Below are 57,671 nucleotides of genomic sequence, written 5' to 3'. Positions count from 1 at the left end.
TGGCGGTGACGGGCCTCGGCGGATGGGACGCTGCGACAGCGCCGACGAGAGCCATCGAGGGCTACTGGGACTTCTGGCAGGGTGCCGGAGCCGGCTGGCTGCTCGTCCCGATGCTTGCGCCTGCCTTCATGATCTCACCCGGGCTGCTGCAGAAGGCGTACGGGGCGCGCGACGCTGCCACCGTGCGGCGGGGCGTCGGTCTCAACGCCGCGGTGCTCCTGATCTACGCGCTCGTCCCGGCGCTTCTCGGCATTGTCGCCCGGGGCGCGGAGCCGATGCTGAGCGACAGCGAGCTCGCGCTTCCAACGCTCCTGATGCATCACGTGCCGGTGTGGCTGGGCAGCCTTGGCCTCGCGGCGCTCTTCTCGGCAGAGGTCAGCACAGCCGACGCCATCCTGTTCATGCTCTCCACGTCGATGTCGCAAGATCTCTATCGCCGCTTCCTGCGGCCCGGCGCGAGTGATGCAGAGGTGCTGCGCGTGGCCCGCTGGTCCGCCGTGGTTGGAGGCGCGCTCGGTGTGCTGCTGGCCGCTTCGGCCGCCTCGATCATTGGCACGCTCAAGATCTTCTACAGCGTGATGACGGTTTGCTTGTTCGTGCCAATCGTTGCCGGCCTGCACGTTAGGCGCGCCGGCACGTTCGAAGCGCTCTCGGCCATTGGGGCAGGTTTGTGCGCGTGGGCGGCGTTCTTCATCGGCACCGGTGGCCGAGGCGTGGGCTTCCTCCAGCCGGAGATGGTCGGATTGGTCGCAAGCGGCGTTGGTTTGGGGGTGGTGTTGCTTACTAAGGGATCAAGGGGTCTAGGGGTCTAGGGATCTAGGGATCTAGGGAGGCGGCTCCTACTCATGCGACCGTGTCGGCGTTGCAGCTTCTTCCGACGTGGGCCATTGTGCGCTGGGCCAACCGATCCCTTGATCCCTTGACCCCTAGATCCCTAGACTCCTTGACCCCTTGATCCCTAGATCCCTTGATCCCTTTACCCCTTGATCCCTCCGAACGAGGGTTGCCCCCGCTTACGCGCGGCGAGGAACGCTTCGACGACAGCCGGATCGAACTCGCGGCCGGCGTCGTCATGAATCACCGTACACGCTTCCTCTTGCGTGAGCATCCGTCTGTAGCGCCGCGCGTGGGTCATCGCGTCGAACGCGTCCGCCACGTGTGTCACGCGCGCAGCCGTCGGGATCGCCGCGCCGGCAAGACCGTTCGGGTAGCCGCCGCCGATCCAGCGCTCGTGGTGGCTCAAGGCAATTGTCTGAGCCACGCGGAGCAGCTCGCTGTGGCTGCCTGAAAGGATGCGCGCTCCAATCGTGGTGTGTTCCTTGATGACCGCCATGTCGTCCGGGTCGAGCGCTCCATCTTTGAGGAGCACGGCGTCCGGGATGCCAATCTTGCCGACGTCGTGCAGCGTGGCGGCGCGCGCGATTAGCTCGCACTCGCTCCGCGGGCGGCCCAGCGCCTCCGCGATGTACCCAGCCAAGTGACCCACACGGCGGGCGTGCTCACCGGTGTTGTCGTCACGGTACTCGGCGGCGCGCGCCAAGCGATCCAGGATCTCGTTGGGCACCGCCTCGAGCTTGCGTGTTCGCTCTCTCACGCTCTGCTCCAGGCCATCCTTCTCACGCTCGAGCTGTAAATAGAGAAACCGCGTGAGGAGGAGGTTCCGGATGCGAAGCAGTGCCTCCACGGCGTCGAACGGCTTTTGCAGAAAGTCGCGCGCGCCGGCGCTCAGCGCCTGCTGCCGACTCTCGAGCGTGGTGTCGGCCGTCACGACGAGGACGGGCAGGAAGCGGTCCACGGCTACCCGGGGCGCGAGCGATTGCATGACCTCGAAGCCGTCCACGCCTGGCATGTGGAGGTCGAGCAGGACGAGATCTGGCGCGAGCCGCTCCACCATCTCGGCAGTGAGGCGCGGGTCGGTCGTGGCGTACACGTTGGTGTAGCCGCCGGTGGTGAGGAGACGTTCCAGGAGCCGAACGGTCGAGGTCTGATCGTCGACGATCAGAATGCGCGCACGGGTGAGCGGCTCGATGGATGCAGACACGTCAGAATCAGGATACCATTCGACTCGCCTGACGGCGCGCCTTCGGCATGCCGCCAGGCTCGCTCATGGCAAGCCCGTTCAGGCGAGTCGAATGCCCTGAGCGAGGGAAGCGAGTCGAAGGGCGAATCCCGGATCCCGAATCCTGTTTCCCGGATTATGATGATCCCAGATCGTAACCATTGGGGGAACGCATGCATGAGAATCCGCTCCGGCTGAAGAGCATTCATCATGTGGAGTTTCTCGTGGGCAATGCCAAACAGGCGGCCTGCTACTACCGCCAGATGTTCGGGTTCTCCCAGGTGGCGTACGCCGGGCTCGAGACCAAGCGGCGGGATGCTGCGTCGTATCTGCTGGAGCAAGGCAAGATCCGGTTCATGCTCACCACGCCGCTGAGCCCCGACACGGCCGAGGCAGCGCACATCTGCCGGCATGGTGACGGTGTGCGCGACATCAGTTTCCACGTCGAGGATGCCGACCAGGCCTTCGACGAGGCGTGCCGGCGTGGTGCCGAGCCGGCGGCCGCGCCGCGCGAGCTGCGCGACGAGCACGGGGCCGTGCGATATGCCGCAATTCACGCCTACGGTGACACCCTGCACTCGTTCGTCTCGTACTTGGATTACGAGGGGCCCTTTCTGCCTGGGTTTCGCGCGCAGACGTTGGCCGTTCCGGGTGTCGGTCTCCTTCGCGTCGACCACATCGTCGGGAACGTCGAGCTCGGGAAGATGGACGAGTGGGCCGAATGGTATAGCCGCGTGCTCGGGTTCAAGCGGTATATCAGCTTCGATGACAAGGACATCTCGACCGACTACAGCGCGCTCATGAGCATCGTGATGTCGGATGACTCCTACGCGATTAAGTTTCCCATCAACGAGCCGGCGGCGGGGAAGCGAAAGAGTCAGATCGATGAGTATCTCGACTACTACCGCGGTCCCGGTGTACAGCACATTGCGCTTCTGAGCCAGGACATCGCGGTGACCGTGAGCCACCTGCGGGACAACGGCGTCGAGTTCCTGCGTGTCCCTGACGCTTACTACGATCTGCTTCCATCGCGGGTTGGTCGGATCGATGAAGCAGCGGACATGATTCGGCAGCTCGGCATCCTCGTCGACCGTGACGAGGAGGGCTATCTGCTGCAGCTCTTCACACGCCCGGTCGAGGACAGACCCACGCTCTTCTACGAGATCATCCAGCGCAAGGGGAGCCGCGGCTTCGGGAAGGGCAACTTCAAGGCCCTGTTCGAAGCGATCGAGCAGGAGCAAGCACTCAGGGGCAACCTCTGAAGATCCGCCCGGGCCGACAGGGAGGTGCCGCATGCCCATTTATCACCAGCTTGGACGCGTCCCACACAAACGGCACGTGGCGTTTCGGCGGGACGAGGGCGGGCTCTATTACGAAGAGCTGATGGGGAACAAGGGGTTCACCGGTCCGGCATCGCTGCTGTACCACCTCCAGCACCCAACGCAGATCCGCGAGGTACGGCCGCTCAAGCCACTGCCCTGGACTGAAGAGGAGCCGCGCCAGTTCAAGCATCGCCACTTCCTGACCGCAGAGCTCCCCGCGACGGCGAGCATCACCAGCGATCGCTTGCCGCTGCTCTTCAACGCGGACGTTGCCATCGACGTGGTGTCGCCTCAGCGCGAAGACGACTACTTCTACCGGAACGCGCAGGGCGACGAGCTCGTGTACGTGACGGAAGGGGAGGGCGTGCTGGAGAGCGTGGTGGGCAACATCTCGTTTGGCCCCGGTGACTATCTGGTTATCCCGCGAAGCATCCTGCACAGGTTCCGGTTCACGAAGATGCCGGTGCGCGGTCTCGTCATCGAGAGCGCGGGGTACATTCGTACGCCGAAGCGGTATCGCAACGAGCATGGCCAGCTCACCGAGAATGCGCCGTACTCGGAGCGCGATATCCGGCGGCCGGCGGCGCTCGAAACCTACGACGAGCGAGGAGAGTTCAGTCTCGTCGTCAAGAAGGACCACCGCCTCACGGAGTTCGTGCTCGACCACCACCCGTTCGACGTGGTGGGATGGGACGGCTACTACTATCCGTGGGCGCTCAATATTCACGACTTCGAGCCGCGGGTCGGCCGCGTGCACTTGCCGCCCCCCACACACCAGACCTTCGAAGGCGACAACTTCGTCGTCTGTTCGTTCTGCCCGCGCCCGTACGACTTCGGCGCTGATGCCGTGCCGGTGCCTTACAATCACTCGAATGTGATGTCGGACGAGGTGCTCTACTATGCGAGTGCCGAGTTCATGAGCCGGAAGGGCATCAAGCACGGCTCCGTGACGCTGCACCCGGACGGTGTGCCGCACGGCCCGCATCCCGGCCGCGTCGAGCAATCGCTCGGCCAAGCACGCACCGACGAGCTCGCCGTGATGGTCGACACGTTCCATCCGTTGCGCGTGAGCCGCCAGGCGCTTGCCATCGAAGACAAAAACTACTACCGCTCCTGGGTCGATCACGATTAGAAGTGAGGGAGGAGGAAAACGGGGACTGTCCGGGCTGTCCCCGTTTTCGGAAGAGGCCAGGCCCGCTGGGCTGCGTCGTATGGTGAGCGCACATGTCAGAGACGACCGTCACTCGAGCCGCACGCGCGCTGCTCGCGCACCTCATCGATTTCGCCGGGCTCTTCCCGCCGGCTGGTCTTTCGATGGAGGAAGCGATCGAGCGTTACGCGGCGTTCACAGGGGGCCCGCAGGGGTGGATGCTGGGGCGGTTCGTCGTGCCGCTGGATCACCTCGATCGCTTCGAGACGGGCGTCCGCGAGATCTTGCCGCGCGGCGTAGGCGCGGTCCCATGGCACATCACTGTGCTGGGGAGCGTCGATCCGAGGCGCGAGGTGGCGCGCGTCGAGGCATTCAACGAGCATCAGGCCGGCGCGGCGCGGATCGATGTCGTCGACATCAAGGCGTCGCGCCTTGCAGACGTCGAGCGCGCACGGCCGTTCGTGGCTGCGGGGCTCGCCTGTTTTTGCGAGCTGCCGATCGGCGACGAGCTGCCGGCGCTGGTCGATGCCTCGCGTGCCGTGGGTGCCGGTGTGAAGCTCCGGACCGGCGGGGTCGTGCCAGACGCGTTTCCATCACCGTCTGCCCTCGCCGGCGCTCTCGTCACCTGTGCCGCAGCAGGCGCTCCGATGAAAGCGACAGCGGGCCTCCACCATGCCGTGCGCGGCCCGCACCGCTTGACCTACGAGGCGGAAGGCGTCACGAGCCTCACGCATGGCTTCCTGAACCTCATTCTCGCGGCGGCGTTTGCCTGGGAGGCCACCAGCCGAGGTGCGGAGGCTGAGCGGATGCGACATGAGGTGGAGCAGATTCTCGAGTTGGACGATCCGCGGCTGCTGGTGGTCGACGACCAGCGCGTGGCATGGGGACGCGCCGTGGCGCTACCGGTCGACCGGCTGGAAGCGGCGCGCCAACGTTTTGCGACTGCCTTTGGATCCTGTTCTTTCGAAGAGCCAGTCGAGGAGCTTCAAGCCCTCGGGTGGATGTAGACATCAGTCCACCGTGAACGAAACGCACGATCCCGCCGCGCGGAGCTGGGTGAGCTCGGCCAACGATCCGGCCAGCGACTTCCCGATTCAGAACCTGCCCTTTGGTGTGTTCAGCCGCCACGGCGACGAACCACCAGGTGTCGGCATCGCCATTGGGGATCAAATCCTCGACGTGGCGGCGTGTCACCGGGCCGAGCTCTTCGCCGGCCGCTCGGCGGCCGCCGCCGGGGCGTGCATCGGCGCGTCACTGAATGCGCTGCTGGCGCGCGAGCCCGAAGAGTGGTCCGCGCTGCGGCATGCGCTGCACCTGCTGCTTCGAGCGGATCGGCCTGCGCGCGACCAGGCACTGATGGAACAGGCGCTCGTGCCCATGCGCGAAGCAACGGTCCACCTGCCAATCGCGATCGGCGACTATACGGATTTCTACGCGTCACACTTTCACGCGATGAACCTCGGTCGCATGTGGCGTCCCGACAACCCGCTGCTGCCAAACTACAAGTTCGTGCCGGTTGGCTACAACGCGCGCGCCTCGTCTGTGGTCGTGAGCGGCACGCCGGTCGCGCGTCCGCATGGCCAGGCCATGCCGAACCCTGATGGGTGCCCGACCTTTGGCCCTACCAACGCCCTGGACTACGAGGTCGAGCTCGGTTTCGTTGTCGGCGGCGGGAACGGAATCGGCGAGCCCATTCCCATCGGCCAAGCGCATCGGCACCTCTTCGGTGTCTGCTTGGTCAACGACTGGTCTGCGCGTGACGTGCAGCGGTGGGAGTACCAGCCGCTCGGTCCTTTCTTGGGCAAGAGCTTTCTCACGTCGATATCACCCTGGATCGTGACGCTCGAAGCGCTGGAGCCGTATCGTGTGCCCGCCTTCGCCCGCCCGGCAGGTGATCCCGCGCCGCTGCCGTACCTCTCCGACGCGCGAGACATGGAGCAAGGTGGCGTCGCGCTGACGCTCGAGGTGTTTCTCAGTAGCGCCGCCATGCGCCGCGCTGGCATGCCACCGTTTGGCTTGAGCCGTGGCCAGGTTGCGGACATGTATTGGACGCCCGCGCAGCTCATCGCGCATCACACGAGCAACGGCTGCAACCTCAGGCCGGGCGACCTCCTCGCGAGCGGGACGATATCAGGCGCGGATAAAGCATCCCGTGGCTGTCTCCTCGAGATTGCGTGGCGCGGCACAGAGCCGATCACGCTGCCCACAGGTGAGTCGCGCCGCTTCCTCGAAGACGAGGATGAAGTCATCCTGCGTGGTTACGCGGCTCGTCCGGGTGCAGCTCGGATTGGGTTGGGGCAGTGCCGTGGCGTGGTGACACCACGAAGCCTCGAAGGGTAGATCACAAAGATCGCGAAGACATTCAACCACGAAGGACACGAAGGACACGAAGGTTTTGAACCACGAAGAACACGAAATTCACGAAGAAGAAAATCCAAGTGGTTTGCTTCGTGCCCTTCGTGGTGAGCTCTTCGTGTCTTCGTGGTTGGGCGCGACCAGAGTGAGTGTTACCACTGAAACCCGATGGCATTGACGAACGCGCGCGCCAACACCATCGCCCCGACCTGGTCTGGATGCACGCGGTCTGCGTTGATCGCGGCAGGATAGACCGCCTCGAGGATCTCGTCGAACGCCGCCTGCGAGTCGATCATCGGGGTGCCGTGCTTCTTCGCGAGGCGGCGGACGACATCGCCGTACGCGTCCATCTTGGCGCGCATGGCATCCTCGCGATTCGGCTCCAGATAGAACGGCGTGATGAGAATCATCTCCTTCACGCGCGGCCGTGTGGTGGCAATGAGCTGGTCGTACGTACGCTCGAACTCGTCGATCGGAACGTGAAGCTCCGTACGCAACGGGGCGTCGAACTGCCGCCAAACATCGTTCGCGCCAATCATCACCGACACGTAGTCCGGCTGCAGGTCGAACACGTCGGTTTGCCAGCGCTCGGCCAGATCGCGCACGGTGTTGCCACTGATCCCCATGTTGACAATGCGTATCCCGAGCTGAGGCTGCGTGGCGCCGATGAGCGCGTTCACCATCATCACGTAGCCGTTGCCGATGGCGTCGCCGCGGCCCTCGCCGACCGGGCGCGCCCGCCCGGTATCGGTGATTGAATCGCCGATCATCACCAGCTTGCTCTTGGGCGCCAACCGCAAGCCGCCGCCGGCGGCGGCATTCGACTGCGCCGCGGCGTCCGCGTCGCGTGTGATGCCTGCCGCCAGCGGCAGGCCGAGCAGCGCGCGCATCACGCCACGCCGGTCGAGGGCGGAGGCAGTGACGGGTGATGACGGGTGGGCGACCAACGGGGACTGTGACACCGGTACCCTCCTATGAGGCAGCCAACGAGCTCGGCATGCTGTCTGCGCGCTACCATGAGCGATTCCGCGTGCCGGTCACCTGCCAAGTTGCGCCAGCCGCGGGTGGCGCTTGTCCCGCTCCGAGAGAATAGGGTCGGTGACGGGCCAGGTGATACCGACGTCTGGGTCGTTCCAAATCAGGCCACGCTCGCTGGCGGGATCATAGAGCGCCGTGCACTTGTACTCGACCTGCGCCACGTCGCTCACGACACAGAATCCGTGCGCGAAGCCTGGCGGGACATAAATCTGACGAAAGTCGTCGGCGGAAATCGTCACGCCAATCCAGCGGCCGAAGGTCGGTGATGCCGGCTGGATGTCGACGGCGACATCGTAGATCGCGCCCTCGATGACACGCACCAGCTTGCCTTGCGGCCGCTCCTGCTGCCAGTGCAGGCCACGCAGCGTGCCTCGCCGCGATCGGGAGTGGTTGTCCTGGACGAACGTGGCGGTGATGCCCTGTTGGGCGAACCGGGCGGCATTATACGTCTCGAGGAAGAACCCACGCTCGTCACGGTGCACCGTGGGATCGATGATGAGGACACCAGCGAGTGCCGTCCGGCCGACGTGCATCTTTGGTCAGCCCTCCTGATGCGCGAGTCGGATCAGGTACTGTCCGTACGAATTGTGCTTCATGGCTTCGGCCAAGCTCAGAACGTTCTCTCGCGTGATGTAGCCCATACGCCAGGCGATCTCCTCGATGCAGGCCATCATCAAGCCCTGCCGCTCTTCGATGGTTTGCACGAAGGTCGCCGCGTTGAGCAGCGACTCGTGAGTGCCGGTGTCGAGCCAGGCGAAGCCGCGGCCGAGCTTCTCGACGGCCAGCAGGCCCTGATCGAGATACGCGCGATTGACGTCCGTGATCTCGAGCTCGCCGCGGACCGAGGGTTTGAGGGCGGCGGCGATGTCGAGCACGTGGTTGTCGAAGAAGTAGAGCCCCGTCACCGCCCAAGCGGAGCGCGGCTCCTTTGGCTTTTCTTCAATGCTGATGGCGCGCCCATCGTGTTCGAACTCGACAACGCCGTAGCGCTCCGGGTCGCGCACGAGGTATCCGAAGACCGTCGCCCCGTGGGCGCGGTCGCAGGCACGCGTGAGGAGCTCCGGCAAGCCATGTCCGAAGAAGATGTTGTCACCCAGCGCCAACGCCACGCGGTCCGAGCCGACGAACTCGCGGCCGATGATGAACGCCTGGGCCAATCCCTCGGGGCGTGGCTGCACCGCATAACTGAGCCTCAATCCCACGCTGTCGCCGGAGCCGAGCAGGCGCTTGAAGCTAGGCTGGTCCTCAGGGGTGGTAATGATGAGAATCTCGCGAATCCCTGCCAGCATCAGCGTGGACAAGGGATAGTAGATCATCGGCTTGTTGTAGACGGGAACCAGCTGCTTCGAAACCACGCGCGTGAGTGGATACAAGCGCGTGCCAGACCCGCCAGCGAGAATAATGCCTTTCACGAACAGCCCTCCCGGACACCGCGCACGATGATCCCCGCGCAATGCGCCGCCGTCAAGTCAACGGGACGTCTCGGCGAGGCGTCCCTGCCTCAGCCCTGGTAGGGCGGGTTTGCCGAACGTCACCTGTTTGCCCTCCCGGCTCTGGGAAGGCAAACAGAGTGCGGACATCACTGATGAGGCGGTATAAAGTCGCCGCCATTTTGCCCTACCTCCGCCCACCCGGGTCGATTCCCGCAGTTTAGTCCTCATTCGTCGGGAATGCATTTTGCTCCTGACGACATGGGCCGGGGCAGCAACGTCTAGCACGGCGCGTTCGGCGAACGCGCCCTACCAGAGGCGGAAGGGAGGGCGCCTCCCCGAGGCGTCCCTTATTCGATGAGAGGTTCGTCAGGTCGCAGGATTCGCTCATGGACATTCATTTCGTCTCTTCCGCCAACCCAGACGACGAGGATCGGTTCGCGCCGATGCTGCTGCAGGCGCTGCGCCCCTTGCTCGATCGGTTGCCGATTGCCTATACGCTACAGATTCGCACGGCGACGGGACAAGTGCTGCAGCACTCGCGAGCCGACGTGCCGGCGGCCCGACAGGAGGCGGCCCCACAGGAGGAAGCCGTGGCGGACGGCTTCAGCCTGCCCCTGGCTTCCCGGCCCTCATTTGACTAGTCTCGCGGCTGACTGCTCGTCACCAGCTCCGCTAGCACATTATGAGCCGGACCTCTGGCTCACCGCACGTGCGCAGCGTTCGGGGCTGACTCCGTCGGTGGCCGCTGGTTCGATGTCGGGCAGCGCAGGCTCACCCGGCTGCTGGTCGAAGCCAGTGGTCGTGCGTGCCGGGCCGTGATTGGCGCCGACCGTGGTAGGCGGAGCGGCTGTCGGTGTAGAGCAAGACACAGGTGACAATCATCTGTCGTTAATCAAGAGGACTTGAAAGCAGACACTATGACTCCGTACGCAACGAGGTGGCGAGCAGCTGTCGCGGTCACGGTCGCGTTGACGGCGATCGCCGCTGGTTGCTCGAATCCGGAACAGGCCAAGCGAGAGTATCTGGAGAGCGGCGATCAATACGTCGCTCAGGGTAAGTATCGCGAAGCCATCATCCAGTACCAGAACGCCCTGAAGCAGGACGCGAAGTTCGCCGAGGCGCGCGTCAACCTGGCGAAAGCGTACTCGGAGGTGGGCAACCTGCGCGCGAGCGTCCAGCAGTACGTGCGTGCGGCGGATTTGCTGCCGCGTGATACCAAACTGCAGGTGGAGGTTGGCACGCTGATGCTGATGGCCGGGCGCTTCGAGGATGCGAAGGCGCGCGCGGAGCGGGCCCTCGAGGTCGATCCTGATCTGGTCGATGCCCACATCCTGCTCGGCAACGCCATTGCCGGCCTCGAGAACTTCGAAGTGGCCGTCGAGCAGATCGAGCAAGCCATCGAGCTCGATCCCTCACAGGCGCGTGGCTATGCCTCGCTTGGGGCGGTCCATGCGGCGCAGGGGAAGCCTGCTGATGCTGAGGCGGCATTCAGGCGGGCCGTCGAAGTGGAGCCGAAGTCGGCTGATGCGCAGCTGGCGCTCGCCAACTTCTTCTGGTCGGCCGGGCGCATGCCGGAGGCGGAGGAATCGCTGGAGCGCGCGCTCGAGCTGGACGAGCAGAACCAGCTCGCACATCGAGCGCTGGCGAGCTTGTACGTGAGCACCGACCGTGCGGCGAAGGCGGAGCCGCACTTGAAGGCGGTGGCCGAGCTCAGTGGCCACGCGGGGGCCCGGTTGCAGCTGGCCGACTACTACTTGCGCAGCGACCGAGAGGGTGAGGGCCGAAAGCTGCTGGAGGTGCTGAGCGGCGAGCAAGCGACTGCGGCGCCGGCGCTCATCAGGCTGGCCTTCCTCGCATACACGGAAGAGCAGCCCCAAGACGCGTACAAGAAAATCGACAAGGCGCTCGCCGTCAGCCCTCAGAACGTGGAAGCGCTCGTCGTGAAGGCGGGCTTCCTTCGATCCGACGGCAAGCTCGATGAGGCGCGTGAGGTGAGCGCGCGAGCGGTGAAGGTGGATGCGCGCAGCGTGTCGGCGCGATATCAGCTTGGCACCATCCTCGCCGCCCAGGGCCGCACCAAGGCGGCTGTCGAGGCATTCAACGAGGTGCTGCGCCTCAACCCACGGGCGACGGCTGCACAAGTGCAGCTCGCACAGTTGGAGCTCGCGCGTGGCGCGCCGGCCGCCTCCGTCCAGCTCGCCCGCCAGGCCATCGAGACCGATCCACACGATCCAACGGCGCGCATGTTGCTCGTGCGCGGCTACATGGCGCAGCGCCGATTCGACCAGGCAGAGACCGAGCTGAACGCGCTCTTGAAGGCGCATCCGAAGGTGGCGGCCGTGCACACCGAGCTCGGAAGGCTGCGGGTGCAGCAGCGCAACCGGCGCGACGCCCGCGCAGCGTTCCAGCGGGCGCTTCAGCTCGACGCCGCGTCTATCGATGCCACGGCGGCGTTGGCCTCGCTCGACCTGGCCGACGGCCGCCAAGAGGCTGCGCTGGCGCGCGTCGATGCGCGTCTGAAGGAATCGCCAGAAGATGCACGCGTCCTGCTGGTCGCCGCCCGTACGCACCTGGCGGCGCGTGATGCGGACCGTGCCGAGGAGATCCTCCGCGCCTGTCTGAAGGTTGCCCCGGAGACGTTCGACGCCTACGAGCTGTTGGGTCGGCTCTATCTCTCTCAGAGCAAGTTGGACCAGGCGCTGCGCGAGTTCGACGCGCTGGCGGCTCGCCAGCCGCAGCCCGTAGCGGCCCGGACGATGGCCGCCATCATCGTGCAGACGCAAGGTAAGAGGGCAGAGGCGCAGAAGCGGTATGAACGGATCGTGGACGTGAATCCGCGGGCGGCCGTCGCCGCCAACAATCTCGCGTGGCTGTACGCGGAGCAGGGAACGAACCTGGATATGGCGTTGGAGCTCGCCCGCAACGCCAAGGCGGCCTTGCCGGAACTGGCGGAGGTCGACGATACGCTCGGCTACGTGTATCTGCAGAAGAGCCAGCCGACGCTGGCGATTGCGCCGCTCCGAGAAGCGGTCAAGCGGGCGCCGAACCGGCCGGAGTTCAGGTATCGCTTGGGCCTCGCGTACTCGAAGGCAGGCGACGACAGCGCCGCGCGGCGCGAGCTCGAGCAGGCGCTCGAGATTCAGGCCGACTTCGCGGGTGCCGAGGACGCCCGCGCGCTCCTACGCGCGCAGTCGTGAGTCTTCCGCTCGCGTGCGACGCGACAACGATGCCTGGTGTGGTCCACAACCCGAAGCTGTCCAGAGACGTGCTCACCATCGATCCGGCCGCTGTCTCGGCGGCGATCGAGGAGGCGATTCGCAACGAGGTCCGCGGCTTTCGACGGCGTGGCGCGGTCGTCGGCGTATCCGGCGGCGTCGACAGCGCCGTCGTGGCTGCTCTCTGTGCGCGCGCCTTGGGCGCTGGCCGCGTCGTGGCGATCTTGATGCCCGAGCGAGACTCCTCGCCGGAGTCGACGCTCCTTGGAGAGCAATTGGCATCCCATCTGGGGATCGCGCACCTCGTCGAGGACATCACGCCCGCCCTCGAGGCCGTGGGTTGCTATCAAAGGCAGGTCGACGCAATTCGTCAGGCGATTCCCGAGTATGGCGAAGGTTGGCGCTCGAAGATCACGCTGCCATCACTTGCAGACGAGGAGCGTCTCAACGTTTCGCAGTTGACGGCAGAAGACCCGGCGGGGCGTCAGACGAAGGTCCGCCTGTCCGCGGCAGCATACCTCCAGCTCGTGGCGGCGACGAACTTCAAGCAACGTGTCCGGAAGATGATGGAGTACCACCACGCGGATCGGCTGAACTACGTCGTGGCTGGTACGCCAAACCGCCTCGAGTACGACCAAGGGTTCTTCGTCAAGCAGGGAGACGCGGCGGCAGACCTCAAGCCGATCGCGCATCTTTACAAAACACAAGTCTACGCCTTGGCAGCGTACCTCGGTGTGCCGGAGCGTATCCGCAGCCGTACGCCGACCACCGATACGTTCTCGCTGCCGCAGACGCAGGAGGAGTTCTACTTCACGTTGCCCTACGATGAGATGGATCTCTGCCTGTACGGGCTCAATCATGGTGTGCCGGTAGTCGAGGTCGCCGCAGTGCTCGGGCGTTCGGAGGAGCAGGTGGCGCGCGTCTATCGAGACATCGAGCGCAAGCGGCGCGCGACGCGCTATCTTCACGCCAGCCCGCGCCTCGTCCAGACCGTACCGGAGATCGATTGATAGAAATGAGCACAGCTCCAATCTTCATCATTGGCCTCAACCGCTCGGGCACGACCCTTCTGAGGTTGATGCTCGATGCGCACTCGCGGATTGCCATCCCCAACGAGTCGCACTTCTTCATTCGTTACTACGAGCGCCGAGCAGCGCTCGGTGATCTTGGAGAGCCCGAACGGCGTCTGGCGCTCGTCCAGGAGATCTTGGCTGAGCGCTACGTCCAGCTCTGGGATCGCAAGCTGACGCCGAGTGACATCGACCTGGACCGGTGTACGAGCCTGGAGGAGACGATTCGCCAGCTCTACCTGGCCTACGCGCGTACTTTTGGGAAGGATCTGTGGGGCGACAAGACGCCGGAATATGCGACCGAGGCCCACATCCTGAACCGGTTGTTTCCGGACGCGCGCTTCATCCATCTCATCCGGGACGGGCGCGATGTCGCGCTCTCCATCATTCAGCAGAAGTGGGGACCGAACGACTTCGTCACGGCGGTCCGCTCCTGGGCCGAGGATGTGACCTGGACCCGGAAGATGCTCGGGATGCTCCCGGCCGACAGGTGTGTGGAGCTGCGGTTCGAGGACTTGGTTGCGCAACCGGAGGCCGAGCTGCGCCGGCTGACGGATTTCATCGGCGTGGAGTTCGAAGAGAAGATGCTGCAGTACTCGGAAGGGGCCGAGACCAAGGTGGGCGGGAACATTCGTACGCCGATTCATGGGCACCTGAGCGACCGGCCGCTCGCCACGCAGGCGTTGAAGTGGATGCGCACGCTGTCGGCCGCCGACCAGGCCGTTGCCCATGAGCTGGCCGGGCGGGCACTCGCGGACCTTGGCTACCCGCCGGGAGTGACCGGGCATCCGTTCCGCATCCTACGCAAGGGGTATCACCGCGTACGGGAAGGGGTCGCCTGGCGGTGGAAGCGCCATGGTCGGGCGCGTTCGCCGAACAACGCGTCGTCTCGACGCCCCGGCGAGACGCCTTCCGCACGCCGCGGCGAGGCACAATCTGGACGCCTCGGCGAGGCGTCCCTACCCAGGGAATGAGTCATGTGCGGAATTGCCGGCATCGTCACGCTGCGAGATGACCTGGCGCCGCCATCGACGGAGCGGCTCATCGAGATGGCGAGCGCGCTCAGGCACCGCGGTCCAGACGAGCTCGGCGTCTACCGCGACGAGAGCGCCGGTCTCGGCCACGCACGCCTCTCGATCATCGACGTCGCGACTGGCCAACAGCCGCTTTCGAACGAAGATGGCACGCTCTGGGTCGTCTTCAACGGCGAGATCTTCAATTACATCGAGCTCGGCGACGAGCTCCGGGGGCTCGGGCACCAATTCCGCACGCGCAGCGATACCGAGGTGATTGTCCACGCGTACGAGGCGTGGGGTCCGCGGGCGTTCGAGCGCTTCAACGGCCAATGGGCGGTCGCGCTCTGGGACAGCCGTGAGCGTGCGCTGGTGCTGGCGCGCGATCCGTTCGGCGTTCGCCCCTTGTACGTCTGTGAGCACGGCGGTCGCTTCTATTTCGCAAGTGAGGTCAAAGCCATCTTCGCAGCAGACCGTACGATACCGCGTGAGCTGGACCCGCTCGGCATCGAGCAGCTCTTCACGTTCTGGACAACGATCGCGCCGCAGAGCGTGTTTCGCGGCGTCAGCGAGGTCGAGCCTGGAGTCACGCGCATCTACCGGCGGGGCGGAGCGTCGACCTCCTGGGCGGTGGAGCAGCGGTATCCGGTTGATGGTGAGGGAGAGTTTTCCGGGTCACGAGACGAGGCGGTGGAGGCGGTTCGCGGGGCGCTCGAGCAGGCAACGGAGCTCCGGATGCTGCGCGCCGACGTCCCGGTGGGCAGCTATCTCTCGGGCGGCTTGGACAGCTCGCTCGTCGCGGCGCTCGGTCTCAAAGCCAAGGGGGAAAAGTTCTGTACCTTCTCGCTGCGCTTCGAGGATGCCGAATACGACGAGACGCATTATCAGCGTCTGATGGCGCAGCATCTGGGCAGCGACCATCGCGAGGTGCTGGTGTCGCGCGAGGACATCGCCCGGCTCTTTCCCGAAGTCATCGAGCACACGGAGCGGCCGATTCTCCGCACGGCTCCGGCGCCGTTGTATCTGCTCTCGAAGCTGGTGCGTGACGCTGGCATCAAGGTCGTGTTGACGGGAGAGGGCGCCGACGAGCTGTTTGCCGGATACGATCTCTTTCGCGAGGCGAAGGTGCGCCGCTTCTGGGCCCGCCAGCCAGGTTCGACGCGCCGGCCTCAACTGCTCGAGCGGCTCTATCCGTACCTGGCCCGCTCGCCCGTGTCGCAGCGGGCGCTCACGCAGCAGTTCTTTGGACAGGATCTTGGTGCGTGGCGCGAGGCCGGGTTTGGTCACGACGTTCGATGGCGTGCTGCAAGCGCGCTCCGGCGCTTGCTGTCGGCCGAGCATCGCGCGGCCACTGCTGGTTGCGACGTGCGGCGGGACCTGCTGACCGATTTGCCGGACGATTTTCCGCGTTGGTCGTCGCTGGCGCAGGACCAGTACCTCGAGATTCGCACTCTCTTGTCCGGGTACATTCTCTCGTCGCAGGGCGACCGCATGCTCATGGCCCACTCGGTTGAGGGGCGCTTTCCGTTTCTCGACCGCCAGGTGGCAGCGCTCGCCGATTCGCTGCCTCCGTCTTACAAGCTCCGTGTGCTTGACGAGAAGCACGTGTTGAAGCGCGCGGCGCGCGACCTCGTGCCGAATGAGATCCTGGCTCGCCCGAAACAGCCCTATCGGGCTCCGGATGCTTTATCGTTCGTAGGACCTCGGCGGCCGGAATGGATTGACGAGGTTGCAAGCGAGCGCGCGCTCGCAGAAGCTGGCATCTTCAATCCGCCCGCCGCGCGTCAGTTGCTCGCGAAGTGCCGGGCGCGCGGAGCGGCCGGTCAGTTCTCCAATGCCGACAACATGGCTGTTGTCGCGGTCCTCTCGACGCAGGTTCTCCACGACCGCTTCGTTCGACGCCGCCCGGTTGCAGGTGCGCGCGTCACGCCGCGAACCGTCGTGGACAAGGCGGCCATTTACTGAGGTGCCAAGGCTACGTCAATGCTGTTCCGGAAAGTTCATGATGGCTGAGAATCACCCTCACACGAATTTGACCGATCGGCATCGAGTGGAGGCGCTCTTCCACGACCACAAGTGGGCGATGCGAGACTCGGGGCCTCGCCACTATCGGGCCCATCCTACGTACCCAATCTTCCAGCGGATGATGCTGTTCCTTGGTGACGATCTGGCCAACAAGCAGATTGTCGAGTACGGATGCGGACGCGGGTGGGTCACGAAGGAACTGGCCCGCCGCGGTGCAAGGGTTTCTGCCTTCGATATCTCGTCAGAGGCGGTCGAGAACACGCGCGAGGTGCTCAAGGCGGCGCATCTTCTGGACCACTGTGCGGTCGACGTGATGGGCGGCGAAGAACTGAAGTATCGGGATGACAGCTTCGATCTAGCTGTCGGGTTCGCGATCCTACACCATCTAGATCAGTACCGCGCCCTGGCAGAGTTGCGCCGGGTCCTGAAAGCGGGTGGCAGGGCCATATTTGCCGAACCACTGGCGTCGAATCCGGCGATCAGGTTGTATCGACACCTGACGCCGCAGTACCGCACACCGGACGAGGCGCCGCTGGACCTCAACGCTCTCTCGAAGGGGCTAGGAGGATTCGCTCGATTCGAGCATCACGACCAGCTTCTGCTCGCGTCAGCCGCAATGGGACTCTGTTACCTCCCAGGCCTCGCGCGCTTCGCACCAGTCGTGCAGCACTCGCTCATGCGTGTGGATGACGTTCTCCTGCGCCTCGTGCCACGGGCGGGCAGGTGGGCTTGGTACAGCATCCTTGTCCTACAGAAGTAGGGAAATGTCCTGGAATAACTGGACGGCTCGAGAGACAAGAGACGTGTCAGGGACCTACGACGCGCAGGCCCACTGGTGCCTTGGGAGTAGTCGGGTCCGGTCCCGGTCCCGGATCGCCTCCGCCAGAGCCGCCGACCTTTATCGGATAGCCTTCCTCGTTGACGTTTCCATCGGAGTCGACCACATAGAGATACGCGGTCTCTCCTTGATTGAACACGCCCAGATTGACCGAGAGCGTAATGGACGAGTCGGCCCACTGCGTGGCGATCTGGACTTCGCGCTTGGTGGATCTCTCCAACGAAGAAGCGTTGCCGAGCATGACCCGGGCGAGCGTGGTGTCGAAGTAGAGGTCGGCAAAATACCGCCAGTTGTTTGGCTTCCCGTACGGCCGACCAAAACCGCCGATGGCCTCGACGCGCTTCGTTCCCGGGGCACCATCGGTGCGTCCCTGATATTCGAGCACTTTCTTGCCGTTGTCGTAGATGACCAGCATGCCGTCGCTGCCGGCGCTCCACTTGGCGATGATCTCGTGCTTGGCCCAACGACCGACCGGGTTGGTTCCCTCAGCGCCAAACCACGTGTGGTTGTCCTTCAACCGCGGATTCGGGCCCAAAAACGACTCAGGACTGTTCGTGTAGACGTGCCACTTCACGTCAGAGCTCGGGCTCGTAGGTCTTACGTTGTATTCATAGTTGAAATGGTCCGGTACGTACGGCGGGGTTCCAACCGAGTGGATTGCAAGCTTGTGGTTGTTGTCTCCACCGAATGTCCAAGCGGGATCCATCTGGTACCAGTAGGAAAGATACATAGATCCGGTGTTCTCGTACGCTTTCCAGACCATGACGTTGTAGCCTGCGTTGGCCGTGGACTCGCCGTGTGCACCCGCGAGGTAGCGGCCCACGCGGTTGTGAGGTGGAGAGACGCCACGAATAGGCCGTCGATAGCCAATGTTGAAGTCGGAATTCTTCGCCCGGTCCGGCCAGCCGCCATCCCACTTGTCACGAAGGTTCGTGCCTGACGCATCGTCCCACACGATTGGCGCAGGGTTGGGCTTGGACCCAAACCGCGCGCCCGTGATCGTCACGTTCGCCTTGTGCGACCACTCTCCAGAACTCGCAGTGATCACTGGCTGAGCTTGAGCGACACTAATACTGCCGAGGGTGAGGAGCAATGCCCCGGCGATGGCGGATTTCGTTGGAAGAGAATTCATGATTTCAACGGCGGCCATTACGAACCCTTTCGTGGCACGACGGTGACGATGACTCGTAGAATAGCAAGGCACGGGCCATGATACCGTACGCGGCTTCGTGCGCCGGCCATAGCTCCGATCCTGCCCGAAATCTGTTCGGCCTGCGACGTTCCAGAGATACGCGATGTGACAGTTCCGTAGGAGATTTACGATTTTGCAATCCCTCGCCAAAAATCGGACGACTGCGCTACGGGTGCTTCACATAATCGATAGCGCCGGTCTCTACGGTGCCGAACGAGTGCTACTAGAGCTAGCCGTCGAGCAGCAGAAGCTCAACCACATACCCACGATTGTGTCCATCGGCTCGCCTGGTTGCGGTGAGAAACCGGTGGAACGAGCCGCTCGAGAGCGCGGGCTGCCAGTACGGATCGTCCGAATGTTACCTGGACCGAACCTCAGAGGGGCATTGCAAGTTCTTCATCTAGCCCGCGACGAGGCGGCCGACGTTCTGCACAGCCATGGCTACAAAGGCGACATCCTCCTTGGGTTCCTGCCCAGGCGACTGCGATCGATTCCATTGGTTGCGACCGTGCATGGGTACACGGACGTTAGCGGCCTGAGCCGAATGTGGCTGTATCATCGCGTCGACCGCCTTGCATTGCGATGTGCCGATCGCGTCGTGCTGGTTCATCGCGGTATGACGGCTACACGCGGGTTGAATCGCCTGCACGACCGGCGTTGGCGCGTCATCGAGAACGGGATCCCTCAAGCTGCGCCTGTGTCCTCCGCGTCGTCCGCCGATACATCCTCATTCGTAGACGACGATATTGTTCGGTTCTGTAAGAGCGGGTCAGTTGTGATTGGTGCGATCGGGCGGCTGTCGCGAGAGAAAGGTTTCGACCTCATGTTGCGCGCCGTCGGACAGATCGCGCGCGATCGAGACGACGTCGTGGTGCTGATCCTGGGCGAGGGCAGGCAACGCGCGCCGCTCGAGCGACATGCCCGCGATCTCGGACTCGGCGACCGAGTCTTGATGCCAGGATATCGGAGCAACGCGAAGGATTATCTGCGCCTGTTCGATGTCTTCGTTCTACCGTCATTGACGGAGGGGCTTCCGATCGTTCTATTGGAGGCGATGCAAGCGGCCGTACCAATCGTGGCGAGCCGCGTAGGCGGCGTTCCAAACGTGCTCGACGAGGGGCGAGGCGGCCTATTGGTCGAACCTGGTGATTCGAGCGCTCTGGCGAGGGCGATTCTGCGCTGCATAGACGACCGTGCGCTTGCCTCACAACTGGCGGAGTACTCGCTGACCCAGTCGTCGTCTCGGTTCAGTAGTCGAGTCATGGCGGAGCTCTACCTGGAGCTCTACCTGGAGCTTTATCGCGAGGTCGCGGCTGCGGGCTGACATCGAAGATCGTTGTGACGATGCTGCTATCTCGAGGCACGGTCATGACGCTCGAGAGGTGGAGAGCTAGAGGGAAAGCCAATGAGCAAGGATGAACTAGTTTTGAACGCGGTAGGCGATGTGTGTCTGGGCGACAGCCTGATCAGTCTAGGTTTTGGCACCCGAAGCGCGATCGAAGCCTGCGGTCCACATTTCATCTTCGATGCAATCCGTGATGTCTTGAAGAACGGCGACCTTCTCTTCGGTAACCTGGAGTGCGTGCTCTCCGACAGAGGACTCGAGCGCCGGGATCCCCAATCGGTCTATCTGCGGGGCGCTCCGGAGGCAGTCGAGGCGTGCGTGGACGCCGGCTTTCATGTGATGAACATCGCTAACAATCACACGCTCCAGTACGGTGCAGAAGCATTCCGAGATACGACTCGGCTTCTCAGGAACAACGGCATCGCACCCCTAGGCATCGCGAGCGGCGGCGAGTATCACTCTGAGCCAGTCATTCTGGAACGAAACGGAATCTCGATTGGATTCCTGGGTTATTCCCACGAGTGGGAGCAGTACTTTGACGGTGACCCGCTGTACGCCGCGACTCGCAGAGAGGGTATCTTGGCAGACCTCACGCGCCTCAGGAGATCGGTCCACTACGTTGTGGTCTCGATGCACTGGGGCCTCGAGTACATGACGTATCCCTCACGGGACATGACTCATCTCGGACGCATCCTGATCGACCATGGTTGCGACGTCGTGCTCGGCCACCATCCCCACGTCGTGCAGGGCTGTGAGCGATACAAGCACGGCTTGATCGCGTACAGTCTCGGGAACTTCGTCTTCGACAAAACATGGTGGCAGACCTGCCTGCGCACGGTCGTGGTGCAAATTACGTTCGCACGCGACCGCCGTGTCGGGGTGTCCCATGCGCTGATTCCAGTGCGTGTCAGACGAAACTACCAACCGGCCCCAGTCGATGGACAGACTGCCCAGCGCGAGCTCGCTGCGCACGCACGGCTGAGGGATGCGATCAATCGGGATCTAGGTCGCGGACCGCTGACGTATGCCCGTGCGCAGAAGCTCAGGTTGGTGCTGTTGGTTGTGCTCAAGTTCGCGCACATCGTGCTAAATATTCGCCGGTATGAACCCCATGTGCGACGACATTTGATCTTGAAGAAGTTGTTGCGTTTCGCCTCGAGGCGACCGCTCGCCTCGAAACGCCTGGAGATGCGGCATTGAACGTATGTTTTGTTTACAAGGAAGACTATCCATGGGATGTTCGCGTCGAAAAAATCGTCAAGACTCTCGCAGAGCGGGGCCATAGTGTCACGCTTGTAGCGAACAATACGGCACGTCGCGCCCGTCACGAACGCTTAGACGCCATCACGATCAGGCGACTTCAAGCGCTGCCCGGGATTTTCGGCCGCCTGAATGACGCCGTCAGCCTCCCCGTCTTTTTTAATCCGCTGTGGTTATTCGCAATCTTCCGAACCCTGCGCCGGACCGGTGCGCCCGTTGTGATCGTGCGAGATCTGCCCTTGATGCCGGCTGCCCTCCTCATCGGTCGGATCCTCGGGCGCCGCATCGTCTTCGATATGGCCGAGTGTTATCCTGCGATGTACGCCTCGGCTCTGCGCTTCAGCGATCAGAAGGCCGGCAATTACATGCTGAAGAATCCGCACTTTGCGGCGCTGTTGGAGCGCATATCGGTCCGCTATGCCGACCACGTGCTGGTCATGATCGAAGAGTCCCGCGACCGACTTCTCCAGTTAGGCTTCGACGCAGCCAAGATCACCATCGTTTCCAATACGCCTCGCACCACAGCGGCTGCAACGCCGAGAACCCACCTCCGCAAGGACGTTCTGAAGATCATCTACGTTGGGTTCGTCACGCGCCTTCGAGGAATCGACAACGCCCTCCACGGTCTGGCTGCGTACGCTGCCGCCGATGTTCCTCGGCCAAGCGTCGTGCTTCACGTTGTGGGGACGGGCGCGGCCTTGGCAGAATGCCGCGCGCTGGCAGACCGGCTTGGCCTCGGCCCGCTGGTGCAGTTTCACGGTTGGCTCGAGCACGACTTCGTGAAGGAGCTGTACGCCGAGAGTGATATTGGTGTACTGCCGTACCATGTATGCAGCCACTGGAACCACACGATTCCAAACAAGCTCTTTGATTACATGGCTTCAGGTATCCCGGTGCTGTGTACAAACGTGCGGCCCATCCAGCGGATTGTCGACGAGGTCGGCTGCGGCCTGGTCTGCGCTGACAACGACGCCGCCTCCTTCGCTGAGTGTCTGTTGCGGCTAACCGACTCCGACGTACGCGCGGACATGGGCCGGCGTGGATTCGAGGCCATCCGGGCTCGCTATAACTGGGAAACCGACAGCATGCGATTGACTGACGTGGTGGAGAGGTTAGCCCCACGGCGTCCAGAAGATGCTCTCGGATGAGAGGGTGTCGGGCAACGCCCTCGTCCTAGCCCCGCACTCGCTGCCCGCCGTCGACCACGAGCGTGTGCCCGTTGATACCGGCAGCGCCGTCGCTGCACAGAAACTGGGCCGCCAATGCGACCTCCTCGAGAGTCGTCAGGCGGCCTCGGGGTGAGCGACTAATCGCATCCTGGAGACGACGCTCTTTGTCGGGGAACGCATCCCATGCCTCCGTCAGAACACTGCCAGGTGATAGCAGGTTGACACGAATGCCCCGCGGCGCGAGCTCGAGTGCCAGGTGGCGGCAAAGCGCCTCCAGCCCTCCTTTGGACGCACCGATCAGCGTGTAGTGTGGAAATGCGTGGACCGCGCCTTCTGACGACAGCCCGAGGATGCTGGAGCCCGGACCAAACCTTGGAAGAAGCGCTTGAACCAGATCGAAGAAGGCCCGCACGTTCAGGGCAAAGGTGAAGTCCCAGTGCCGCAACGTCAGATCATCGAACGGGCGGTGTATGCCGGTGGCGGCACAATGGACCAAGCCAGAGAGCGGAGCGGTGCCCACCGCTTCGAGCACGCGTCTCTTGCCCTCTGGCGATGTCACGTCCGCTCGACAGAGCTCGATGGGCGCTCCACTTCCGCTCGTTCCCGTGGCAAGCGACTGCGCAGCCTCCTCGTTGTGGGCGTAATTGGCAATGACGTTGGCGCCAGCCTGCGAGAAACACGCCGAGATGGCGCGACCGATGCCGCGCGTGCCGCCGGTCACCAGGAAGCGCTTGCCCGCGAGGGAGAACGTGTCGCTCATGGCGTGGCGTTCGACGAGCCGCCCGTGTTCCGCCGCAGGAGATATCGCTCCAGCACCTCATCGCGATAGTCGGCGGCAAGTGCGGTGCGCGCAACGAAGGAAAAGAACAGCTCCGCCTCGGCGACGTCACGCTCCTCGACAGCAACGCGGCAGGTCGCGGTCGCAAATGCCGGGGCGCTTGCCTTGATCTCGGCGTAGATGTCGGCTCTGTGCCCTGGCGAGACCCACTGGCGAAATGAGGCCTTCCGGATCTGAACGAGCATCGCCTTGCCGCGCTCAGGGCTTTCCGCATCGAGGCACTTGCCAGCGGTTTGCGCCATCATCTCGACCAGCAGGACGCCAGGGACGACCGGAAAGCCAGGAAAGTGATCTCGAAACACATCTTCGTGAGGCGGCATCGTCTTGATGCCATGAACATGCTTCCCTGGCTCCATGGCCAGGATTTCGTCTACGAGGATGAACCGCACGCCGTCACTCCCACCAGCCGCAGAGCCAACCAGAAGTGCTCATGAGTCCGACCACACATCGACACTAGCCCGCGCTGGCATGGCGAGCTCTGGCGATTCGCTCGTAGAGCTCCACATGCTGTCGATAAACTGCTGTAATAGCCAAGCGTTCCGCCAGACTGTCGAGCGCGTCCCTCGACGAATCGATCGCTGCTGTGGTGATTTGTTCGATTCGTTGTGCGAGACCCCTCGGGGTGAATTGCCAAAAGAGGTGGATCGCCCCAGGGGCCATCTCATTGTAGTCGACGATCTGCGGTATGTTGGAGCCGAGGATGGGCTTTCGGCATGCAATCCACGTGGACAACGATGACGACGCCGACATGCGCGAAAAGGGACAGAGGGCCAAATCGGTGGCGGCCAAGTAAGTTGCGAGATCGGACTCATCAACATAACCCGTGATCCGAAGCCGCCCCTCTACGCCAAGTGTTGTTGCGCGGTCACGCAGGTCAGCGACGAATTCATCGCAACCAGGACCCGCCCCTGGAGCCCCCAAGAAGACAGCGACATATTCTTCTGGCAAGAGCTTGAGGGCTTCCACCACCAATGCGTGACCCTTGCGCTGATGAATGAACCCAAGCAGGGTCACTACCTTTTTGTTGACGAGACCCAGCTCTCGCTTGGCGGCCGCTGGATCGGGCAAGAGGGGCATCGACTCGACGAAGTGAGGAACGACGTGTACCTTGGACTCCGGAACGACCGACACGAGACGCCTCTGTTCCTCGCGGCTGCAAACAACGAGCATCGCGGCAATCTTGGAAAGGTGTCGATACTCGTCACCACGGGCAAGCACGACGCTCCTCTGTCGTGTGTCGAGAGTAGCAATGCGCATGGTCTGCCTTAGCCAGGGTTTCACTATTTGGCGAAGGTGAGCCATGCGTGGAGGAACATAGATGTCGTGGATCGTGACCACCAAGGGACAAGCGAGGTGCTCAACGAAGCGCTCGACGTTGTGAACGGCTGCTCGGCCCCCCCAGATCGTCTTGTTGTAGTGAACGTGCGCCAGATGGCAGTCGCCGAATGCCTTGGCTATGTCTTTGGCTTCATCAGGCTGCAGCGTCTGGCCTGAGGCAAAGACATGACAATGCTCCCGAACGCGGACGGTCGGCGTACGGGCGGCTTCCTGGGCAAGGTACTGACTATATCGGCGTATGCCGTGGTCTACGGCTCCAACGTGTAGATAGCCAACGGTCAACGTCATGGCGAGCGTGCGAAGGGTTACAAAGAGTGCGGCTGCTATCGGGCTGTTGAATCACCCTTGTTGCCGCGCTGGGTGTCCAGGCGATGGCATGTGTGCCCGATCGAAGCGCGGCACAGGCTCCGGTCGCAGGAGGCGGCTCGTCAGATACCGAAACCCGCCCACCAACTCTCGCCACGGCCGGCCGAACATCGCCGCCTCGAGCTGCCACCAGGCGCGCCTGCACCATTCTCTCAGGTAGGTGCGCCGGGCACGAGGATGGAGGATGAGCTTGACGTAGTAGGCGCCTCGACCGTAGTCGTAGCCTCGCGATTGACGGATGGCGTCAGACCCGGGTTTCCGGCCATGGTGATGAGCGACGACAAGCCGAGGATCGTAACGTCCGGACCAGCCGGCCCAGGCGGCGCGGGCCAGATACTCGATGTCCTCCCCGGCGACGCACGTCGTGCCGGCGCCGAGGTGCGGATCGAAGCCCCCGATGGCCCGGACCACCTCGCGGGAGATCGCCATGTTGGCCCCATGCATGGTGCCGGCCGCCAAGAAGGTCCGTGGGCGAATCTCCGACGGCGTCCTGATGGACGACAGCGTTGGCGCATCGGTGGGATCGTGCACGACGACGAGGCCACCGACGAACCCCGGCTTGTGCTCTTCGAAGATCTCAACGAGGGCCCGGAGATAGTCACGTGCCGGATAGCAGTCATCGTCGGTAAACGCCAAGAGCTCACCGGACGACTCTGCAATGCCAACGTTACGCGCTCGAGACAGTCCGGCAACGGGCGCCAGAACGCAATGGACCGGAACAGTCGCCGACCGCGCGAACTCGTCGAGGATCGCCGGTGTCGAGTCGGTCGACGCGTTGTCGACCAGAATCAGCTCCCATCCGCCTGGCGGCGACTCCAGTTGCCCGAGCCGCGTGAGGAACTCCAACAACCGAGACCCCCGATTTCGCGTACAGACGATCAGCGAGACCTTTGGCTCGTCGGACAGCACGTACTCCTCTCGGTGTCGGCTTTACGGGACACGACTCCATTCTACCGATGGCGGAAGCGTACCCGCCACGAAAGATAGCTCATTGCACCCACAACCTCTCTTGCCGTCCTTCGAAACTGACGCTGCTTCGTCTGCCAGTACCAGCGCTTGAGATAGCTCAGCCGCATCTGTCGATCCAATAGGCACTTGGCAAAGTAAGCGCCGCGGCCAAAGTCGTATCCTTTCCGCAACTCAACTGCAGCCTCCTCACGTCTCCCATGATGGTGGTAGACGAGAGGGCGTGGGTCGTACATCCCGGCAAAGCCGGCGAACGTCAGCCTCGCGAGGATCTCCACATCCTCGCATGCAAAAGGGGTTCCCGCCCCCATCTCATCATCGAACCCGTCAACGGTTGCCAGCGCCTCCCTCCGGAAGGCACAGTTTGCGCCTTGGATGACGCCTGTTGGCACGAACGAGTACGGTTTGATGTCGAGTCGTGACCTTACGGGACGGATGGTGATGGGATAGTCTGCTGCATCGTAAAGAAGGATCCTGCCACCCAGGAACGCCACGTCCTGCTCGCCGAAACACTCGACAAGCTTCGAGAGGTAATCTGGGGCGGGATAGCAGTCATCGTCCGTGAACGCGACGATGGCGCCAGAGGTCCTCCGCCAGCCGGCATTCCTGGCGCGTCCCAATCCTGGACGGCCCTCTAGGACCACATGGACAGGAAAGGACGCGTCTCGCTTGAAGCGCTCGAGAAGCCCGACAGTGTCATCCGTTGAGCCGTTGTCGACGACAATCAGCTCCCATGGCACAGGCGATTGGAGATTGCTGAATGTATCGAGGCATCGCTGTAGCTGTTCGGCACGATTGCGTGTGCAGACCACAACGGACAGCGTGACTCCTGCGCTTGCTGCTACATATGGCTCCTGCACGGTCGTCACGGCTGACCTCGGCGATTCGAGCCGACTCTCACCGTGAAGATTGTCCGAGCTGTCGGCTCCCATGAGCTGCCTCAGCTTGACGAATGACAGAACCGCTCGATAGGTATCCGGCTACACATCGAATCGAGGAAACAACGCAAACAACAGGCCCTCCCTCTGACGGACGAACGCCTTGAGCTCGGGCGTATAGTACCGCTCCCAGCGCTGTTCGGGAGTGCGTCCTCCTTCAGGCGGAAATACTTTTTCGGCAGTTCGCACGAACTCGATCTCTGCAGGTGCGTAGCTTGCGCTCAACAGAAACTCATGGAGCTCTTGATTGAGATTCGTTTGATCCAAGAGCCGCAGGTTGCACATGTCATTTCGGTAGGCGCTCGATTCGATATACGCTTCAGTGAGCAGCGGATAGACGGTCCCCGGATCCCGAAAGTAAAAGTCGACGAACTGCTGAGTGTGAAAGCCCGGCGTCTGCTCGGGTTCGGTTGGATGGTGATAGCGGATCAACCTCTTATTCGAGAGGTGAACGAAATCGGCGAAGGTGATGTCGGGATAGCGCGGGTAGGCTTGCGTCACCTCGTCCACGGGACCGAACATTTCTGGGTGGGTGCGCCACCACGCGAACTCGTACTGAGAGACGTATCGATCATAGGGGTTGCGAATAGTCGCCACTACCGGTCTATTGCGGTACTGCACCGGGATGTCACGGTATCTTCCATGCTGGTCGCGCGTGGTTAGCTGCAGTTTGAGGACAAGACCGGTCTCGACGTTCGGCAGTTGAGTGAGGCTCGCCGGATCGATGCGGACGGTTTCTATACGATCTCCACGAGCCTCGTGGATCTTCACCAGAGTAGCCGTGACGAACGTACCGCCTGTTTTTGGCTGATGAATGTAGGTAAATTGTGGGGTAATCAGCATTTGGACCGTCCGTACAAAGACTCATGGACTGACGAGGTCCCATCTGGCGAGGCGGAACCATGTCAAGGCTCAGCCGGAGGTCGAACCGAATAGCCGAAGAGCTCGAAATCCTTCGCGTAGACGTCCTGAACACGCCGCTGGATTGCCTCGTTGGCATAGTAGCTCTCCAAGCGTGCCCGGTCTCCGCGCGTCTCATTGGCATGGGGGAGCTGCGCGTGAACGCCAAGTCGCTCACACACCTTGGCAAAATCCTCCTCGATCCGCTCAACGCGCCCAACGAAATCCATCACGAGCTTGCCGCCAAGCTCGAGGAACTCGTGTTGCGGGCGGAAATGCTCGGGCCACTTGGGCTCGGGCTTTAGCCACCGCAGGACGAAATCCTGGAAATCGGCGTATTCACTGAGAACCTGGTCTCTGAATTCGCGATTGCTGGGCCACGCAGGGTGTCCGCCTGCTCTGAGGAATTCGTAGGCCGAGACAAGGCGTGTGTATGGGTTGCGGACAAAGGTGAACTTGAAGTATCGCCAGAAGTCTCGGCCGAAGAGCCTGCAATAGTCAGACGCGTCATCGTGTCCCCCAGCGAGGTTGCCGAAGAGTGCCATAGCGACACTCACACCGGCGGCTTTGGGGACATGCACGAAGATACAGCGGTGCTCGTCGAAGGGGCTCAACGAGTACGTCACGGCGTTTGCGCCCTCTCCCACGTGCACCACTTCCCGGCGCCTGGCGTCACACGCACTGCGGTTGGTCCAATGCCAAAGCGCGCATTGCTGCGCTTCGGGCAAACGGTTGATCAGCCTCTTGACGACTGGCCTGAGAGGGCGTGTCGCGATCGGCTCTGAACTATTGACGCCCATTGTCTAGGAACGTGAGTAGCCCAGCTTGAAGAGTCGGCAAATCGCTGAAGTTATCCCGCACGTACTGCTCATACGACCTCAATACGTGGTCGTCGTAGCCATAGCCATCCTTTAGGTCCATAGCCGTCAACGCGTCGTCGAGCCACTGTGTGTCTGCCTCGACACGTAAGAATGCCGCGAGTTTGATAAGCATCTCGCGAGATATCTCGTGCTCGAAATAATGGAAGAAACGGTCGGGAAAGCGACGTTGAAGCTCACCAACCCACTGAATTTCGTCCAACACAGCCTGCGTGCACTCCAGCAAGGACGCGTGCCGGTTCAGGCCGTCAAAGATCGCGACATGGCCGGTCTTGAGATTTGATGCGGCACAATCGAGGGGATTCCTAATCGGCAGGAGAAACCGCAACCGATCGTTGCGGGCAAGGACGTCTTCAAAATCAAAGTGACTGCGCCGGATAGCGTTCGAGGTCCTGAGAGACTCCTTCCAGAACAGACACCGGATGTCATCCTTGAGGATCTGGCCTCCCCGACTGCGATGCAGCGCAGCCAGCGGATGCGAAGGATCGAAGGCATGCGAATGTATCAGGGAGCCGCCATAGTTGCCTCTGGTCCCACCCTTGGACACGAAAATCGCGTACTGGACGAAGCGATTGAACCGAAGGTCGGAGTAAGCGGCGATGAAGTCGACATGTCTGTTGCCGAATATCCTGCTGCCTGCGTGATTCAGGACTTGACAGTTGGGATGTAGGAATATCACGGACGCCGTTAACGTAGTCAGGTTTCGATAGGGACCGAGAGTGAGGCAGACCGTTTTGCAGCTTCGTGTGTCAACCGACCGTGACCGTATCAGGTTCCCAGCGTCTACCAACTTTTGAGTGAGCGTCGCGAGGGGCTCAAGGCGCCGTCTTGCGCGGTGTTCCACAAGTGGATCTCCTGCGGAGAATGGTCGTTCAGTCCGCCTCAGTCCGAAGGTCATCTGGGCGTCGCCTCCCTGAGGACCCAGAATCCTAGCACGGTGAAGCTTCGTAGTGACATGGGTGGCTGCGAGGCAATGTCGTGTCGCTGCTATTCCACGTCGAAGTCGCAACCTGTCAAGAACCACCCTTCGCCCGATGCCAAACGCTTGTGCAGCGTGCCGGTGCTCGCCCGGACGAAGAAGGGTAGCCGCTCGTCGGCGCGAGGGCGAAACCCGGCCGCTTCGATCATGGGAGCAACAGTGGTGCCATACGCGAGGCACCGTACCAGTCGGGCGCCATCGTGGATGAGCTGGTCCACTGCGGCGTGCATGATGAAGAAAAGGGGTGAGACCCCATCCTCGATGCTGGGCAGGGCGAGCCAATCGGCAATGTCTCCTTCCTTGCGACTATTCGGTCGCGCGAGATTCAGCCTGGTGACGACATAGCCTACGAGACGGCCGCTCACGAAGCCTCCGTGAATACGGTAGCGGCATCGCGGATTTCGCACGAAGCGCCAGTTCAAGTACTCGGGGCTGCGCCGCACCAGGATCCGACCCTGGCCCTCGGACGCGCGACTGAGTGCCGTCACGTCATCGTCGAACTCATTCAGCTCACGCAACTCCAGGGACGGCGGCGGCCGCCGGCGGCGTCGCGCGCGCTCGAGCGCGAGCAGGGCGTCGCCTGCCGTGGCCGCCACACGGGTAAGCGGCCCCAGCTTCGCCTGCCGCTCGATGAAGTCACGGCTGCGGACGAGCGTCTTCCAGACGCGAAGATCGAGGGCCTGCTCGAACATTCGCGAGATGAGCTTGTGCGATCGTGCGTTGCTGCCCGTGACCAACGTGATCGGGTAGTGCTCGAAGATCACGAGGTTCATGAGGGCCCCCAACCCGCGGCCGTCGAAATCGGGACGTACCATGATGTCGAGCGTGCGCGTTGCCGGTTGCGCCTCGCCATCGACCACGAGCACGACGGGCTCGAGCCCCATGCCACCGATGATCTCGTTCTCCCTCTCGAACACCCAGTAGGGCGTCGGGTGTGTGGCGAGCTGTGAATTGAAATAACGCCACCGGACGAACGACTCGTCATCCCACCACATACCGCCGCCGGACACGAGGCGGCGCAGCTCGAGGATGCGCGGGAGATCGGCCTCGGTAGCAGGGCGGAAGGCCTCGAGGAGGCGCTCGTACGGAACGCCCAGACTCTGACTCACGTACGGGCCGAGCTGTTGAAGGGACCAGGACACTGAGATTGCGGCGCGACAGCCGTATCACGCAGACGTACGGACGGAGTCATTCGCAAGGCGACCGTGCCTATGCAACACGTCCAGGATATCCTGAACGGACTGGAGCCCGGGCAACTCGGATTCGGTGAGACGAATCCCAAACCGTTCGTCGAGCTGCGCCATCAGGACGAGCTGGCCGAGTGAATCCCAGGCAGGGATGGCGTCCCGAGCTGTTGCCGGCTGTATGTTTTCCCTCGACTCCTCGAACATCTCTGCCACCCACGCGAGCGCCTCGTCTTGTGACACCGCGTTTGGTGAGCTGTCCTGCTCCATGCTCATACGTAACGATCCTCCTTCAGCCCGAAAGTTATTACCATCGACAGTCGTAGCGCAGGCCTTTAGGCCTGCCCGGCGGCGGGCAGGCAGGCCTGAAGGCCTGCGCTACTGGGCGGAATAGCCTCCATCCACTGCCAGGTCAGTGCCCGTAATCCAGGTCGTCGTTGGGGCGAGCAGGAACACCACGGCGCGCGCGACATCGATGGGCGAGCCGGGGCCCAGCGGATGCTTCTGCTCGAGAGCCGATACCTGCTCCCTAGTGAGAGCCCCCAACGCATGGTCCGTCATTGGCGTCCTCACCAGTCCCGGCGAGATCGCGTTCACGCGGATCCTGCGGCGGGCAAGCTCGATGGCCATGGCGCGTACCGCCGCGGCGATCGCTCCCTTGGTGGCAGAGTAACCAGTCTCACCAGCGGCCCCTACCTTGCCGTAGATCGATGACAGGAACAGGAGACTGCCGGCATCCGGCTCCATGACATCGCGGCGCGTCACATGACGCGCGAGCTCTAATCCAGCCTGGACATTGACTGTCATCATGGACTGCACGACGTCAGCCGTGCTCGTCCTGAGCGGGCTGGTCACGACGATCCCGGCGGCATGACACAGCCCGTAGATCCGGCCTACCTGCTTTGCCATACGGGCGATCGCCGGACCGATCGCTGACAGGTCACAAAGATCGAGCGCAAGGGTCTCGTGTCGGTCACCGTCGAGCGATTGGCGGGTGTCGTCGAGCGTTGGACCATTGCGTCCGACCAGCACCAGGCGGGCGCCGTGTCGGCTGAGCTCTACGGCCGACGCGCGGCCAATCCCAGACGAGGCGCCCGTGATGATGACCCACTTCCCACCGAAATCGAGGAAAGAGGCGGCGCCCAGTGTCATATCGTATTGGCTCCCGCCTTCGCGTGGCTTCGGCGAGGCAACTGTGATTCGGGCGAGGTCGTATCGGCGGACGGCCACTCGACGTGCCGCACGATTGTCGCCGGCTCCAAAGGGAGGAGCGCCGCGCCCCAGGACAAGCCCACGCCGTAGCCGAGCAGCATCAACCAGAGTGGGGCGGTTCGGTCGCCCAACGTCAGACCCTGCGTGATGGTCAGTGGAACCGATGGCCCCCCTGGATTTCCATAGCTGTCCAAGATGATCGGCACCTTCGCGACCGGTAGATCGCACTTGGTCATGAGGTGCTTCATGATGAAGCGATTCGACTGATGGAAGATGTAGTAGTCGACCTCGTCCCGGGATCGATCCGCCAACCGCAGTGTGTCTTCGATGAGCGGGGGAATCACCTTAATCGTGAAGTTGAAGACGTTGGCCCCGTTCATCTTCACGTAGTGCGATTCTTCGTTGGCGCAGAAGCGATCGCGAAAGCCACCAGCTTCGACAATCAGATCGTCGTAGCCAGTGCCATCGGTATGGAGCGTGAAGTACCAATTACCGTCGGTGGCGTCGCTTCGCTCGAGCGCCGTCGCCGAGCCGGCGTCACCAAAGAGTAGAGACACGGCCCGGTCACTTTCGTTCGCGTAGAGCGTCGGCGTCTCACCATGGAGCAGCAGCACGCGCCGCAGGCCGCCGTTCTGCAACATCATCGAGGCCAGCCACAGGCCGTAGACGTACCCGGAACAGCCAAGCCCGAGGTCGAACGCTGCACAGTGCTCCGCCAGCCGGAGACGCTTGTGTAGCAGGCAGCTCGACGAAGGCATGAAATAGTCGGGCGTCTGGGTCACCATGATCAGCCCGTCGATCGAGTCTCGCTCCCAGGCCAGATCCTCCAGGAGCGCCTCGGCCGCCCCGAAGCAGAGATCCGTACTGCACGTGCGGTCGTCGACGATGCGGCGCTCCGTGACGCCGGCCATGGCGACCACCTTGCGCACTTCATTCTTGGCGAAGGCCGTCGTGTCGGTCAGATTGTTGAACCGGCGTTCGGGCACGCACGTGGCGAGACCCTGCAGCGACGGTGCCGTGATGATCGATTGCGCCATGGTCTACATCCTACGCCCAGCCAGGGGGCACCCCCTATATCTTCCGAAGAAGCTGCTGGCCCGCCAACACGTCAGCGGCACGCTCGATGGTCGCCAACGGCAGCTCGGCACGCTCGGCAATATCGGTCAACGACCAGCTCCCATCGGACAAGGCGAGCACCCAGAACATGGCGGTGCTGAGGTCGTCCGGGTCGCCGCCGCCGCCCATCGCTCGGTACACACCGCGTCGTCCGAGTTGCGGCTCGCCGTACGGCGCCAGATTCTGAAACATCGCGTCGGTCTCGAGCCGCGACAGCATCGCCAGACAGGCGTCGAGCGCATCGTCGAGCTGCGCCGCCGAGATGAAGCTCAGATCGTCGGCAGACGTGTGGTACTCGGGAAACCGGTCGTGGCGCCCGCGCATGAGCGATCCGAATGGGATGCGAAACCCAGGCGCGTTGAACTGCCGCTCGTCATAGCCGAACGGGAAGAAGTCGATGACGGTCTCCTCCCGACCGCGATCATGAAGGACGCGGGTAGCGGCGCGGTCGACGGGACCATCGCCCGCAAGGCTCTTCTTGTAGGTCAACGGACGTGCATCGCCCAAGCACACGAGGCTCAGGCCGCCGCGAATGTTCAAGGAGTCGTCGCGATGAGTTGCCAGCCACGTCAGCGAGCCAATGGTGCCAGGGATGAAGAGCAGGCGATAGGAGAAGCGCCTGTCCCAGGTGGAGAGCTCGCGGCCGAGAAATGTAGCAACGGCGATCCCGGAGAGATTGTCGTTGCACATGGACGGATGGCAGACGTGCGCCGAGATCACGATCTCGTCCGAGACACGGCCCGGGAGCTTCAACTCGCCGTAGGTCAGCGCCCCAGCCGTCAAGCTCGTGTCGATCGACACCTCGTACTCCGGCTCGACCAGCGCGTCGTACTGCCACTTGGTCAAGCAGAATCCCCAGTCCCGGTGGTAGTAGGACGTCCGGTACGGTATCCAATCCGGATGATCCTCCAGCACGTGCAAGTGGCGCTTCAGCTCCTCGACGGGAAATCGCTCGCGGACCGGCACGCTGTATCCGACCACATGAAGATTCGAATCCTGGAAGTCCACGACACGCCGGCCATCCAGCGTCGCGATCCAGGCGTCTCGGATATTCCATTCTTCAGGCACCGTCCAGTCGAACACCTGCGTACCGGACGCAACTTCGTGGATCTCGATCGGCAGGAGCTCCTGAACCTTGCGCAACGTCTTTCGCACGCCATTGCCAGTGATGCTGCGGCACAACGGGTACAGACCCTCGATGAGCGCATACATCTCCGACGGGTCGAGATCTGCTTTCACGTCCATTCAATAGTCAGGGAAGTCCCGGTCACGCGCCGACATGACCAACGGTTCATGCGGCCAGCTTATCCCGAAGCGCGGGTCGTTCCACCGAACACCGCGTTGGACCTCTGGCACATAGTGTGCCCCCATCTGGTAAAAGACCTCTGTCGACGGCGCGAGGGTCAGGAAACCGTGCGCGCAACCGGCCGGCACGTACAGCATGCGGTGGTTGTGCTCGCTGAGCTCGGAGGCGAACCACCGGAAGCGGCAGGGCGAGTCGGCCCGCAGATCGACAATGACATCGTAAATCACGCCACGAGTGCAGCGAACGAGCTTTTCCTCGCGATGCGGAAGCGCTGCGTAGTGTAGGCCGCGCAACGTGAACGCCGCCTCACTGTACGAGACATTGCACTGCGGGTAGTGGGTCACGAGCCGGCGAGACTCGAACTCGCACTCGGAAAACGCACGGGCAAAGAAGCCCCGCTCATCGTGACTCGGCTCGAGCTCGATCACGTACGCGCCGGGCAGAGGAGTGTCCACGAATCGCATGAGACAATCAAGCCTTCATCATCGGGCGCATGTCGAGATCCGTCAGCTCCGCCGTCCTTCACTTGCAGCACTCTGAGCATCCCGCCACGTCCCTTCGCCATTACCCGCTTTCGCCAGCCTCTATCCTGCGCGCACGGCGGGCCGGTGACGCCCTTCAGGACATTCGAGCCGCAGCTTCCGCACATAAAAGGCCTCCGCATACTCGGCGGATGCCGCCGCCTCGACGCCCCGGAGCCGGGCCAGCCCAAGAAACGTCTCGGCCGTGAACCAGTGCTTGACCGCCTGGCTGGGGAAGTGTGTCAGCAGCGCATGCGCCTTGGCTTCGGCAACCGCGCGCGCGAACGGCACGAACACGTTGGGCGCCCCGAGGTCTCCGTCGTACTTGGGCACTTCGTACTCGAGGATCGTGTGGTGGCGAAACGTGTTCCACGTGAGGTCCGAAACCATGCGGTGATCCTGATGCCGGTCGTCGCGGTAGTGAGTGAACAGGAGGTCGGGCTCGATGTCGCCCTTCAAGCGCTCGAACTCGTCCTTGAGCCGCGCGCCGTCGTACGGAAAGTACCCGTCTTTGAAGCCATGCACGATGATCTTCCGCTGAGAGGCGCGCCGCAGGAAGTAATCGGCGCTCCGGCGCGCTTCCGCTTCGCGGTTGCCGCTGGCACCACACACCACCCACGTGACGTCCAGCGGTACATCGTCGCTCAGCCAGGCGAGGAGGGTGCCGCCACACCCGATCTCGATATCGTCTGCATGTGCGCCAATGGCGAGCACGCGCAGTGCGCGGTCTGTCACGCGCGGCGTCCAGCTCAGAGGCATCGCGGCTCACTTCCCGCGCGCTGGACATTGCCTCCAGTCCCTGAAGCATTCATACCGGTGACCCGTTGCGCCAGACCTGCCACGGCGCCTCGCCGCGGTCGTAGAACTCCCAGAGCCGCTGCCGATCCTTGAAGGTATCCATCGAGGCCCAGAAGCCGTTGTGCTCGTACGACATCAGCTTGCCTGCCGCGAGCACGCGCTTGAACGGCTCCGGCACGAGGTCTTCTCCTGGACGGATGTAGTCGAAGATCTGGCGGCGGAACACGAAGTAGCCGCCATTGATTCGCATCTCCGACTCGCTCACGTTGCGGATGTCACGCACGTGGCCGGTCTCGTCCATTTGGACGAAGTGATACGACAGATTCGGCCGCACCGCGAGGAAGCACGCCGTGTCATCAGAGCCCTCCAGCGTGCGAATCATCTGATCCAGGGGGGCATCGGTGAGCCCGTCGCTATAGTTGGCCAGGAACATCTCGTCCGGCTCGATGTACGGTCGAGCGGCGAGCAGGCGCTGGCCGATCGTCGCCCGCGCACCTGTCTCGAGCATCGTGATCTTCCAGTCGTGGGTGTCCCTGCCGAGCAGCTCGATGTCCTGGCCGGATCGAATCACGAAGTTGTTGGTGAGCGTCTCGTCGTAGTTCCGAAAATAGTTCTTGATGATGTCGCCGCGATAGCCCAAGCACAGGAGGAACTCCTTGTGCCCATAGTGGGCGTAATACTTCATCACGTGCCACAAGATCGGCCGGTACCCGATGGGCGCCATCGGCTTGGGCAGCGTCTCGGCGCTCTCGCGCAGCCGTAATCCCTCTCCACCACAAAAGAGAACGACCTTCATCTCGACTCCATCAGTTTATGACCTCAACGCTCGGAATGGGTACGACGAACCGTCCCCCCCACGCGCGGACGTAGCCGAGCTGCTCGACAATCTCTTCCCTGAGGTTCCAGGGCAGGATCAGCACATAGTCTGGCCGCTCGTCCGCGAGACGTTCTGGCGCGTGGATGGGGATGTGCGTGCCGGGCAAGAACTTGCCCTGCTTGTACGGGTTGCGATCGACCACGAAGTCGACGAGGTCGGTCCGAATGCCGCAATAGTTCAGGAGCGTGTTCCCCTTGCCGGGTGCGCCGTAGCCGGCCACGCTGCGTCCCGAGCGCCGCGCGGCAATCAGGAACTCGACCAGCCGCCACTTCGTCTCCTCGACCCGCCGCGCGAAGCCGCCGTACGTCTCGAGGCTCGTCAGACCGGCCTCCTCTTCGGATCGGCGCAGCGCGGCCACGCGTGCCGTCGCCGGCGAAGGGGCGCCATCCGCGCGTTGGGCGTAGACACGGAGGGAGCCGCCGTGCGTCGGCAGCTCCTCGACGTCGACGAGCACCAGCCCGTGCGCACCGAGCACCCGCTCGACGGCATGGAGCGAGAAATAGGAAAAATGCTCGTGATAAATGGTGTCGAACTGGTTGCCTTCGATGAGGCGGAGCAGGTGCGGGAGCTCTAGCGTCAGCATCCCCGTTGGCTTGAGCAACGTCGCGAGCCCCGAGACGAAGTCGTTGAGGTCGGGGACGTGCGCCAGGACGTTGTTGCCCACGAGGAGGTCCGCCTGGACGCCCTCTTCGAGGAGCTCCTCTGCCAGCTGGCGTCCGAAGAAGCGCACGACGGTCCGCACCCCTTTGCTGGCAGCTGCCGCGGCGACGTTGGCCGCGGGCTCGATGCCGAGCACGGGGATCTGCTGGTCGACGAAGTGCTGCAAGAGATAGCCGTCGTTGCTGGCGACCTCCACGACCAGGCTGTGCGGCCCCAGGCCGACACGGTTCGTCATGGCACGCGCGTAGCAGCGCGCGTGCTCGAGCCAGCTATCGGAATATGAGGAGAAATACGCGTACTCGGAGAAGATCTCGTCAGGTGCGACGTATTCGCCGAGCTGCACGAGGAGGCAATGGTGGCACACGAGCACGTGGAGCGGATAGAAGGGCTCCATGTGGTCCAGCCGATCCCCCGTGACGTAGCTTTCGCAGAGCGGCGACATGCCCAAGTCGACGAAGCTGTGCTTCAACCCCTCGCCACAAAAGCGACACGCGTGGTGGTTGGCGTTCATTGGCGTTGCCACCGGAGTTGCGTGTCGAGCTGGCCGTTCTGGAGGAGCTCTTGAATGCGCAAGATGCGGAGGTATCTCGCGCCGAGGAGCTCCTCGCGCGTCAGCCCATGGGCGCGATACGCGTCCCGGAGCTGGGCGATACCATCTCCAACGGTCCAGCGCGGCCTGAACGCCGGCAGGAGGCGACTGATGCGGCTACAGTCGACGCGGTAGTTGCGCTGGTCCGGCCCGGCGCCTTCGCCAAACGCGATCCGGCTCCCAGGTACTGCTTGCTGCACCATGTCTGCCAGCTGCCGCACTGTGTAATTCTCGCTCGTCTGGCCCACGTTGAACGACGCGTTGTGGACGATGTCGAGTGGCGCCTCGAGGACGGCCAGGAAGGCCCGGGCGATGTCCTCGACGTGGATCAGCGGGCGCCAGGGTGTGCCGTCGCTCTTGATGAGCACCTCGCCGGTGGCACAGGCATAGCCCACGAGGCTGTTGACCACCAAGTCGACGCGCAGCATGGGCGAGACGCCGTAGGCGGTGGCGCTACGCAGAAACGTCGGGCTGAAGCGGCTGCTGGCGAGCGCCGCCACATCCCGCTCCACGCGCACCTTGCTCTCACCGTACGGGGTCAGCGGCCGGAGCGGCGCCTCCTCGTCCAGGAACCCGGCTCCGCCGGCGCCGTAGTTGCTGCACGAGGACGAGAAGAGGAACCGCTCAACACCAGCGGCCTTTGCGGCTTGGGCCAACCCAACCGAGGCCTGGTGATTGATGGCATAGGTGCATGCCGGGTTCAGATCGCCGAGCGGGTCGTTCGACAGTGCGGCAAGGTGAACCACCGCATCGAACCCCTCGAGGTGGTGCGGCGTGACGTCACGAAGATCGAGCGAAAGCGATGGAATCTCACCATTCGAGTCGCCGAAATGGCACTCGCTGAAGAATCCTGTATCGAGACCGACGACCTCGTGCCCAGCGCTCCGCAGGATTGGGACCGCAACGGCGCCGAGATAACCGAGGTGTCCGGTGACTAGCACCCTCATGCACATTCCTTCTCAGACAGGCGCCCCTCGCCCCTCCTCTCTACGCAAGCAGAGTGCCAAACGGCAGTACTGAACGCCGTGACTGCCGGCGAGTGTTTGCGGCCAGAGCCCCGGCGGTTGTCTAGGGTCCTACACATGTGCCTGTTAATTGTCGCCTCATATGAGTACTTTTGTCATCAGTGGGACGCCCATTCGGCCTCAGAGAACGCAGGGCGAGTTGTTCATAAGTCGTACGTTGGTAGAGAGCTATCTGCTGGCTGGAAACCGCCAACCAGGGCGACGAAGGCTGGCACGCCGCGTGCTATCCTCATTTGTCGCTGCTCCTTTGGCCGAGTACTCTCCGATCGGCCTCCCGGCCGAGCTGACGTGACGGAGGCGGCGCGATTGGGAGCGAGTCCCTGAGAAACCTCGAGGAGACGTCGGATTGCAAGAACTCTGGAAGTATCGCGAGCTCTTTTACTTTCTCGCCTGGCGTGACGTGAAGGTCCGCTACAAGCAGACCGTGTTGGGCGTGTTTTGGGCGGTCATCCAGCCGCTGTTCACGATGGCGGTCTTCACCGTTCTCTTCGGGAGACTGGTCAGGCTTGAAATCGACCCCGGCGTACCGCCTACAGTCTTTTATTTCAGCGGGCTGCTGCCCTGGATCTACTTCGCGTCGACGTTGAGCCAGGTCGGCAACAGCCTGGTGAGCAACGTCGGCCTGGTGAAGAAGGTGTACTTCCCTCGCGTCATTCTCCCGGGGGCGGTCGCGCTGGCCGGCGTCGTCGATTTATCCATCGGGTCGGTCTTGCTCGGCCTGCTACTCCTCTATCACGGGATCGCGCTCAGTTGGTCGCTGCTGTTGTGGCCCCTGTTGGCGCTTCCGTTGGTTGTCATGACCCTCGGGATCGGCATGTTCCTGGCCGCGCTGAATGTCAAATACCGGGACGTCAAGCATGCGATCCCGTTCATGGTTCAAATCGGCATATTCGTGACGCCGGTTATCTACCCTGTACGCCTCGTCCCTGAGCGGTTTCACTTCCTGCTTGCCTTGAATCCAATGAGCGGCCTGGTCGAGGCGTTCCGGTTTGCCGTTAACCCCTGGCGCGACATGAACTGGCCAGCCGTGAGCCTGTCGCTGGTGATCGGCGTCGCCGTGTTCCTCGCCGGCCTCACCTACTTTCGCAAGGCCGAGCGGACCTTCGCGGATGTTGTTTAACGTGTGCAATTGTCATTATGGCACCTCAGATCGTTGTTGACGGACTCTCCAAGCAATACCGGATCGGCAAGCTGCAGCGGGATACGACGCTCAGAGATCGGCTGGTCAAGATGGTCAAACAGCCGTTCCCCCGCCGGAATGCCAAGATCGAAACCATCTGGGCGTTGAAGGATGTGTCCTTCAGCGTGAATGAGGGTGAGGTGGTCGGCATCATCGGTCGCAACGGCGCCGGAAAGAGCACGTTGTTGAAGGTGCTCTCCAAAATTTCGTATCCAACAGCCGGCAGTGTCTCCGTGCGTGGGCGTGTCGCTGCTCTCCTCGAAGTCGGGACCGGCTTTCACGACGAGCTGACAGGCCGCGAGAACATCTACCTGAACGGGTCGATCTTGGGCATGGGCAAGGCGGAGGTCGAGAGGAAGTTCGATGAGATCGTGGCGTTCTCCGGTGTCGAGCGCTTCATCGACACGCCTATCAAGCGCTATTCGTCCGGGATGCGCCTGCGGCTCGGCTTTGCTGTGGCAGCGCACCTCGACCCCGACGTGTTGATCGTGGACGAGGTATTGGCGGTCGGTGATGCAGCGTTCCAGAAGAAGTGTCTGGATACGATGCAAGACCTGCGCAGCGGCGGACGCACAGTGCTCTTCGTGTCGCACAACATGGCGGCCGTAGAAAACCTCTGTACGCGCGGGATTTGGATAGAGGATGGCGCCGTGCGGTTGGACGGTACGGCAAAGGAAGCCATCGACGCCTATCTGTCGGTGTTCGCGGAAGCCCGGGAGACCACGCGCGACCTGGCCGATTGGACAGGTGGCCGCCGGGGCAAGGGTGACGTCAGGTACACCCGGCTCGAGATCCTTGGACTGGATGGACAGCCGAAGAGCCTGATTCGGTGTGGCGACGCGCTGAAGTTGAGGTTTCACTATCGGGCGGAGAAGCCGGTTCGCCGCCCCAGTTTCGGCTTCAAGCTCCTCACCGAGCTCGGCACGCTCGTGACCGACACGAGCACCTGGCTTCACGGCGTCGAGATCCCGTGGCTTCCGGCCGGCGATGGATTCGTCGAGCTGGAGATCGACGCGCTGAACCTGCTGCCAGACCGGTACAACCTGTCGCTGTGGATTACAGGACCGGATCACAGGGTCTACGACTCGCTCTCCCACTGTGCGGTGATCGAGGTCGACGTGTCGGACATCTACGGGTCCGGCCGCGTGATTGGCCCTCGCTTCGGGATCCTGTACATCCCTCAACGGTGGCGGCTCAATGGCACACACGTCACGAAGCACTCGAACCTGACCGACCTCTCTTCCCCGGCGCCCGCGAGCCGCGACGACACGACGGCCCCTGCGGCGGAAGCGGGCGCTCTGGAGCAAGCGTCGGGCTCTCGGGCATCGTAGCGCACGCTGGGGCCGCCGGCGACGGAGACCGCGACAGGCTGATTGATGACCGGGCGGCGTCCGCTGAAGACATTGGCCCTGAACCTGCGAGCCGGCGAGCTCGTCGAGGTGCGAAGCCGCGACGAGATTCTCGCGACGCTGGACGAGCAGGGCCGCCTCGAGGCGCTGCCGGAGATGCTGCAATTCTGCGGGCAGCGTTTTCGCGTGTTCAAGCGGGCCGACAAGACGTGTGACACGATCGAGCAAACCGGCACGCGGCGGATGTACCACACGGTTCACCTCGATGGCCTCCGCTGTGACGGGCAGGCGCACGGTGGATGTCAGATGCGGTGCCTGCTGTTTTGGAAAGAGGCATGGCTGAAACGCGCGGCGCCAGGTCCAGCGGTGCGGCCTTTTGAGGTGGCGGCTCCGCAGGGAGCTGAAGGATGCACGGAGGAGGCGCTGCATCGCGCGGTGCACGTTTCGGGTGCTGATCCTGGCTCAAAGGGGGAGCGATATGCCTGCCAGGCCACGGAGCTCCTGCGGGCCACATGGATCTTGAAGTGGTGGGATGTTCGCCAGTACATCCGCGACGTTCGTTCGAAGAACGTGCGGCTCGGAGACATCGTGCGCGGCATCGCAATCGCTATCTTCAACACCATTCAGCGGCGCCGCGGCGGACGAAGGTATCCACACATTCGAGGCACGCTGACCAAGACGCCGGTTGCGGTCCTCGGGCTTCGCCCTGGTGACGAGGTGCGGGTCAAGCCAAAGGAGGAGATCCTCGAGACGCTCGATGTACGGCGTCGCAATCGCGGCTTGTATTTCGATCCGGAAATGGTGCGCTACTGCGGCCGGACGTTCAAGGTGCTCGCGCGGCCCGAGCGCATCATCGATGAGAGAACCGGCAGGATGTTGACGCTTCCCACGGAGTGCATCGTCCTCGACGGGGCGACCTGCGTGGGGGATCTCAGCATCCACCCGAATCGTCTTTTCTGCCCGCGCAGCATCCATTCCTTCTGGCGAGAGATCTGGCTGGAACGAGTAGGGGGGCGGAGGGAAAGCGAAGGACCAACCCCATGAAGAATCCGCGGGTGAGTGTGGTCACACCGGTCTACAACGGCGCGCCGTATCTGCGAGAGTGTATCGAGAGCGTGCTGGCTCAGGACTATCCCAATTGGGATTACACAATCGTCGACAACTGCAGCACCGATGGCACGCGAGAGATCGCAGACGAGTACGTGGCGCGTGACCCGCGCATCCGCGTCGTGAGCAACGCGACATTTGCACCGGTGATGGCCAATCACAATATCGCTGCGCGCCAGATTTCGCCCGAGAGCAAGTACTGCAAGTTCGTCTTGGCGGATGATTGGCTCTTCCCCGAGTGCCTGTCGCGCATGGTGGCGGTGGCTGAGGCACACCCATCGGTGGCCATCGTCGGCGCCTATGGGCTTCGCGGCGCAGAGGTGTGGTGGTATGGTCTGCCTTACCCGAGCACGGTCGTTGCGGGACGAGAGGTGTGCCGGCTCAAGCTTCTCGCCGGCGTCTATCCGTTCGGCACGCCCACGTCAGTGCTGTATCGTGCGAACACCGTCCGGAGCCGGCAGGCGTTCTTCAACGAAGCAAACCTGCATGCGGACAAGGAAGTCTGCCTGGACGTGTTGCAGGATCATGACTTCGGCTTCGTGCATCAGGTCCTCAGCTTCACGCGTACCGACAACGACTCTCTGACTTCCTCGTATCGACGATTCATACCGCACTGGCCGGCGAGGCTCGATGATCTCGTCCGCTATGGTCCCGTTTATCTCACCGAGGCGGAGCGCGAGCAGTGCCTCACGACGCACCTCACACGCTACTATGCGTTCTTGGCGCGCTTTGTCCTCGAGGTACGCGATCGAGAGGTCTTCGCATTCCATCGAGAGAAGCTGAGAGAGCTCGGTCATCCATTGAGCCGTGTGCGATTGACGCGTGCGATCATCTCGAGAGTGCTGGATCTCGCCCTCAACCCGGGGCAATCCCTGAGCAGTGTGTGGCGACACGCGAGACGACGCGGGCTCGCAGAGTCGATGGTGCGGAGTGTAGTCGTGCGAGGAAGCGAAGGGCAAGATGCGGGCTCGTCGCTGGCCCAACTCGCGACGGTGGATACGGGCAAGCCGGGCCTATCGCGCGCGGAAAGAGATCTCTAGTGTCCGGATCCTCAAGAATCGCGCTCATCGATCCGCTTGGCGACTTTGGGATTGGTGGCTACAGCCACGAGCTTGCGGAGGGGCTGGTCAGCAACGGGGTGTCTGTCGACCTTTACTGTAGTGCCAGCGCGATGCTTCCGACCATCGCTCTTCCCCGACGACATAGGGTGTTCCCAGTCTTGGGTTCGCCGCTGGTCAAGCAGATGGGGACACTTCGCCACGGTATGAACGGACAGCCCGGTGCTGGGCGGCTCGCTCTCAAGCCTTCTTCCAAGCCGCGGCGACCGGGGGCAGGCAAGCTTCGAGCTACGATCAAGCGTTTGATACTTCCGGCGGAATTGGTGCTCGTGCTCAAGCTTCGAGGGTACGATGCGGTGTGGACACAGTGGCCAATCATTTTCGCTCACGACACACGGTTCTGGGAGCTCTGCCGGGCCCTGAGCATTTCAACGATCCATACCGTGCACAATGTCCTTCCGCACGAAGGCGACTCAGACGCGGTGGTGTTGCAGCGGCACCGAAGCGTCTATCGGCACGCAGCCGCTTTGGTTGTGCACTCCGAAGCCGCGCGTGAGGAATTGCAGCGCTTCGCACCGGAGGCGGCCCACAAGACGGTCGTATCCAAGCTCGGCATCTACACGATGTACCCACCAGCCGCTCGATTACGAGAGGCGACACGCCAGCAGCTCGAGATTCCAACAGACCGAACGGTAGCGATCAGCTACGGGTTGGTGCGACCTTACAAGGGTGTTGAAAACGTGCTCGAAGCCCTCCGCCGGCCCGGCTGTGAAAACGTGGTGCTGATCATTTGCGGCCAGGAAGCTGGCTATCCCGAGGCGAGTCCGCCTGGAAGCGACCCGCTCTGGAGAATGCGTGCGCTTGCGCATCAACTCGGTGTCGAGCGTCAGGTCCGCTTCGTGCCCGGTGTGCTCTCCCTCCAGGAGACGTCGGATCTGATGGCGGCGAGCGATGTTGTGGCGGTACCGTATAGGAAGAGTTACGGAAGCGGCGTGCTCTTGTTGGCGCTGACATTCGAGAAATACGTGATCGCCACACCGGCTGGGGGAACAGGCGAGTACCTGGCCAGTTATCCCTTCGCAACCGTGATCAATGGTCCAGACCCCGATGAGATTGCGGGTGCCCTGCGCGCGGCGGACAATGCCGTGCGAAAGCCTCGCGAGGTGCGGCCCGACGTTTCACAGCTTTCCTGGTCTGCTATCACTCAACGAACCTTGGTCGGTTTGGAGAGCCTCATTCCAAAGCTTCACGCACGTTGACGCTGCGCGGGACCGAGCACGGTCATGCATCATCTGTTGGAGGCCGCCTACTACAAATCGCCCGTATGGGTTCAGAACCTCGCGGTGAGTGCACTGGGTTACACCCTGCGTCGTGAGCGCACGGGCCTAGAAGCCAGCGAGCTCTTGCGAGCGCTGACAGAAACGGAGCGCTGGTCCGCGTCCGACCTCCAGGACCATGTCGATGCTCAGCTTCGCACGATTGTCGCTCACGCGTTCGAGCGGGTGCCGTACTATCGACGTCTGAGCGAGCGCACCGGGCTGAAGCCGACCGATGTTCAATCCGTCCACGATCTGGCGAAGCTGCCGATCCTGGAGAAGGAGCCGATCCGTCTAGCCCCCACGGACTTCGTAGCCGCTGGGGAGGACAGCGAACACCGGCTGATCAGGTTGAGCACGAGCGGCACCACCGGTACTCCGTTGACCGTGTTCTGCGATATCACATCCCGCCGGCGACACTACGCGTTCTGGGTGCGCCTCCGCGCATGGTTCGGCATCACGCCTGAAGCTTATCGTGCAACGTTCTTCGGTCGGGTGGTCTGTCCACGTGGACAGGACCGCCCACCGTTCTGGCGGGTCGACCGTTTTCAACGAAACTACCTTTTCTCGTCTCACCATCTCCATCGTCAGAACCTGGCGTCGTATTGCGACGCGCTGAGGCGCCTGCAGCCGCCCGAGATCATCGGGTACCCATCGAGTTTGCATGCCGTTGCCGTCTACGTGCTGGACCGGGGGGTCACCGACATTCGCCCGCGTGCCGTCTTTACGACCGCCGAGACCTTGCTTCCGCACCAGCGACGAGCGATCGAGCAGGCGTTCGGGACCAACGTGATCGATCAGTACGGGTCAGTGGAGATGGTTCACTTCGTGTCGCAGTGTGAGAGAGGGAGCTACCACGTCCATCCAGAACACGGTCTTCTGGAAGTCGTCGGGCCAGACGGGGAGCCCGTGCCGGCTGGAACGCCTGGGGATGCTGTTTGCACGACCTTCGTGAATCGTGCGATGCCGTTGCTCAGGTACAGGTTGGGGGACCGTGTGGTGCTTCGCGACGGGTCCTGTCCCTGCGGTCGTAATTTCCCGATGGTTGCGGAGATCTTGGGCAGGATCGATGACGTCCTGGTAACCCCGTCTGGCCGTCCGCTTGGCCGACTGACGCCCGTCTTCGGTCAGCTGGACGGCATTCGCGAGGCTCAGATCGTCCAGCCTAGCCTCGACCGGCTGGTCGTCAAGCTAGTCCTCGTCGACGCATTTTCGGAAGTACGGCGAGAGAAATTGCTCTACGAGTTGCGCAAGCGCACTGGAAACGAGCTACGTATCGACTTGGAGGTCGTGTCTGAGATTCCCAAGGAATCGAGCGGCAAGTTCCGCGCTGTCGTTTCGTTACTGCGTGCGACCGACCGGTAGGGGGCGGGCCGGGCGCGCGCTGAAGAGACGTAGCGACCTTCTCTAACCAGGCTGTGGGCTGGTGAAGCGGGACAGCCGACGAAGCTTTGCCGATACCACCGCGGCTCCTGAGGCGATGCGTCGGAAGTGATCGAGATCGGCTCCGATACCAAAACGTCGCAAGCCAAAGAGGTCATCGGTCAAGTCGGCATCTGAGTAAGCGACGACGGCGTTGCCGTAGCCGGCGTCTATGACGGCCTGCCTCACTGACCAGTTGACGTCCGCGGGCTTGCCAAACGGATAGCAGAACGACCGCACGGGCCCGTCCAGCATTTCCTCGATTCGACGTCTGGAGTCGAGCACCTCGTGGTCGAGCTCCTGGGGCGAACAAAGCGTGAGGCGCGCGTGCGAGCACGAATGCGACCCGATTTCAATCCCGTGTGCCGCCATCTCGCGAAGTTGTGTCCAGTTGAGCGGTTTGAACTCTGGCGTTGGGCGAGGTGGCACGTCGACGCCGAGCTCCATCGCCAAGTCTTGGAGCAGCGCCGTTCGTGAACAGACGCCCATCTCGACACATCCCGTGCCGATACTGCTCCATGCGGCCCTACGCTGGGCTGCAACCGTCAGGTCGTAGGTCTGTTTCGGTACGCGCCCATTGGAGGTCCAGCTTCGATGCGTCGTCCGCTGGAGAATGTAGGCGACGATGTCCGGCCATAGCCAGGTGTGTCCATCGATGAAATCGGTTGCCACATACAACGTAGCGGGAACGTCGTATTTCCTGAGAATGGGGTACGCCACGCTATAGAAGTCTTCGTACCCATCGTCGATGGTCAGCACGACCGCGTTCTGCCGCGGGCTCCCGGCGGCTAGAGACTCGGTGAGCTCAGCGAGTGAGATCACCTGGAACTTCGAACGCAAATAGCGGATCTGTCGCTCGAAGATAGCGCGGTCCGGCCAGGGGCTTCGTGTCTGCTCACCGAACCGGTGATACATGAGAATGCGCGGGCTTCTGCGTGCGAGCAGCGTCGCGACAGGAAAGATTCCACTGCAGCGAAGAGCCGCGGCGAAGAGGTTATTCATAACCAGGCGTTCAGGCCGAAAGTGTTGACACGGAAAAGCGATACTTACCCGATTGTTCCGACGGAATATCGTTTACGAACTCGACGTCGACTGCCATCGACTCACCCAGAAAGCTCCGAACACGCGCAGTAAGCTGTTGCGCCGCTTCACCTGACCACTCGGGGCCCTGTGCAAGCCGCACTCGCACGCGATCCGCTCGTTGCTGCACGAACTGGATCTGGCGGATACCGGGAATATTGGTGATGACGTATGTCGCTATGACGATGCCGGAAACCTTCTGGCCGGAAATTGCTGTGAGAAAGTCGGTGCTCCGTCCGCCCGAGAGCTGGAGCAGCGGTAATCCGCGCCCACAACCACACGGCGTCGCCGTGAGTCGGCCGACGTCCCTCGTGCGGTAACGAATCATCGGCATGGCATAGTTCCTGAGGTCGGTGATTACCAGCTCACCGTCCTCCGAGCCTGCGCCTCCGGCCAGAACCTCCAGGAGAAGGTTCTCCGCGTTGATGTGCATACCCTGGTGGAGATGACATTCCGATGCGATCACCGCAAACTCTCTAGATCCATAACGATTGTAGACGGGGCAACCGAACGTCGACTCGATGAGGGCACGGTTCTCCGGGGTCAGCACCTCGGCGGAGCAGATGATAGCCTGTGGGCGTATCGGCGCTTTGCCGACGTCGCGGACGAACCGCGCGAACAGCGCCATTGTATTCGCATAGGCGAGTATAAACCGGGGGCGGTGGACGCGCAGCTCGCGACAGAACGCGTGCATCCGCGCCTCGTCGATCGCCGAAGCATCGAGCATGATGCGGCGGTCGATAACCCACGTCCGCGCGCGCGTCTTGACCGACGTCGCGCCGCTCACGTCGCGTCGCGCCCCCCAGAGCACGGCCATCTTGTCGCCGATGTCCCAGCCCGTCCAGCGGTTGTGCCGCAGCGTAGCAGCGACCCTGGTGTCGAGGCGATCGCGGTCGTAGTAGAAGACAAGGGGAGATCCGGTCGAGCCCCCGGTCATGTCCCTGATGAGGACATCGCGTCGCGTCGTATCGGCGATAAGCTCATCGAGTGACTCCTGTATCTCTTGCTTCGACGTCGTTGGTACCTTGGTGATGTCGTCCGGCGTGCGGATGTCATCCGGAGTGATTCCCGCGGCGACGAGCTTCTTCCGATAGAAGCTGCAGTGGTCGAAGGCATGACGGAGAAGAGCGTGGAATAGCGTCCACTGCTGCTCGGACAGCGCGTCCGCGGACTGAAACTGCGAGCGTTCGAGTTCGCGGAGATACGACAAACGCGCACTCCGATTCCTCTTCACCCAGGCGGGAAAAAGCACGTGTCGAATGAGCAAGGCCGCCGCATCCATGTCAACGTGCTCCTTGCGGGGCGCGGCCTTGGTATTTCGGCCGCCGGTCGGCGAGCACTTGATCGAGCAGTCCGGCCAGAGTTTGCGTCAGCCGGCGGCGCTCGAAGCGACGGATGTAGGCCTGGTCGGATTGCACGCCCAGCCGACCCGTTCGGAAACTGGTCAAGAGTCCTTCAACTGTAGCGGCGAGCCCTGCCACATCATGCGGTGGCACCGTAATGCCGAGGCCGCTTTTCGTCAGGATGTCCGTGAGGTCACCGGGCTGTGCGACCGCGAGGATCGGCTTCCCGAGAAACAGGTACTCGAAGGTCTTGGCCGGCACGTGCGACGGAAGGAAGAAGTTGCCGCCAAGAAGGATGAGCAGAACATCGCTCTTGTGCGTCCAGGCGAGCGCGGTGCGATGTGGCTGAAAGCCGAGAGCGTTGACCACGCCCAGGCGTGCGAGACGTTCGATCACGCTCTGATATTCCGGCGCCGTCTTCCCGAGGAGGTTCACGCGCAGTTGTCGGCCGATGTCGGGGCGCGTCGTGACGAGTCGCTCGATGGCCTCGAAGAACTCGCGCCCGACTTCCGGATAGAGCGTCCCTGCATGCGTGATGGTGAAGGGGCGATCTTGCTGCGCGGGTGTGGGGATATCGGAGAAATCATCCGGATCGTATCCGTTCGTGATGACCTCGACGCGGCTCGGAGGAAGGAGCGGGAGCTCCTCCAGCAGATCGTTCCGCTCGCCGGGGGAAACCGACACGATCTTGGCGGCGTTTTCCAGGAGCTGCCGTTTCAGCGTTGCTTGAAGCCCCGTGAAGACCCCGCTAGAGGGTCCCGTGCGCTTCGAGCCCTCGACGAACCATGGATCGCGAAAGTCTGCGACGTGAGGCTTGCGGAAGCACTTCGAGAGCAACCATGCCGCAAGATGACTCGAGTGGGGCGGCGAAGACGAATAGATGACGTCGACGCGTCGGGTCAAGAGGACCCGGATCCCTTTGACGAACGCAAACGGGATCCAGAAGATGTGCGAGTCAGGCGACTCGAGGATCGCCTTCCTGACGAATTGCTTGATTCGGGTGAGGACGCCCGTGACCGCCGAAGAATCCGGCCGAGGAAACTGCTCTTGAGCTTCGGGCGACGCCGTGACCTCCTTGCGCGATGCTCGGGACGACCAAGAGACCAGCCACTTCGCGGGATCGATGTCGCGCGTTCGAAAAACTTCTATCTCCGGAGGTAGCTCGTTGGCAAGCCGACCGTCCTGAACGAGGACAGCTTTCGGATCAATCGTGATGACGAGCGGTCGCCAGCCGGACTCGCGGAGATACTTGCAGTACTTGAGTGTGCGATGTACTCCGACGTAGGCCGCAGGCGGAAAGGCGTAGGAGATCATGAGCACGCCCTTCGCGTCGGCGTCACGAGGACCGTCACGCTTTGGATGCATGGCTTCCGGCGCCGCGGTGCGCGAAGACATGTCGATGCCCTCCGCAGGCGGTCGTTCGCGCGCTGGCTCACGCTCAGCCGGTGGTGGCGCGGCGAGATTACTCATAAGGATTCGTCGACCTTTCGGACACGATCTTGGTGGAGCGGCGTAAGGATGCGACGAGCTCGAGCAAGTGATGCAGCCGTAATTTGTGCAACCTGGTGAGCAGCCGTCTGAGTGACAGCGTTCGACCTAGCCGAAGGGCCCACTCACGCCGCACCGCGTACGTGTACCACCACGGGCGGTACAACGCTTTGTCCAACGCACCTGATAACGCGTGCATCTCGTCCGTTCTTGTCAAGGCGGGATCGAGCTGCACACCGTGTTGTGGATCGATACGCGTAGGATGTAGCTGCAGGGCGACCCGGCGATCGGGTGAGCGGGTGAGCTGGACCAGAAGTCCCTGACGATTTTCCTCGGCCAGGATGGACGTCGTCTTCACCGGCAGTCCATTCTTCAGCCGATACTGCCACTCGAAGTTGCTGAAGAGGAAGTTCCCCAAGCTGTACACCACCACCGATGAGCCTATTCGTTCGATTCCTTGCACCACGTGAGGGTGGTGTCCGACGATGACGTCGGCACCTACCCCCGCGAGGTCCCGAGCAAGACGACGCTGAGCAGGAGACGGATAGCGGTACTCCTCCAAGCCCCAATGAAGGAGAAGAAGCACGAGATCGGCCTGCTGCCGGCACCGGCGAATTGCGGAGCGGGTTTCATCGTGGTCCAGCCATGCGATGCCGGGTGTCCTACGACCAGCGCGGGTAGGCGCGTCGACGATGACCGCCGTTCTGCCGAGGCAGGCGACGCGCAGACCACGGACATCGACCAGCGCAGGCGCGCATGCCTGCGTGCTGTCGAGCCCCGCGCCAACGAATTGAATGCCTGCCTCAGTGAGCGCCTGGATCGTGCTGCGGAGCCCGTCCGGGCCGTAGTCCATCGTGTGGTTGTTTGCGAGCGTGACGAGGCCGATGCCTGCTTCCCGAAGGACGCTCGCCCACTTGGTCGTTCCACGCAGCGTGCACTTCCCGGGGATCGCGATGCCGCCCTCGACGAGTGGAGACTCCAGGTTGCCGATGGTGAGATCCGCCTTGCGGAGCGTTGGTGCGATCGCCCCAAACCACTCTGGCGTAGGCCGGTCCGCCCGCGGGCCCTCGAAGCTGAGGTCGCCAACCAGCGCTAGGGAAAAGTCTGCGTCAAGTTTCGTCATCACCAATCAACGCCGGACCATAGCGCCCTGAGCTGCGCGTTCCTGTAAGCCGCTCCGTCGAGAGGGTGGCCCCGCCTTGGAGATCACCTGCTGGAACTTGCCTGACCGGGGATTACGGGGAATGTCCGCCACGAAGTGAACACGAATAACCACATCGGGTCCCATGACTGGCCGCGTCTCTTCGATCACCGCACCCTGAAGATGCGTGGGTCCACCATCCTCTACCACGAGATAGATGTCGAGGGCAGTACGCTCTTCCTGAACGAACTGAGCGAAGCGTATCGATGGATGATCCATGAAGAGGTGCGAGAGCAGCACTCCGGCCACAACCGACCCATCTGGTCGATACAGGACGTCGGATTGCCTGCCATCGAAAGCGGCGACAAACGGGAGAGGACATTCACAGTCGCAGGGCTCCGCCGCTCTGGTAGCCAGGTCGCCAGTCGCGTAGCGAACGAGGGGCATCCCGAAATTGAGAAGGTCTGTAATGACGATCTCGCCGGACTCGCCCGGCTGTGCAGGTTGACCGTTCTTGAGAATCTCGACAAACACACTTCCCGCATCGATGTGCAAACCGCGGTGTCTGCGACATTCGAAGCCTGCGCAACCATGCTCGCGAGAGCAATACAAGTTGAAGACCTCGCCGCCAAATACCTGCTCGAACAGCGCGCGTTGGCTCTCATGCAGCTGCTCGGCGGTGCAGAAGATGCGGCTCACATCAATCCGCGCCAAGCTCTCGCGCTGGACGAATCTGGCGAATTGCTCGATGGCGTTGGGATAGCCGTAGAGCACGGCTGGCCTGAACCGACGGAGCCGTCGATGGTAATCGAGCATGTCGTCGCGGCTCATAACGCGGCAATAGATGGACTCGTTGGCTCGGGCAAACCGTCTGAAGCGCGCTTTCAGCGTCTGGGCGGCGTTGCGGGGAGAGAGATCAGCGGCGACGCCCCAGATCAGGCCACGCCGGTCGCCCGGCCGGTAGCCGCAGTGCTCGAGAATGCCCCACTGGCGTCCGACGCGCGCCACCCGGCACGCGCGGTCACGGTAGAACGACGTACGGCTCCCCGTGGTCCCGCTCGTGCAGTCGAGGTCGAGCTGGTCGGTCGCAACCGCCTGGGATGTGAGACGCGCTCGCTCGCGTTGGATGACCTCCTTCGATAGGAGAGGTAGGCCGACCAATTCCGCCGCGGTCGTGGCGGATGTAGGCGTAAAGCCCAAAGCAGTCCAGGCTTCCCGATAGTAGGGCACGGTGCGGTAAGCGTGCTGCAAGAGCTGCGTGAGCTTCAGTTGTTGCTGTCGTGCAACCTCATCCGGAGAAGCCGCCAGGAGCGCGCGAAACGAATGCCGTGCCGTCCGCCAGCCGCTCATGCCGTCGCGCCATGACAAGACATCATGCGCAGCCGATCGCAGGAATCTACTCGTGACCATACCAGATTAACTAGGCGCGCCGACGGGCAACCGAGACGCCATCCGAGCGGGCATGGCAAGAAGCCGGTCGTACAGCTCCATGTGCGCGGCCACCATGCTCTCGCTGGTGAACTGCGAGCGAAACGTCTCCGTCGCGCGTCTGGCCATTGCTTGCGCCAGAGCGGTGTCGGACAACAGGCGATCGATGCGGTCAGCCATGGCCTTCACGTCTCCTGTCTCAACCAGAAAGCCGTTCCAGCCGTCGGCCACCAACTCCGGGTTCCCACCAACACGTGTGCAGACGACGGGTCTTCCGCACGCCAGATACTCGAGGATGGCGTTGCTGAGGCCTTCACTCTCCGATGAGAGGACGCCCACGTCCAAGTGCTTGATGATCGGAATGACATCGGTCGCCGCGCCCAGTAAATGAACGCAATGGGTCAGCGCCAGATCGCCGACGAGCGCCTGGAGCGGACGCTCGGTAGGACCCGTTCCGACCAACACCAGATGTGCGCGCGGGTGGCGCCCGCGGACGGCAGCGAACGCACGCAACAGATCTTCGTGGCGCTTGATTGGGCGGAGATTGGCCACCATGCCGATCACGGGGTCATTCGAGCCGATACCAAGCCGCTCGCGGAAGTGTGGCTCCGCTTGGACATGAAAGCGCGCCGGGTCGTGCCCATTACGAAGGACCGCGATCCGCTCGAGGGGAACGCCCTCATAGCGGTGCACGTTGGCCTTGACGGCCTCGCTGTTGGCGACAACGGCGTCGACGAAGTGATTGCTGATTCGCAGCAGCCGCAGATTGGATGGTGTATACCAGAAGCCCATGTCGCGTCGGCCGACGACAGTACGGGCGCTGCCCAGCCGGCAGAACGCAGGAGCGATGATGGACGCATCGTTGAAGAAGATGTGGACTAGCCGTACGCCAGATCGCCTCAATCCGCGCGCAAAGGCGGGGAGGCGCACCCAGGTGCGCGGCGACGCGAGGCGCCGAACGCCAAGGACGCTGACCGGACAGGGAAGCGACTCGGCCGCCTGGACAAAGGGCGTCGGTCGAAAGACCACCAGCGACGGATCGAATCGCGCTCGGTCCAGGCCCTTCAGCAGCTCCAAGAGCTGCATCTCCGTGCCGGCCTGTGGCCCTTGATAGAAATCCATGAGATAGACGACCTTCGCTGGCGCCGTGGCTGTCATGGACTCATCCAAGGCGCGGCGTCCAAATACGCGGGCGCTCGCCTCTGAGGAATTTCCAGGCCGCATGGAGCGCTGCACAGTTGACGAGCGCGAAGTAGAACGGCATCGCCAAGAAGCGGCTCGATACGCCTCGCCTGGCAGCGCGATACCCGAAGAATGCAGCGACGAAGCAAACCGTCTGCGCCACGAACGTCGCCTGGTAGAGAGGGCCGCTGTTCCAGAGGAGCAACGTGCAGGCATAGAGCAGCAAGATGAAGACAAAGGCCAAGTATCGGAGCACCTTGTGTGAGAAGAGCTGAATCGAGAAGAAGCCGAACCGTCGCACGTTCAGCAAGCCCGCCATGTCGGCAATGGTCCAGAGGGATCGCAGCGACACGCGGACCCGCATCCGATATTCGTCCTCCGGTGTGCCCAAGGCATGCTCGGCGAGCATCGCGGCCGGTTCGTAGACGACACGGTATCCGCTCTTCACCACCTGCAATGGCAGAACGAGATCGGGCAGATCATCTGGCTGCATCGCCTCGTACAGCGAGCGACGCACCGCGTCGATACCGCCATTGACGCCGACCACCGACCCCACGCGAGTCTCCGAGCGGCGAATGAAGTTCTCGTAACGCATGTACAGACCGCAGCCGCTGGCGGTCATCGAGCCGTCGCTGCTCTGGTACGCCAGCGTGCCCGTGACGTAGCCCACGCTGGGATCCGCGAAGTTCGCGACGAGATGACGGACCGCCGCACGCTCGTACAACGAGTTTGCATCAGCGAAGACGAGAATCTCGCCGGTGGCCCGTTGGGCGGCGAGATTGAGTGCCGCCGTCTTGCCGTTTCTCGGATCCTGCCGCAGGCAGACAACGCCTTGCGACGCGAAGCCGGCCGCAATGTCATCGGTTTCGTCGGTCGAGCCGTCCGATACGACGATGATCTCCAGCTGCTCGCGCGGGTAGTCGAGGCCCAGCTTGTTCTCGAGCGTTCGCTCAATTGTCGCCTCTTCGTTGTGGGCGGCAATGATGATCGAGACAGTTGGCAGCTGGTCACGCCTCTGGACCGGTTGACTGAAAAGACGGCCGACGAGCCATACCACGAGCGGATAGCCCGCGTAGATGTAGACGAGAACGGCGACGAGGGTCCAGAAGACCGGTTGCATGGGCGACTTACGGCCTCGCGCTGCGAGCAAAGAAGCGTTGTGCCGGTCGAACCGGCTGGGCCCGTCCAGCTCTGGCCAGGCGCGGTGACAAAACCGTGTTGACGCGTAAGGGCGCTGATGGGATGGGAGACATCGCCGGCGCGTTCGGTTCCGTCTCGGCCGACCTGGAAAGCAGGAACGTCATGACGTTCGCGAGACCGGCCATGAAATACCAGTCGTTGCTCGATAGGCCGTACGTGAACATGCTGGACAGGATGTTCACGACGAACCACACTTGCAACGCGCAGCACAGGCGAATCAAGAGGAGGTTCGCCGATGGTGAGGCCCTCAGTGTGCGGAGTGCCCGCCGAACGCTGATCCCGATTGAAACGAGCAGCGCCGCGAACAACATCATGCCAACGAATCCGAGCTCCTGTGCAACCTCGGTAAAGAGATTGTGAGACGGCTGATCGTGGGTGCCAAAGTTTGCATTGGCTTCGCGGGAGGTCCCGAGTCCGTAGCCGAAGAGCGGCCTCCGCATCGCCACACGGAAGTCAGATTTGATTCCCTCCACGCGGTGATTCGCGGTCGAGTAATTCCTGGTGTTCTGATCGACGATCGACAGGTAGCGATCTTGGAGATCCGCCGAAAGGCGGGGAATCGAAAGTATGACGACCGCGACGCCGGCGAGCGCGAGGAGAGCCTTACGGTGACTCTGGAGCCAGATCACCACGAAGGTTGCCGCAAGCGCCACCAACCCGGAGCGAGAGCCGGTGAGCGTCAAGGCATAGAGGAGCAGTGGCATCAAGCCGACATACGCGATTCGCCCAGACAGCCGTTGGGTCCACAAGTAGTGCAGGAACGGCACCACCGTGACGATGACGGCGGCGAGGCCGTTCGGGTTGATGATGTCGCTTGGTGCACCAGAAAGCCGGTTGAGGAAATCGGCACCGCCCATGTGAGCGGCCGAGCCCCAGTAACCGTGTGCTATGTGCAGATAGAGCGGTTCGATGACCCGCAGCGCCTGACAGACGACGAAGACGAAGAGGACACGCTTGAGCTTTTGCTCCGACGTCACGAGCAGCGCTGTGAAGTAGTAGAAGACGACGGCCTTGACGAGCTCTGGGATGCCGTTCTTGAGCACGCTGCCCGGCCATTCCACGAACGGGAGCGTGACGATGGCAAAGGCGAAAAGAGCAATCAACAGCCGATTGATGCGGGTGTCCAGCAGCTGAATCGATCCTCTAGCGCTGGTGAAGATCGCGGCGGCGATTGCGACGACCAGCAGCAGGTCGATGCGCAGCGGACCGAGCGCAGGTACTCGTGCTGGCAAGTGCATGAACCAGCTCACCATGAAGAGCAGATAGAGCTTGAACGCGAGCTCCAACACGAAGCTCGACTCAACAGATTTGTGGGCGAGCGGTGCAGCAGCAGTGCGAGATGGTGCGAGGGCGGTTGTCGTCATCATTGACCTGGGGCGGTCGGGTTCCCTTCAGGTGAGCGTGATGAATCCGTTTGCACAGCCGCAGACTGTAGCTCGAGAGGGGCACGTAGCGCGGTGACGAGGTCGCGTGCAAACGCCGTCGCGACTCCGATCACCTCTTGGTCGCTGTGCCCCTCACCGGTTGGCCTGACGAACACCGCAACCGGTAGTCGACCACGTCCCGTGAAACGATGCCACATCGTGTGGACCTTGGCGGCAATTCGGTCGCTCGAGACACGGCCGTTGACGTCGTACCAGTACAAGACAGGGATCCGACGCATGCCAGCAGCATCGTGGGCCCGGTTGATTGTCACCACCTCGGCGCCCGCGAGATCGAGTGAGAGCGGCGTCGCCTGCAGCATGACGCGATCCCACCAGGCAGGTCTGCCTGTGTCGTAGTTCCGGATGACTGGCGCGAAGCGAAGCTCGACCTGCTGTCCCAATGGATTGCGGTAGACGCGCGGCGCGTTCCTCGGGCGGTCGCCTGCCTTCTCGACCCGTTGCCAAGTGCCAATGGAGGCCGGCAGTTTCTCCAGCCAATCCGCGGGATCGGACCTGGCCGCAAGCGACGATGGCTGGAACGCACTCGCCGACAGTAGGAGACCGATTGCCAACGCCGCACCGACGTCGTACCTGTGGCTGTAGCGCAGGGCGTAGCGCAGGCCTTTAGGCCTGCCTGCCTCCACAACCTCGTGGGCAGGCCTAAAGGCCTGCGCTACGGCCTCCGAAACCGGCTCGGCAGGTCCAAGAGCCTGCGCTACGACGTCCGAAACCGGCTGGACGGTTGGACGACGAGACCATCGTGTCAGGACCGCCACGCCGCACAGAAGGGCGACGTAGCCCACGCCCGCCACGAACAGACCTTGAAAGACGTGTCCCGGTCCATGGAGGTCCGTGCTCAGACCGAAGTGCGAGAAGACGCCGATGAGCGCCACCCGCACGGGGTTCGCGACGATCGCGATGCCCAGGCCGAAGGCAACGAGCAGACAACGACGCAGCCAATCGGGAAACGTGAGGTAG

At 62.7% G+C, this 57,671-nt stretch carries 51 protein-coding genes (1 of these 51 running past the window's edge); 19 read left to right on the top strand and 32 right to left on the bottom strand.

The genetic code is table 11. From position 1 onward, the window contains the following. On the top strand, positions 1–812 hold the 3' portion of the coding sequence (locus GEV06_11025) for a sodium:solute symporter family protein (GenBank protein MPZ18430.1). It extends 589 nt beyond the left edge of the window; only the last 812 of its 1,401 coding nucleotides appear in the window; its start codon lies beyond the left edge, outside the window; it ends in the stop codon at positions 810–812. Between the two features lie 164 nt (positions 813–976). Here GEV06_11025 and GEV06_11020 read toward each other — a convergent pair whose 3' ends face one another. Continuing rightward, positions 977–2,029 carry a response regulator gene (locus GEV06_11020; protein MPZ18429.1) on the bottom strand — a complete coding sequence of 351 codons (1,053 nt, stop codon included), beginning with the start codon at positions 2,027–2,029 and terminating at the stop codon, positions 977–979. Positions 2,030–2,232: 203 nt separating this feature from the next. Here GEV06_11020 and hppD point away from each other — a divergent pair, with 203 nt between their 5' ends. The 3 genes from hppD (at position 2,233) to fahA (ending at position 6,871) form a co-directional block, all read left to right on the top strand. Beyond that, positions 2,233–3,321 (top strand): 4-hydroxyphenylpyruvate dioxygenase, encoded by a 1,089-nt coding sequence (hppD, locus tag GEV06_11015; protein MPZ18428.1) that lies wholly within the window; start codon positions 2,233–2,235, stop codon positions 3,319–3,321. A gap of 31 nt (positions 3,322–3,352) precedes the next feature. Further along, positions 3,353–4,513 (top strand): homogentisate 1,2-dioxygenase, encoded by a 1,161-nt coding sequence (locus GEV06_11010; GenBank protein ID MPZ18427.1) that lies wholly within the window; start codon positions 3,353–3,355, stop codon positions 4,511–4,513. Positions 4,514–5,344: 831 nt separating this feature from the next. Beyond that, positions 5,345–6,871 (top strand): fumarylacetoacetase, encoded by a 1,527-nt coding sequence (gene fahA / locus GEV06_11005; protein ID MPZ18426.1) that lies wholly within the window; start codon positions 5,345–5,347, stop codon positions 6,869–6,871. A gap of 167 nt (positions 6,872–7,038) precedes the next feature. Here the strand turns inward: fahA and GEV06_11000 are convergent, their stop codons facing one another. The 3 genes from GEV06_11000 to rfbA all read right to left on the bottom strand — a co-directional run bounded on the left by GEV06_11000 (position 7,039) and on the right by rfbA (position 9,336). Further along, entirely contained in the window at positions 7,039–7,776 is a 738-nt protein-coding gene (locus tag GEV06_11000) for a GDSL family lipase (GenBank protein ID MPZ18425.1), read from the bottom strand. A gap of 147 nt (positions 7,777–7,923) precedes the next feature. After that, a complete protein-coding gene (rfbC, locus tag GEV06_10995; GenBank protein MPZ18424.1) occupies positions 7,924–8,457 on the bottom strand; it encodes a dTDP-4-dehydrorhamnose 3,5-epimerase in 534 nt (177 codons plus the stop codon). Positions 8,458–8,463: 6 nt separating this feature from the next. Continuing rightward, entirely contained in the window at positions 8,464–9,336 is an 873-nt protein-coding gene (gene rfbA, locus GEV06_10990; protein MPZ18423.1) for a glucose-1-phosphate thymidylyltransferase RfbA, read from the bottom strand. A 407-nt stretch (positions 9,337–9,743) separates the two neighbouring features. Here rfbA and GEV06_10985 point away from each other — a divergent pair, with 407 nt between their 5' ends. The 6 genes from GEV06_10985 (at position 9,744) to GEV06_10960 (ending at position 17,440) form a co-directional block, all read left to right on the top strand. Further along, positions 9,744–9,998, top strand: coding sequence for a hypothetical protein (locus tag GEV06_10985; GenBank protein ID MPZ18422.1), 255 nt, complete (start codon positions 9,744–9,746; stop codon positions 9,996–9,998). A 276-nt stretch (positions 9,999–10,274) separates the two neighbouring features. Next, entirely contained in the window at positions 10,275–12,554 is a 2,280-nt protein-coding gene (locus GEV06_10980; protein MPZ18421.1) for a tetratricopeptide repeat protein, read from the top strand. A 29-nt stretch (positions 12,555–12,583) separates the two neighbouring features. Further along, on the top strand, positions 12,584–13,582 hold the full coding sequence (nadE, locus tag GEV06_10975; protein MPZ18420.1) for an NAD(+) synthase: 999 nt from the start codon (positions 12,584–12,586) through the stop codon (positions 13,580–13,582). Positions 13,583–13,587: 5 nt separating this feature from the next. After that, positions 13,588–14,616 (top strand): hypothetical protein, encoded by a 1,029-nt coding sequence (locus GEV06_10970; protein ID MPZ18419.1) that lies wholly within the window; start codon positions 13,588–13,590, stop codon positions 14,614–14,616. Between the two features lie 3 nt (positions 14,617–14,619). After that, on the top strand, positions 14,620–16,620 hold the full coding sequence (gene asnB / locus GEV06_10965; protein MPZ18418.1) for an asparagine synthase (glutamine-hydrolyzing): 2,001 nt from the start codon (positions 14,620–14,622) through the stop codon (positions 16,618–16,620). Further along, positions 16,490–17,440 carry a methyltransferase domain-containing protein gene (locus GEV06_10960; GenBank protein ID MPZ18417.1) on the top strand — a complete coding sequence of 317 codons (951 nt, stop codon included), beginning with the start codon at positions 16,490–16,492 and terminating at the stop codon, positions 17,438–17,440. Before asnB ends, GEV06_10960 begins: the two co-directional genes overlap by 131 nt. Positions 17,441–17,486: 46 nt before the next feature. On the opposite strand, the gene GEV06_10955 is transcribed toward GEV06_10960, so the two are convergent. Next, positions 17,487–18,566, bottom strand: coding sequence for a hypothetical protein (locus GEV06_10955; GenBank protein MPZ18416.1), 1,080 nt, complete (start codon positions 18,564–18,566; stop codon positions 17,487–17,489). A 277-nt stretch (positions 18,567–18,843) separates the two neighbouring features. Between GEV06_10955 and GEV06_10950 the strand changes: the two genes are divergently transcribed. The 3 genes from GEV06_10950 to GEV06_10940 all read left to right on the top strand — a co-directional run bounded on the left by GEV06_10950 (position 18,844) and on the right by GEV06_10940 (position 22,463). Further along, a complete protein-coding gene (locus GEV06_10950; GenBank protein ID MPZ18415.1) occupies positions 18,844–20,034 on the top strand; it encodes a glycosyltransferase in 1,191 nt (396 codons plus the stop codon). 81 nt (positions 20,035–20,115) lie between these two features. Then, complete coding sequence (locus tag GEV06_10945) at positions 20,116–21,255, top strand: hypothetical protein (protein ID MPZ18414.1); 1,140 nt, start codon at positions 20,116–20,118, stop codon at positions 21,253–21,255. Next, positions 21,252–22,463: a glycosyltransferase gene (locus GEV06_10940; protein ID MPZ18413.1), complete on the top strand. Its 1,212-nt coding sequence runs from the start codon at positions 21,252–21,254 to the stop codon at positions 22,461–22,463. Before GEV06_10945 ends, GEV06_10940 begins: the two co-directional genes overlap by 4 nt. Positions 22,464–22,488: 25 nt before the next feature. Here GEV06_10940 and GEV06_10935 read toward each other — a convergent pair whose 3' ends face one another. The 18 genes from GEV06_10935 to GEV06_10850 all read right to left on the bottom strand — a co-directional run bounded on the left by GEV06_10935 (position 22,489) and on the right by GEV06_10850 (position 38,897). Further along, a complete protein-coding gene (locus GEV06_10935) occupies positions 22,489–23,244 on the bottom strand; it encodes an SDR family oxidoreductase (GenBank protein MPZ18412.1) in 756 nt (251 codons plus the stop codon). Beyond that, positions 23,241–23,711 (bottom strand): 3-hydroxyacyl-[acyl-carrier-protein] dehydratase FabZ, encoded by a 471-nt coding sequence (locus GEV06_10930; protein MPZ18411.1) that lies wholly within the window; start codon positions 23,709–23,711, stop codon positions 23,241–23,243. Before GEV06_10930 ends, GEV06_10935 begins: the two co-directional genes overlap by 4 nt. A 64-nt stretch (positions 23,712–23,775) precedes the next feature. Beyond that, complete coding sequence (locus tag GEV06_10925; protein ID MPZ18410.1) at positions 23,776–24,948, bottom strand: glycosyltransferase; 1,173 nt, start codon at positions 24,946–24,948, stop codon at positions 23,776–23,778. Positions 24,949–24,999: 51 nt separating this feature from the next. Beyond that, on the bottom strand, positions 25,000–25,935 hold the full coding sequence (locus GEV06_10920) for a glycosyltransferase (GenBank protein ID MPZ18409.1): 936 nt from the start codon (positions 25,933–25,935) through the stop codon (positions 25,000–25,002). Positions 25,936–25,976: 41 nt separating this feature from the next. Further along, positions 25,977–26,924, bottom strand: coding sequence for a glycosyltransferase (locus tag GEV06_10915; GenBank protein ID MPZ18408.1), 948 nt, complete (start codon positions 26,922–26,924; stop codon positions 25,977–25,979). Between the two features lie 48 nt (positions 26,925–26,972). After that, positions 26,973–27,773, bottom strand: coding sequence for a hypothetical protein (locus tag GEV06_10910; protein ID MPZ18407.1), 801 nt, complete (start codon positions 27,771–27,773; stop codon positions 26,973–26,975). Between the two features lie 62 nt (positions 27,774–27,835). Further along, positions 27,836–28,630 carry a hypothetical protein gene (locus GEV06_10905; GenBank protein ID MPZ18406.1) on the bottom strand — a complete coding sequence of 265 codons (795 nt, stop codon included), beginning with the start codon at positions 28,628–28,630 and terminating at the stop codon, positions 27,836–27,838. Beyond that, positions 28,617–29,255 carry a hypothetical protein gene (locus GEV06_10900; GenBank protein MPZ18405.1) on the bottom strand — a complete coding sequence of 213 codons (639 nt, stop codon included), beginning with the start codon at positions 29,253–29,255 and terminating at the stop codon, positions 28,617–28,619. Before GEV06_10900 ends, GEV06_10905 begins: the two co-directional genes overlap by 14 nt. Positions 29,256–29,695: 440 nt before the next feature. Then, the gene (locus GEV06_10895) at positions 29,696–30,829 is read right to left on the bottom strand and encodes a GNAT family N-acetyltransferase (protein ID MPZ18404.1); all 1,134 of its coding nucleotides are present in this window, start codon (positions 30,827–30,829) and stop codon (positions 29,696–29,698) included. 24 nt (positions 30,830–30,853) lie between these two features. Then, positions 30,854–31,147 (bottom strand): hypothetical protein, encoded by a 294-nt coding sequence (locus GEV06_10890; protein MPZ18403.1) that lies wholly within the window; start codon positions 31,145–31,147, stop codon positions 30,854–30,856. Between the two features lie 102 nt (positions 31,148–31,249). Beyond that, complete coding sequence (locus GEV06_10885) at positions 31,250–32,023, bottom strand: SDR family oxidoreductase (protein MPZ18402.1); 774 nt, start codon at positions 32,021–32,023, stop codon at positions 31,250–31,252. Continuing rightward, positions 32,020–33,120 carry a ketoacyl-ACP synthase III gene (locus GEV06_10880; GenBank protein MPZ18401.1) on the bottom strand — a complete coding sequence of 367 codons (1,101 nt, stop codon included), beginning with the start codon at positions 33,118–33,120 and terminating at the stop codon, positions 32,020–32,022. The genes GEV06_10885 and GEV06_10880 overlap by 4 nt, the downstream gene beginning before the upstream one ends. A gap of 34 nt (positions 33,121–33,154) precedes the next feature. Continuing rightward, positions 33,155–34,411 (bottom strand): DUF4910 domain-containing protein, encoded by a 1,257-nt coding sequence (locus tag GEV06_10875; GenBank protein ID MPZ18400.1) that lies wholly within the window; start codon positions 34,409–34,411, stop codon positions 33,155–33,157. Positions 34,412–34,444: 33 nt separating this feature from the next. Then, on the bottom strand, positions 34,445–34,969 hold the full coding sequence (gene rfbC / locus GEV06_10870) for a dTDP-4-dehydrorhamnose 3,5-epimerase (GenBank protein ID MPZ18399.1): 525 nt from the start codon (positions 34,967–34,969) through the stop codon (positions 34,445–34,447). Positions 34,970–35,089: 120 nt separating this feature from the next. Continuing rightward, the gene (locus GEV06_10865) at positions 35,090–35,785 is read right to left on the bottom strand and encodes a PIG-L family deacetylase (GenBank protein ID MPZ18398.1); all 696 of its coding nucleotides are present in this window, start codon (positions 35,783–35,785) and stop codon (positions 35,090–35,092) included. A gap of 49 nt (positions 35,786–35,834) precedes the next feature. Further along, complete coding sequence (locus tag GEV06_10860) at positions 35,835–36,620, bottom strand: glucose-1-phosphate cytidylyltransferase (protein MPZ18397.1); 786 nt, start codon at positions 36,618–36,620, stop codon at positions 35,835–35,837. Positions 36,621–36,630: 10 nt separating this feature from the next. Then, the gene (locus GEV06_10855) at positions 36,631–37,872 is read right to left on the bottom strand and encodes a methyltransferase domain-containing protein (protein MPZ18396.1); all 1,242 of its coding nucleotides are present in this window, start codon (positions 37,870–37,872) and stop codon (positions 36,631–36,633) included. After that, positions 37,869–38,897, bottom strand: coding sequence for an NAD-dependent epimerase/dehydratase family protein (locus GEV06_10850; protein MPZ18395.1), 1,029 nt, complete (start codon positions 38,895–38,897; stop codon positions 37,869–37,871). The genes GEV06_10855 and GEV06_10850 overlap by 4 nt, the downstream gene beginning before the upstream one ends. A 424-nt stretch (positions 38,898–39,321) precedes the next feature. Here GEV06_10850 and GEV06_10845 point away from each other — a divergent pair, with 424 nt between their 5' ends. The 6 genes from GEV06_10845 (at position 39,322) to GEV06_10820 (ending at position 46,350) form a co-directional block, all read left to right on the top strand. Next, positions 39,322–40,095 carry an ABC transporter permease gene (locus GEV06_10845; GenBank protein MPZ18394.1) on the top strand — a complete coding sequence of 258 codons (774 nt, stop codon included), beginning with the start codon at positions 39,322–39,324 and terminating at the stop codon, positions 40,093–40,095. Between the two features lie 17 nt (positions 40,096–40,112). Beyond that, on the top strand, positions 40,113–41,486 hold the full coding sequence (locus GEV06_10840) for an ATP-binding cassette domain-containing protein (GenBank protein MPZ18393.1): 1,374 nt from the start codon (positions 40,113–40,115) through the stop codon (positions 41,484–41,486). A gap of 78 nt (positions 41,487–41,564) precedes the next feature. Then, positions 41,565–42,548 (top strand): hypothetical protein, encoded by a 984-nt coding sequence (locus tag GEV06_10835; protein MPZ18392.1) that lies wholly within the window; start codon positions 41,565–41,567, stop codon positions 42,546–42,548. Further along, entirely contained in the window at positions 42,545–43,651 is a 1,107-nt protein-coding gene (locus tag GEV06_10830) for a glycosyltransferase (protein MPZ18391.1), read from the top strand. Before GEV06_10835 ends, GEV06_10830 begins: the two co-directional genes overlap by 4 nt. Then, entirely contained in the window at positions 43,294–44,928 is a 1,635-nt protein-coding gene (locus tag GEV06_10825; protein MPZ18390.1) for a glycosyltransferase, read from the top strand. The genes GEV06_10830 and GEV06_10825 overlap by 358 nt, the downstream gene beginning before the upstream one ends. Positions 44,929–44,952: 24 nt before the next feature. After that, positions 44,953–46,350, top strand: a complete 1,398-nt coding sequence (locus tag GEV06_10820; protein MPZ18389.1) for a hypothetical protein — start codon at positions 44,953–44,955, stop codon at positions 46,348–46,350. 42 nt (positions 46,351–46,392) lie between these two features. Here GEV06_10820 and GEV06_10815 read toward each other — a convergent pair whose 3' ends face one another. From GEV06_10815 to GEV06_10775, 9 genes are all read right to left on the bottom strand, one after another. Next, positions 46,393–47,409: a polysaccharide deacetylase family protein gene (locus GEV06_10815; protein MPZ18388.1), complete on the bottom strand. Its 1,017-nt coding sequence runs from the start codon at positions 47,407–47,409 to the stop codon at positions 46,393–46,395. 10 nt (positions 47,410–47,419) lie between these two features. Further along, positions 47,420–48,697, bottom strand: a complete 1,278-nt coding sequence (locus GEV06_10810) for a hypothetical protein (protein MPZ18387.1) — start codon at positions 48,695–48,697, stop codon at positions 47,420–47,422. A gap of 73 nt (positions 48,698–48,770) precedes the next feature. Then, the gene (locus GEV06_10805; protein MPZ18386.1) at positions 48,771–50,300 is read right to left on the bottom strand and encodes a glycosyltransferase; all 1,530 of its coding nucleotides are present in this window, start codon (positions 50,298–50,300) and stop codon (positions 48,771–48,773) included. Beyond that, positions 50,293–51,441 carry a hypothetical protein gene (locus tag GEV06_10800; protein MPZ18385.1) on the bottom strand — a complete coding sequence of 383 codons (1,149 nt, stop codon included), beginning with the start codon at positions 51,439–51,441 and terminating at the stop codon, positions 50,293–50,295. Before GEV06_10800 ends, GEV06_10805 begins: the two co-directional genes overlap by 8 nt. Positions 51,442–51,447: 6 nt before the next feature. Beyond that, a complete protein-coding gene (locus GEV06_10795) occupies positions 51,448–52,869 on the bottom strand; it encodes a hypothetical protein (GenBank protein MPZ18384.1) in 1,422 nt (473 codons plus the stop codon). A gap of 6 nt (positions 52,870–52,875) precedes the next feature. Next, positions 52,876–54,111: a glycosyltransferase gene (locus tag GEV06_10790; GenBank protein MPZ18383.1), complete on the bottom strand. Its 1,236-nt coding sequence runs from the start codon at positions 54,109–54,111 to the stop codon at positions 52,876–52,878. Next, positions 54,050–55,189 (bottom strand): glycosyltransferase, encoded by a 1,140-nt coding sequence (locus tag GEV06_10785; GenBank protein ID MPZ18382.1) that lies wholly within the window; start codon positions 55,187–55,189, stop codon positions 54,050–54,052. The genes GEV06_10790 and GEV06_10785 overlap by 62 nt, the downstream gene beginning before the upstream one ends. 7 nt (positions 55,190–55,196) lie before the next feature. Beyond that, positions 55,197–56,636 carry a hypothetical protein gene (locus GEV06_10780; GenBank protein ID MPZ18381.1) on the bottom strand — a complete coding sequence of 480 codons (1,440 nt, stop codon included), beginning with the start codon at positions 56,634–56,636 and terminating at the stop codon, positions 55,197–55,199. Then, positions 56,633–57,671, bottom strand: a 1,039-nt coding sequence (locus GEV06_10775) for an exosortase-associated EpsI family protein (GenBank protein ID MPZ18380.1), incomplete at its 5' end; no start/stop codon positions are given. The genes GEV06_10780 and GEV06_10775, both read right to left, overlap by 4 nt.

This window comes from Luteitalea sp. (genome assembly GCA_009377605.1).
In the GTDB taxonomy this organism is placed as follows: domain Bacteria; phylum Acidobacteriota; class Vicinamibacteria; order Vicinamibacterales; family Vicinamibacteraceae; genus WHTT01.
This window is presented reverse-complemented; position numbering and strand designations above follow the sequence as displayed.

Coding starts and splice junctions, on each gene's coding strand:
- GEV06_10890 (MPZ18403.1), bottom strand. CDS start 31,147: ATGAGCATGGAGCAGGACAGCTCACCAAACGCGGTGTCACAAGACGAG.
- GEV06_11010 (MPZ18427.1), top strand. CDS start 3,353: ATGCCCATTTATCACCAGCTTGGACGCGTCCCACACAAACGGCACGTG.
- GEV06_10780 (MPZ18381.1), bottom strand. CDS start 56,636: ATGATGACGACAACCGCCCTCGCACCATCTCGCACTGCTGCTGCACCG.
- nadE (MPZ18420.1), top strand. CDS start 12,584: ATGCCTGGTGTGGTCCACAACCCGAAGCTGTCCAGAGACGTGCTCACC.
- GEV06_10790 (MPZ18383.1), bottom strand. CDS start 54,111: ATGCGGCCTGGAAATTCCTCAGAGGCGAGCGCCCGCGTATTTGGACGC.
- hppD (MPZ18428.1), top strand. CDS start 2,233: ATGCATGAGAATCCGCTCCGGCTGAAGAGCATTCATCATGTGGAGTTT.
- GEV06_10830 (MPZ18391.1), top strand. CDS start 42,545: ATGAAGAATCCGCGGGTGAGTGTGGTCACACCGGTCTACAACGGCGCG.
- GEV06_10980 (MPZ18421.1), top strand. CDS start 10,275: ATGACTCCGTACGCAACGAGGTGGCGAGCAGCTGTCGCGGTCACGGTC.
- GEV06_10855 (MPZ18396.1), bottom strand. CDS start 37,872: ATGAACGCCAACCACCACGCGTGTCGCTTTTGTGGCGAGGGGTTGAAG.
- GEV06_10860 (MPZ18397.1), bottom strand. CDS start 36,620: ATGAAGGTCGTTCTCTTTTGTGGTGGAGAGGGATTACGGCTGCGCGAG.
- GEV06_10925 (MPZ18410.1), bottom strand. CDS start 24,948: ATGACGTTGACCGTTGGCTATCTACACGTTGGAGCCGTAGACCACGGC.
- GEV06_10970 (MPZ18419.1), top strand. CDS start 13,588: ATGAGCACAGCTCCAATCTTCATCATTGGCCTCAACCGCTCGGGCACG.
- GEV06_10880 (MPZ18401.1), bottom strand. CDS start 33,120: ATGGCGCAATCGATCATCACGGCACCGTCGCTGCAGGGTCTCGCCACG.
- GEV06_10785 (MPZ18382.1), bottom strand. CDS start 55,189: ATGCAACCGGTCTTCTGGACCCTCGTCGCCGTTCTCGTCTACATCTAC.
- GEV06_10960 (MPZ18417.1), top strand. CDS start 16,490: ATGCCGACAACATGGCTGTTGTCGCGGTCCTCTCGACGCAGGTTCTCC.
- GEV06_10840 (MPZ18393.1), top strand. CDS start 40,113: ATGGCACCTCAGATCGTTGTTGACGGACTCTCCAAGCAATACCGGATC.
- GEV06_10795 (MPZ18384.1), bottom strand. CDS start 52,869: ATGGTCACGAGTAGATTCCTGCGATCGGCTGCGCATGATGTCTTGTCA.
- GEV06_10905 (MPZ18406.1), bottom strand. CDS start 28,630: ATGGGCGTCAATAGTTCAGAGCCGATCGCGACACGCCCTCTCAGGCCA.
- GEV06_10915 (MPZ18408.1), bottom strand. CDS start 26,924: ATGGGAGCCGACAGCTCGGACAATCTTCACGGTGAGAGTCGGCTCGAA.
- GEV06_10850 (MPZ18395.1), bottom strand. CDS start 38,897: ATGAGGGTGCTAGTCACCGGACACCTCGGTTATCTCGGCGCCGTTGCG.
- GEV06_10820 (MPZ18389.1), top strand. CDS start 44,953: ATGCATCATCTGTTGGAGGCCGCCTACTACAAATCGCCCGTATGGGTT.
- GEV06_10815 (MPZ18388.1), bottom strand. CDS start 47,409: ATGAATAACCTCTTCGCCGCGGCTCTTCGCTGCAGTGGAATCTTTCCT.
- GEV06_10800 (MPZ18385.1), bottom strand. CDS start 51,441: ATGACGAAACTTGACGCAGACTTTTCCCTAGCGCTGGTTGGCGACCTC.
- GEV06_10885 (MPZ18402.1), bottom strand. CDS start 32,023: ATGACACTGGGCGCCGCCTCTTTCCTCGATTTCGGTGGGAAGTGGGTC.
- GEV06_10945 (MPZ18414.1), top strand. CDS start 20,116: ATGAGCAAGGATGAACTAGTTTTGAACGCGGTAGGCGATGTGTGTCTG.
- GEV06_10875 (MPZ18400.1), bottom strand. CDS start 34,411: ATGTATGCGCTCATCGAGGGTCTGTACCCGTTGTGCCGCAGCATCACT.
- rfbC (MPZ18399.1), bottom strand. CDS start 34,969: ATGCGATTCGTGGACACTCCTCTGCCCGGCGCGTACGTGATCGAGCTC.
- GEV06_10805 (MPZ18386.1), bottom strand. CDS start 50,300: ATGAGTAATCTCGCCGCGCCACCACCGGCTGAGCGTGAGCCAGCGCGC.
- GEV06_10985 (MPZ18422.1), top strand. CDS start 9,744: ATGGACATTCATTTCGTCTCTTCCGCCAACCCAGACGACGAGGATCGG.
- GEV06_10865 (MPZ18398.1), bottom strand. CDS start 35,785: ATGCCTCTGAGCTGGACGCCGCGCGTGACAGACCGCGCACTGCGCGTG.
- rfbC (MPZ18424.1), bottom strand. CDS start 8,457: ATGCACGTCGGCCGGACGGCACTCGCTGGTGTCCTCATCATCGATCCC.
- fahA (MPZ18426.1), top strand. CDS start 5,345: ATGAGGTGGAGCAGATTCTCGAGTTGGACGATCCGCGGCTGCTGGTGG.
- asnB (MPZ18418.1), top strand. CDS start 14,620: ATGTGCGGAATTGCCGGCATCGTCACGCTGCGAGATGACCTGGCGCCG.
- GEV06_10910 (MPZ18407.1), bottom strand. CDS start 27,773: ATGCTGATTACCCCACAATTTACCTACATTCATCAGCCAAAAACAGGC.
- GEV06_11000 (MPZ18425.1), bottom strand. CDS start 7,776: ATGCGCGCGCTGCTCGGCCTGCCGCTGGCGGCAGGCATCACACGCGAC.
- GEV06_10935 (MPZ18412.1), bottom strand. CDS start 23,244: ATGAGCGACACGTTCTCCCTCGCGGGCAAGCGCTTCCTGGTGACCGGC.